Annotated in this window: 41 protein-coding genes (1 of these 41 cut by a window edge); 30 read left to right on the forward strand and 11 right to left on the reverse strand. The window is 68.7% G+C overall.

Annotated elements, in window-relative coordinates:
* From OZ671_RS04780 to lpxB, 14 genes are all read left to right on the forward strand, one after another.
* Window positions 1–75, forward strand: partial view of a 30S ribosomal protein S2 gene (locus tag OZ671_RS04780; RefSeq protein WP_268859663.1) — the 3' end only. It extends 918 nt beyond the left edge of the window; the window shows 75 of its 993 coding nt (coding positions 919–993); the start codon falls outside the window, past its left edge; it ends in the stop codon at window positions 73–75.
* Window positions 76–232: 157 nt separating this feature from the next.
* On the forward strand, window positions 233–1156 hold the full coding sequence (tsf, locus tag OZ671_RS04785; RefSeq protein WP_268859664.1) for a translation elongation factor Ts: 924 nt from the start codon (window positions 233–235) through the stop codon (window positions 1154–1156).
* 230 nt (window positions 1157–1386) lie between these two features.
* On the forward strand, window positions 1387–2103 hold the full coding sequence (pyrH, locus tag OZ671_RS04790; RefSeq protein WP_268859665.1) for a UMP kinase: 717 nt from the start codon (window positions 1387–1389) through the stop codon (window positions 2101–2103).
* A 52-nt stretch (window positions 2104–2155) separates the two neighbouring features.
* Complete coding sequence (gene frr, locus OZ671_RS04795) at window positions 2156–2722, forward strand: ribosome recycling factor (RefSeq protein WP_038312853.1); 567 nt, start codon at window positions 2156–2158, stop codon at window positions 2720–2722.
* Between the two features lie 23 nt (window positions 2723–2745).
* Window positions 2746–3516 (forward strand): isoprenyl transferase, encoded by a 771-nt coding sequence (locus tag OZ671_RS04800; RefSeq protein ID WP_268859666.1) that lies wholly within the window; start codon window positions 2746–2748, stop codon window positions 3514–3516.
* A gap of 4 nt (window positions 3517–3520) precedes the next feature.
* A complete protein-coding gene (locus OZ671_RS04805; RefSeq protein ID WP_268859667.1) occupies window positions 3521–4369 on the forward strand; it encodes a phosphatidate cytidylyltransferase in 849 nt (282 codons plus the stop codon).
* Between the two features lie 8 nt (window positions 4370–4377).
* Window positions 4378–5526 carry a 1-deoxy-D-xylulose-5-phosphate reductoisomerase gene (gene dxr, locus OZ671_RS04810; protein ID WP_268859668.1) on the forward strand — a complete coding sequence of 383 codons (1149 nt, stop codon included), beginning with the start codon at window positions 4378–4380 and terminating at the stop codon, window positions 5524–5526.
* A 78-nt stretch (window positions 5527–5604) separates the two neighbouring features.
* The gene (gene rseP, locus OZ671_RS04815) at window positions 5605–6771 is read left to right on the forward strand and encodes an RIP metalloprotease RseP (RefSeq protein ID WP_268859669.1); all 1167 of its coding nucleotides are present in this window, start codon (window positions 5605–5607) and stop codon (window positions 6769–6771) included.
* Window positions 6772–6986: 215 nt separating this feature from the next.
* Window positions 6987–9545: an outer membrane protein assembly factor BamA gene (gene bamA, locus OZ671_RS04820; protein WP_268859670.1), complete on the forward strand. Its 2559-nt coding sequence runs from the start codon at window positions 6987–6989 to the stop codon at window positions 9543–9545.
* 54 nt (window positions 9546–9599) lie between these two features.
* Window positions 9600–10640 (forward strand): UDP-3-O-(3-hydroxymyristoyl)glucosamine N-acyltransferase, encoded by a 1041-nt coding sequence (gene lpxD / locus OZ671_RS04825; protein WP_268859671.1) that lies wholly within the window; start codon window positions 9600–9602, stop codon window positions 10638–10640.
* 18 nt (window positions 10641–10658) lie between these two features.
* On the forward strand, window positions 10659–11114 hold the full coding sequence (gene fabZ, locus OZ671_RS04830) for a 3-hydroxyacyl-ACP dehydratase FabZ (protein ID WP_038312862.1): 456 nt from the start codon (window positions 10659–10661) through the stop codon (window positions 11112–11114).
* A gap of 8 nt (window positions 11115–11122) precedes the next feature.
* A complete protein-coding gene (gene lpxA, locus OZ671_RS04835) occupies window positions 11123–11962 on the forward strand; it encodes an acyl-ACP--UDP-N-acetylglucosamine O-acyltransferase (protein WP_268859672.1) in 840 nt (279 codons plus the stop codon).
* A 41-nt stretch (window positions 11963–12003) separates the two neighbouring features.
* Window positions 12004–12912: an LpxI family protein gene (locus OZ671_RS04840; RefSeq protein WP_268859673.1), complete on the forward strand. Its 909-nt coding sequence runs from the start codon at window positions 12004–12006 to the stop codon at window positions 12910–12912.
* Window positions 12905–14125: a lipid-A-disaccharide synthase gene (gene lpxB, locus OZ671_RS04845; RefSeq protein WP_268859674.1), complete on the forward strand. Its 1221-nt coding sequence runs from the start codon at window positions 12905–12907 to the stop codon at window positions 14123–14125. The genes OZ671_RS04840 and lpxB overlap by 8 nt, the downstream gene beginning before the upstream one ends.
* A 147-nt stretch (window positions 14126–14272) precedes the next feature.
* Here lpxB and gltA read toward each other — a convergent pair whose 3' ends face one another.
* Together gltA and gltX are read right to left on the reverse strand one after the other, a co-directional pair.
* A complete protein-coding gene (gene gltA / locus OZ671_RS04850; protein ID WP_268859675.1) occupies window positions 14273–15571 on the reverse strand; it encodes a citrate synthase in 1299 nt (432 codons plus the stop codon).
* 180 nt (window positions 15572–15751) lie between these two features.
* Window positions 15752–17176 carry a glutamate--tRNA ligase gene (gltX, locus tag OZ671_RS04855; RefSeq protein ID WP_268859676.1) on the reverse strand — a complete coding sequence of 475 codons (1425 nt, stop codon included), beginning with the start codon at window positions 17174–17176 and terminating at the stop codon, window positions 15752–15754.
* Between the two features lie 155 nt (window positions 17177–17331).
* On the opposite strand from gltX, the gene OZ671_RS04860 reads away from it, so the two are divergent.
* The gene (locus tag OZ671_RS04860) at window positions 17332–19599 is read left to right on the forward strand and encodes a ComEC/Rec2 family competence protein (protein WP_268859677.1); all 2268 of its coding nucleotides are present in this window, start codon (window positions 17332–17334) and stop codon (window positions 19597–19599) included.
* Here OZ671_RS04860 and lexA read toward each other — a convergent pair.
* The 5 genes from lexA to OZ671_RS04885 all read right to left on the reverse strand — a co-directional run bounded on the left by lexA (window position 19593) and on the right by OZ671_RS04885 (window position 24023).
* Window positions 19593–20279 carry a transcriptional repressor LexA gene (lexA, locus tag OZ671_RS04865; RefSeq protein ID WP_268859678.1) on the reverse strand — a complete coding sequence of 229 codons (687 nt, stop codon included), beginning with the start codon at window positions 20277–20279 and terminating at the stop codon, window positions 19593–19595. The two genes, OZ671_RS04860 and lexA, sit on opposite strands and share 7 nt — an antisense overlap.
* Before the next feature lie 148 nt (window positions 20280–20427).
* Window positions 20428–21630, reverse strand: a complete 1203-nt coding sequence (locus OZ671_RS04870; protein ID WP_268859679.1) for a molybdopterin molybdotransferase MoeA — start codon at window positions 21628–21630, stop codon at window positions 20428–20430.
* 1 nt (window position 21631) lies between these two features.
* Window positions 21632–22117 (reverse strand): cyclic pyranopterin monophosphate synthase MoaC, encoded by a 486-nt coding sequence (gene moaC / locus OZ671_RS04875; RefSeq protein ID WP_268859680.1) that lies wholly within the window; start codon window positions 22115–22117, stop codon window positions 21632–21634.
* A gap of 54 nt (window positions 22118–22171) precedes the next feature.
* Complete coding sequence (locus OZ671_RS04880; protein ID WP_268859681.1) at window positions 22172–22855, reverse strand: DsbA family oxidoreductase; 684 nt, start codon at window positions 22853–22855, stop codon at window positions 22172–22174.
* An 85-nt stretch (window positions 22856–22940) separates the two neighbouring features.
* Window positions 22941–24023: a hypothetical protein gene (locus tag OZ671_RS04885; RefSeq protein ID WP_268859682.1), complete on the reverse strand. Its 1083-nt coding sequence runs from the start codon at window positions 24021–24023 to the stop codon at window positions 22941–22943.
* A 426-nt stretch (window positions 24024–24449) separates the two neighbouring features.
* On the opposite strand from OZ671_RS04885, the gene OZ671_RS04890 reads away from it, so the two are divergent.
* Together OZ671_RS04890 and OZ671_RS04895 are read left to right on the forward strand one after the other, a co-directional pair.
* Complete coding sequence (locus tag OZ671_RS04890) at window positions 24450–24737, forward strand: hypothetical protein (RefSeq protein WP_268859683.1); 288 nt, start codon at window positions 24450–24452, stop codon at window positions 24735–24737.
* 213 nt (window positions 24738–24950) lie between these two features.
* Window positions 24951–25643 carry an aspartate/glutamate racemase family protein gene (locus OZ671_RS04895; RefSeq protein WP_268859684.1) on the forward strand — a complete coding sequence of 231 codons (693 nt, stop codon included), beginning with the start codon at window positions 24951–24953 and terminating at the stop codon, window positions 25641–25643.
* 33 nt (window positions 25644–25676) lie between these two features.
* On the opposite strand, the gene OZ671_RS04900 is transcribed toward OZ671_RS04895, so the two are convergent.
* Window positions 25677–27281, reverse strand: a complete 1605-nt coding sequence (locus OZ671_RS04900) for an AMP-binding protein (RefSeq protein ID WP_268859685.1) — start codon at window positions 27279–27281, stop codon at window positions 25677–25679.
* 78 nt (window positions 27282–27359) lie between these two features.
* On the reverse strand, window positions 27360–29186 hold the full coding sequence (locus OZ671_RS04905) for an extracellular solute-binding protein (RefSeq protein WP_268859686.1): 1827 nt from the start codon (window positions 29184–29186) through the stop codon (window positions 27360–27362).
* 295 nt (window positions 29187–29481) lie between these two features.
* On the opposite strand from OZ671_RS04905, the gene OZ671_RS04910 reads away from it, so the two are divergent.
* The 4 genes from OZ671_RS04910 to OZ671_RS04925 all read left to right on the forward strand — a co-directional run bounded on the left by OZ671_RS04910 (window position 29482) and on the right by OZ671_RS04925 (window position 33174).
* Complete coding sequence (locus OZ671_RS04910; protein ID WP_268859687.1) at window positions 29482–30312, forward strand: invasion associated locus B family protein; 831 nt, start codon at window positions 29482–29484, stop codon at window positions 30310–30312.
* Window positions 30313–30532: 220 nt separating this feature from the next.
* A complete protein-coding gene (locus OZ671_RS04915) occupies window positions 30533–31576 on the forward strand; it encodes an HpcH/HpaI aldolase/citrate lyase family protein (protein ID WP_268859688.1) in 1044 nt (347 codons plus the stop codon).
* A 155-nt stretch (window positions 31577–31731) separates the two neighbouring features.
* Window positions 31732–32064: a heat shock protein HspQ gene (hspQ, locus tag OZ671_RS04920; RefSeq protein ID WP_038312982.1), complete on the forward strand. Its 333-nt coding sequence runs from the start codon at window positions 31732–31734 to the stop codon at window positions 32062–32064.
* Window positions 32065–32175: 111 nt separating this feature from the next.
* On the forward strand, window positions 32176–33174 hold the full coding sequence (locus tag OZ671_RS04925; RefSeq protein WP_268859689.1) for an AEC family transporter: 999 nt from the start codon (window positions 32176–32178) through the stop codon (window positions 33172–33174).
* 12 nt (window positions 33175–33186) lie between these two features.
* Here OZ671_RS04925 and OZ671_RS04930 read toward each other — a convergent pair whose 3' ends face one another.
* Window positions 33187–34431: a UbiH/UbiF family hydroxylase gene (locus OZ671_RS04930; RefSeq protein WP_268859690.1), complete on the reverse strand. Its 1245-nt coding sequence runs from the start codon at window positions 34429–34431 to the stop codon at window positions 33187–33189.
* 111 nt (window positions 34432–34542) lie between these two features.
* On the opposite strand from OZ671_RS04930, the gene OZ671_RS04935 reads away from it, so the two are divergent.
* Entirely contained in the window at window positions 34543–35268 is a 726-nt protein-coding gene (locus tag OZ671_RS04935) for a CDP-alcohol phosphatidyltransferase family protein (protein ID WP_268859691.1), read from the forward strand.
* 10 nt (window positions 35269–35278) lie between these two features.
* On the opposite strand, the gene OZ671_RS04940 is transcribed toward OZ671_RS04935, so the two are convergent.
* Window positions 35279–36988 carry a SulP family inorganic anion transporter gene (locus OZ671_RS04940; protein ID WP_268859692.1) on the reverse strand — a complete coding sequence of 570 codons (1710 nt, stop codon included), beginning with the start codon at window positions 36986–36988 and terminating at the stop codon, window positions 35279–35281.
* A gap of 395 nt (window positions 36989–37383) precedes the next feature.
* On the opposite strand from OZ671_RS04940, the gene xdhA reads away from it, so the two are divergent.
* The 8 genes from xdhA to OZ671_RS04980 all read left to right on the forward strand — a co-directional run bounded on the left by xdhA (window position 37384) and on the right by OZ671_RS04980 (window position 46756).
* Window positions 37384–38871 (forward strand): xanthine dehydrogenase small subunit, encoded by a 1488-nt coding sequence (xdhA, locus tag OZ671_RS04945; RefSeq protein WP_268859693.1) that lies wholly within the window; start codon window positions 37384–37386, stop codon window positions 38869–38871.
* Complete coding sequence (xdhB, locus tag OZ671_RS04950; RefSeq protein WP_268859694.1) at window positions 38861–41185, forward strand: xanthine dehydrogenase molybdopterin binding subunit; 2325 nt, start codon at window positions 38861–38863, stop codon at window positions 41183–41185. Before xdhA ends, xdhB begins: the two co-directional genes overlap by 11 nt.
* A gap of 17 nt (window positions 41186–41202) precedes the next feature.
* Window positions 41203–42180 (forward strand): xanthine dehydrogenase accessory protein XdhC, encoded by a 978-nt coding sequence (gene xdhC / locus OZ671_RS04955; RefSeq protein ID WP_268859695.1) that lies wholly within the window; start codon window positions 41203–41205, stop codon window positions 42178–42180.
* 15 nt (window positions 42181–42195) lie between these two features.
* Entirely contained in the window at window positions 42196–43386 is a 1191-nt protein-coding gene (locus tag OZ671_RS04960) for a urate hydroxylase PuuD (RefSeq protein ID WP_268859696.1), read from the forward strand.
* On the forward strand, window positions 43383–44657 hold the full coding sequence (locus OZ671_RS04965) for an allantoate amidohydrolase (protein ID WP_268859697.1): 1275 nt from the start codon (window positions 43383–43385) through the stop codon (window positions 44655–44657). Before OZ671_RS04960 ends, OZ671_RS04965 begins: the two co-directional genes overlap by 4 nt.
* A 104-nt stretch (window positions 44658–44761) precedes the next feature.
* Window positions 44762–45721: a lipoyl synthase gene (gene lipA, locus OZ671_RS04970; RefSeq protein WP_268859698.1), complete on the forward strand. Its 960-nt coding sequence runs from the start codon at window positions 44762–44764 to the stop codon at window positions 45719–45721.
* Between the two features lie 14 nt (window positions 45722–45735).
* Window positions 45736–46278 (forward strand): AAA family ATPase, encoded by a 543-nt coding sequence (locus OZ671_RS04975; protein ID WP_268859699.1) that lies wholly within the window; start codon window positions 45736–45738, stop codon window positions 46276–46278.
* 4 nt (window positions 46279–46282) lie between these two features.
* Window positions 46283–46756: a type II toxin-antitoxin system RatA family toxin gene (locus OZ671_RS04980; RefSeq protein WP_268859700.1), complete on the forward strand. Its 474-nt coding sequence runs from the start codon at window positions 46283–46285 to the stop codon at window positions 46754–46756.
* The last annotated feature ends 100 nt before the right edge of the window (window positions 46757–46856 follow it).

Consider the following 46856-nt stretch of genomic DNA (forward strand, 5'->3'; position numbering starts at 1 on the left):
AGCGTCGGTCTGCCCGGCCGCGTCGACGGCTGGGTCGCCCAGTCCAAGGCGCTGGTCGAGGCCGAGGCCGCGTAAGGCATTCGCCGCACGTCATCCGCTCGACATGTCCGCGTGCTGAACGCATGCGGGCATCGGAGCGGGAGACCCGGTTGACGTGATTCCGGCCGGTCCGAACCCTCGGGCCGGCCGTTTCCCATCCTGATCATCCATTCGATTTCGAGGAACGACCCCCATGGCTGCTATCACCGCCCAAATGGTCAAGGAACTGCGCGAGATGACCGGCGCGGGCATGATGGACTGTAAGGCCGCGCTGACCGAAACCAATGGCGACATCGAGGCGGCGGTCGATCTGCTGCGCAAGAAGGGCCTGTCCAAGGCCGCCAAGAAGGCCGGCCGCGTCGCGGCCGAAGGCCTTGTCGGCGTCTGGGCCGACGGCGCCAAGGCCGCCGTGGTCGAAGTCAATTCCGAGACCGACTTCGTCGCCCGCAACGACCAGTTCCAGGGCCTCGTGAAGATGATCGCCCATGTCGCCTTCAAGACCGGCGACGACGTGGCGGCGATCCTCGCGGCCAAGGACCAGGGCGGCACGACGGTCGCCGACGCGCTGACCAATGCCGTTTCGACCATCGGCGAGCACATGTCGCTGCGCCGCGCCGCCGTGCTGTCGGTCGGCGCCGGCGTCGTCGCCAGCTATCTGCACAACCAGGTCGATCCGGGCCTCGGCAAGATCGGCGTGCTGGTCGCGCTCGAATCGACCGGGTCGAAGGAGGAGCTCGCCCAGCTCGGCCGCATGCTCGCCATGCACGTCGCCGCCGCCAACCCGCTGGCGCTGGACGCCGCCGGCCTCGACCCGGCCGTGGTCGCGCGCGAGCAGGCGATCCTGGCCGAGAAGAATGCCGGCAAGCCCGAGCATGTCCTGGCCAAGATCGTCGAGTCCGGCCTGAAGACCTACTACAAGGAAGTCTGCTTCCTGGAGCAGGCCTATATCCATGACACCGGCAAGTCGGTCGCCCAGGCCGTCAAGGAAGCCGAAGGCAAGGTCGGCGCGCCCATCAAGGTCGCCGGTTTCGTGCGCTTCGCGCTCGGCGAGGGCATCGAGAAGGCCGAGAGCGATTTCGCGGCGGAAGTGGCCGCCCAGGCCGGCATCAAGGCCTGACCGGCACACGCTGCCGAGCGATCGAGAGGGGCGGGCGACCGCCCCTTTTTCGTGCGCGCCGGGCCGCGGGCCGGTTCTGTGGCCAATTGGCGCAGCTTCCGGCATGCTTCGCCGGCCGTTTTCTTGGGACGATGGGGGCGGCCGGCCCCGCGGGCGGTTGCGCGGGCGCCTCGTTCGGCTAAACCCGTCGCCGACAGCTTCTGTGGAATGTTTCGAGTCGGGAGGGGGCGATGGCCGGATCGGGCTACAAGCGCGCGCTGGTGAAGATTTCCGGCGAGGCGCTGGCGGGATCGGCCGACTTCGGCTTCGATCCCAAGGTCGTCAGAGCAATCGCGCAGGATCTCGTCGCCGCCGCCAGGGCCGGCATCGAGATCGCGGTGGTGGTCGGCGGCGGCAATATCTTCCGGGGCAAGCAGATCGCCGGCATCGGCCTCAGCCGGGTCGATGCCGACGCCATCGGACGGCTTGCGACCGTCATGAACGCGATCACGCTGGCCGGCCAGATCCAGGCTCTCGGCCATCCCGCGGTGGCGCTTTCGGCGGAGCCCGTGCCGGAGGCGCTCGACACCTATACCGCGCGCCATGCACTTGGCCATCTCGCGGCGGGCCGCATCGTCGTCCTCGGTGGTGGCATCGGCGTGCCGCTCCTGACCACCGACACGACCGCCACCATGCGGGCGGTGGAGCTCAACTGCGACGTCGTTCTGAAGGGCACCAATGTCGACGGCATCTATTCCGCCGACCCCAAGACCCATCCCGATGCCGAGCGTTTCGACGCGCTGACCGCCGACGAGGCGATCGCCAGGGATCTCAAGGTCATGGATACGGCCGCCTTCGCTCTTGCCCGCGAGAACCGTCTTCCGATAATCGTGTTCTCACTCGATGCGCCCAATGCGGTCACTTCGGTTCTGACCGGCACCGGACGCTTTACCCTGGTCACCAGCTGACCTGCCGCATTCCGCGGGCTCATTCCCGCGCAACGATCAAGAGGCGTATCCCATGGCCGCGTCCCCGACCTTCGACATTGCCGACATCACCCGCCGCATGCAGGGGGCGATCGGCAGCTACAAGCACGAGCTCGGCACCCTGCGCACCGGGCGCGCGTCGCCGAACCTGCTCGACCCGATCGTGGTCGAGGCCTATGGCCAGAACATGCACATCAACCAGGTCGCGACCGTCTCCGTGCCGGAGCCGCGCCTCCTGTCGGTGCAGGTCTGGGACCGCGGCATGGTGGCGGCGGTCGAGAAGGCGATCCGCGATTCCAGCCTCGGCCTCAATCCGCAGACCGAGGGCCAGGTGATCCGCCTGCGCATCCCGGAACTGACTCAGGATCGCCGCAAGGACATGGTCAAGGTGGCGCACAAATATGCCGAGAACGCCCGTATCGCGGTGCGCCACGTGCGCCGCGACGGCCTCGACATCCTCAAGGCCAAGGAAAAAGACCATTCGATGAGCGAGGACGATCACGCCCGCGGCGCCGACCAGGTGCAGAAGGAGACGGACAAGCACATCGCCGAGATCGATCAGCTCCTGGCCGCCAAGGAAAAAGAGATCATGACCGTCTGACGGGGATTGGCGCGGCGATGAGCATGACCGACCGACAGGAGGCAGAGCCTGGCCAGCCTGACGCCCCCGCGGCGCCGGGCGGGCTGCCGCGTCACGTCGCCATCATCATGGACGGCAACGGCCGCTGGGCGACCGCCCGCGGCCTGCCGCGCGTCGAAGGCCACCGCCGCGGCGTCGAGGCGCTGCGGCGCACCCTGAAGGCGGCGCGCGAGATCGGCATCGAGATCGTCACCATCTATTCCTTCTCGTCGGAGAACTGGTCGCGGCCGCTGGCCGAGGTCTCGGCGTTGATGGGCCTCCTGAAGCGCTTCATCCGCAACGACCTCGCGGAGCTGCACGAGGCCGGCGTGCGCGTGCGCATTGCCGGCGACCGCCACGATCTCGCGCCCGACATTGCCCGCCTGCTGGTCGAGGCCGAGGCGCTGACCGCCGGCAACCGGCGCCAGACGCTGGTCGTCGCCTTCAACTACGGCAGCCGGCAGGAGATCGCCAACGCCGCGCGGGCGCTCGCCGAGGAGGTGGCGGCCGGGCGCCGCGATCCGGCCTCGATCACGCCCGAGGCGATTGCCGGACGGCTGTCGACTTCGGGCATTCCCGACCCCGACCTCATCATCCGCACCTCGGGCGAGGAGCGCCTGTCCAATTTCATGCTGTGGCAGGCCGCCTATTCGGAACTGGTGTTCCAGCCGATCCTCTGGCCGGACTACGGCCGGGAAGCGCTGCTCGAGGCCCTCGCCGAATATGGCCGGCGCGAACGCCGGTTCGGCGGCCTCGCCACCGCCACGGGCGGCTGAACTCATGACGCCCGACCAGCGGCCGGCTGGTGCCTTTTCCGATCCGGACCTGCTGCGACGCGTCGCGTCGGCCCTGGTGCTCATTCCGGTCGCCATCGCGGTCGCCTGGCTCGGCGGCTGGCCGTTCGCCCTGTTCTGGCTGGTCGCGGCCATCGCCGTGCTGTTCGAGTGGAACCGGCTGGTCCATGCCGATGCGCCGCCGGTCCTGTTCGCCGGCGAGATCGCCGCGCTGGTCGCGGCGGTCGTGCTGATCCGCTATTTCCTCAACCCGGGCTTCGGCCTGATCGCGCTCGGCATCGGCACCGGCTTCGCGCTCGCCTTCTCGCCCGCCGGCGTGTCGCGCTGGGCGATCGGCGGACTGCTCTACGCGGCGGCCGTGGTCGCCGGCCCGGTCATCCTGCGCGATGACGCGGCCTATGGCTTCGTCGCCATTCTCTGGCTCTTCGCGGTCGTCTGGGGCACCGATGTCGGCGCCTATTTTGCCGGTCGCGCCATTGGCGGTCCGAAGCTCTGGCCGCGCCTGTCGCCGAAGAAGACCTGGGCGGGCTTCGCCGGCGGCACGCTGATCGGTGCTCTGCTCGGCTGCGCCATTGTCGGGATCGCCGGTCTGCCCGTCGGTCCCGGCCTCGTCGTCGTGACGCTGGCGATCGCCGCGCTCAGCCAGGCCGGCGACCTCTTCGAATCCGCGATCAAGCGGCGCTTCGAGGCGAAGGATGCCGGCGGCCTGATCCCCGGCCATGGCGGCGTGATGGACCGCCTCGACGGCTTTCTGGTCGCCGCGCTCGCCGCAGCCCTGATCGGGCTCGCGCGCGGCGGATTTGCCAATCCCGCAGCCGGCATCCTGATCTGGTAGGAGAGGGCATGCGCGCACTCACCATTCTCGGAGCCACCGGCTCCGTCGGCAGCTCGACGCTCGACCTCGTCGCCCGTCACCGTGACCGGTTCCGTGTCGAGGCCGTGACCGCCAACGGCCAGGCGGCCGAGCTTGCGCGGATCGCGCGGGCGGAGGGCGCGCGTTTCGCCGCCGTCGCCGATCCCGCCGCCTATGGCGCGCTGAAGGAGGCCCTGGCGGGCTCGGGCATCGAAGCGGCCGCCGGCCCCGAGGCCGTCGCCGCGGCGGCGGCACGGGCCTGCGACATGGTGGTGGCGGCGGTTTCGGGGGCAGCCGGCGTCGCCCCGGTGCTCGCCGCGATCGGGCAGGGCACCACGGTCGCGCTCGCCAACAAGGAGAGCCTGGTCGCCGCCGGCGATCTGGTCATGGCCGCGGCGCGCCGCAATGGCGCACGCCTCCTGCCCGTCGATTCCGAGCACAACGCCGTCTTCCAGGCGCTGGCCGGCTCGCGCATGGAGGATGTCGAGACGGTCTGGCTGACCGCCTCGGGCGGCCCGTTCCGCACCTGGACCGCCGAGGCGATCGCCCGCGCCGAACCGGCAGACGCTCTCAAGCATCCCAATTTCGCCATGGGTGCCAAGATTACGGTCGATTCCGCCGGCCTTATGAACAAAGGCCTGGAACTCATTGAGGCGCATCATCTTTTCGCAATAGAGCCGAGCCGCCTGAAGGTGCTCGTCCATCCCCAGCAGATCATCCACGGCATGGTCGGCTACCGCGACGGCTCGGTCATCGCCCAGCTCGGCACGCCCGACATGCGCACGCCGATCGCATCCTGCCTCGGCTTTCCCGAGCGCATCGACGGGCCGGCGCAACGCCTCGATCTCGCAAGGCTCGCCTCGCTCAGCTTCGAGGAGCCCGATCTCGTGCGGTTTCCCGCGCTCAGGCTGGCGATCGAGGCGATGGCGGCCGGCGGGCGCGCGCCCTGCGTGCTCAATGCCGCCAACGAGGTGGCGGTCGAGGCCTTTCTCGCCGGGCGCCTGCGCTTCGGCGACATTGCGCGGGTCGTCGAAAATGTCCTGGCGAGCCACGGGAGCGGCCCCGCTGCGGCCACATTGGATGACTTAAGATTCATTGACCATGTCGCGAGAGATCGCGCCAGGACCTCTTGCATCTGACGCCGGCTCCGGCATCCTCACCCCTGGGAGGGTGTGGGCTCAGCCAGGATGGCCGGCGCATATCCGTGGGACATCGTGATGAACTTCATCTCCGCGTGGGGTGGGTGGGGCTTGGGAATTCTCCCGACCCTCATTGCATTCCTGTTCGTCTTGACGATCGTGGTGTTTTTCCACGAGCTCGGCCATTTCTGGGTCGCGCGCCGCTGCGGGGTGCGCGTCGAGGCCTTTTCCATTGGCTTCGGCCGCGAGCTCGCCGGCTTCAATGACCGTCACGGCACGCGCTGGAAACTCTGCGCCATTCCGCTCGGCGGCTACGTGAAGTTCTTCGGCGATGCGGATGCCGCGAGCCGCCCGGATTTCGAGACCGCCGGCGCGATGACGGAGGCGGAGCGCTCGCAAAGCTTCTTCCACAAGACCCTGGCCCAGCGCGCAGCCATCGTCGCCGCCGGGCCGATCGCGAATTTGATCCTCGCGATCGTCATCTTCACCGCGGTCTTCACGCTCTTCGGCAAGCCGATCACGGCGCCGCGCGTCGAAACCATCGTCGCCGAGAGCGCCGCCGCCGCGGCCGGCTTCAAGCCGGGCGACCTCATCGTCTCGATCGACGGTCGGGCCATCGACAATTTTGCCGACATGCAGCGGATCGTTGCCGGCAGCGCCGGCCGGCCGCTTTCGGTTGTCGTCGAGCGCGACGGCGGCCAGGCCACCCTGACCGCGACGCCGGCGACCTACGAGTTCAAGGACCGGTTCGGCGGCACGCACCGGATCGGCCGGCTCGGCATTTCCAAGTCGACCCAGCCGGGCGACATCGAAATGCGCCGCTACAATCCGCTCGCAGCGGCCTGGATGGGCGTCGAGGAGACGTGGTTCGTGATCTCCAGCACACTGAGCTATATCGGCGGCATCTTCATGGGCACGCAGAGCGCGGACCAGCTCGGCGGGCCGATCCGCATCGCCCAGGTCGCGGGCGAGGCGGCCTCGGTCGGCTTCAGCACGCTGCTCGGCTTCGCGGCGCTGATCTCGGTGTCGATAGGCCTGCTTAATCTCTTTCCGATACCGCTGCTCGATGGCGGTCACCTGGTGTTCTACGCCATCGAGGCGATCCGTGGCCGGCCCATGAGCGAAAGCGCTCAGGAGACCGCGTTCCGGATCGGCTTCGTGATGGTCATGACTTTGATGATTTTTGCGACTTGGAACGACCTGCGCGGGCCCCTCGGGGCACTGTTCGGCAGGTTCGTCGGATGATGAGGTGCGTGGCGTTGCGGCAACGGGCAGTAAAAAACGGTAGGGCGCTTCGCGGTGCAGTTTGCACTGTCGTTGAAACCGGCTACAAGCAACCCGCCCTTGGGGATTCCGTGGGCGGTCCGCGTTCGCGCGGAAACCAACAAATTGAACAGACAGGCGCGTGATTCATGACTCTTTTCGCTCGGACGGTCCGAACGGTCGTGATCGCAGGGACGGTGGCTACGACGGGTGTGGCGACCGCCATGCTCGCCAGCACCGCCCTGTCGACGGGAGTCAGCGCGCAGTCGGCCAGCTCGATTGTCGTGCAGGGCAATCGGCGCATCGAGGCCGACACGGTCCGCTCCTATTTCTCCACCAGCCCGGGTGAGCCGCTCTCGGCAGCGCGCGTCGACGAGGGCATCAAGGCCATGTACGCGACAGGCCTGTTCCGCGACGTGCGCGTGAGCCGCCAGGGCGGCCGGCTGGTCGTCACGGTGGTCGAGAACGACGTGATCAACCGCGTCGTGTTCGAGGGCAACCGGCGCCTGAAGACCGAGCAGCTGCTCAACGAGATCGAGTCCCGTCCGCGCGGCACCTTCTCGCGCTCGACGGTCCAGTCCGACGTGCAGCGTCTCTACGACGTCTATCGCCGCTCCGGCCGCTACGACGTCGAGATCGTGCCGAAGACCATCCAGCAGCCGAACGGCCGCATGGACCTGGTGTTCGAGATCAACGAAGGCCGCAAGGCCTCGGTCCGCTCGATCAATTTCGTCGGCAACAATCATTTCGGCCGCCAGCGCCTGCTGGACGTGATGTCGACGGGCGAGACGGGCCTCCTGTCCTGGATCCGTTCGAACGACGTCTATGACGCCGACCGCCTGAATGCCGACCAGGAAGCGCTGCGTCGCCTCTACCTGCGCTCCGGCTTCGTCGACATGCGCATCCTCTCCGCGCGTGCCGATTTCGACCGCGCGGCGAACGCCTTCACCATCACCATCGAGATCGAGGAAGGTCCGCAGTACCGGATCGGCTCGGTCGACGTGCAGTCGAACATCCGCGACGTCGACGGCGCCATGCTGCGCCGCGCCGTGCGCACCCAGCCCGGCGGCGTCTACAATGTCGAGCTGGTCGACAAATCGCTCGAGGACGTCACCCTCGAGGTCGCCCGCCGCGGCTATGCCTTCGCCCAGGTTCGTCCGCGCGGCGAGCGCGATCCGTCGACGCTCACCGTCAACCTCGTCTACGTGGTGGAAGAGGGGCCGCGCGTCTATGTCGAGCGGATCAACATCCGCGGCAATACCCGCACCCAGGACCGCGTGGTCCGGCGCGAGTTCGACATGGCCGAAGGCGACGCCTACAACCGCGTCCTGGTCGACCGTGCCGAGCGCCGCCTGAAGAATCTCGGCTTCTTCAAGAACGTCAAGATCACCACCGAGCCCGGCTCGGCCGCCGACCGCGTCATCGTCAATGTCGATGTCGAGGACCAGCCGACCGGCCAGTTCTCGATCTCCGGCGGCTTCTCGACCTCGGACGGCTTCATCGCGGAAGCCTCCGTCGAGGAGCGCAACTTCCTCGGCCGCGGCCAGTTCGTCCGCCTCGGCGGCACGCTCGGCCAGCGCACCCAGGGCGTGAACTTCTCGTTCACCGAGCCCTACCTGCTCGACTACCGCCTGTCGGGCGGCTTCGACCTGTTCTGGCGCAACTCGTCGGTGTCGAACTACCAGGCCTTCTCGTCGACGTCCTATGGCGGCACGCTGCGTCTTGGCGTTCCGATCACCGAGCAGTTCGCCGTCCAGCTCCGCTATACCGGCATGATGCAGCGCATCTCGCTGCGCGAGGACCTGCGGAACTGCAACAACAGCTACGGCGACAGCCTGAACCAGTACACGCGTGCTGACGGACGCGTCGTCTATCTGAATTCGGGTTCCAAGGAAGCTGCCGACATCTTGGCAGCCGGCGGCAAGAACGATGGCGCGCTCTACAATGTCGGCGGCGTTCCGACGCTGAACTCGCCGGGCAATCCGCTGTTCAACTGCCTTGACGACGGCGAGGCCTCGGTTGCGCTCCGCGCGATCAACGACAAGACGCGCTTCATCTCGATGCTCGGCTATTCGCTGATCTATTCGAACCTCGACCGCGCGGTGAACCCGAGCCAGGGCCTGTTCGCCGAACTGCGGCAGGACGTGGCGGGCCTCGGCGGCAATGCCCGCTTCGTCCGCACGACCGGTGAGATCCGCTACTATCACGACCTCACCAACGACTGGATCCTGATGCTGCGCGGCCAGGCCGGCAACATCTTCGGCCTCGGCAGCAACAAGAGCACCGGCGGCAAGCTCGACGCCGTCGACCAGTTCTTCATGGGACCGGAGCTGGTGCGCGGCTTCCAGACCGCCGGCATCGGCCCGCGCGACTTCGCGTCCGCCCGCGCCTACGGTGTCGACAACCGTTATGCCGACGCCATCGGCGGCACGAACTACTGGGGCGTGTCGGCGGAAGTGACCTTCCCGCTGAACTTCCTGCCGCGCGACTTCGGCATGCGCGGCGCGCTCTATGCGGATGCCGGTTCGGTCTGGGGCTACAACAGCACCACCCAGCTCGGCAACCTGCCGGTCAACCTGAACGACCCGCTCAGCGGCCGCAGTTCCTCGGACCACATCGTCCGCTCGTCCGTCGGTGTCGGCCTCCTGTGGAACTCGCCCTTCGGCCCGATCCGGTTCGACTATTCGTTCGTCCTCTCGAAGGCGTCGTGGGACCGCACGCAGTACTTCCGCTTCTCGGGCGGCACGCGCTTCTGATCCACCGCACCCCGCTTGACGGCGGGGCATAGGGAGATCACAAGCAGGCTGATCATGACGGACCCGATCTTTTTCACCCCGGCCGAGGCGATGACTGTCGCCTCGGTCGCCGCTTTTCTGAAAGGCGAACTCGTCGCGGCCGGTCCGGACCGGCCGTTGACGGGGGTAGCCGCGCTCGCCGATGCCGGGCCGGGGGACCTGTCCTTCCTCGACAATCCCAAATATGCCGGCCAGCTCGCGGCGACACGCGCCGCCGCCTGCCTCGTCACCGCGCGGCATCGCGGCGACGTGCCGGAGGGCACGGCGGCGATCGTCGTCGCCCATCCGCACGCCGCGTTCGTCTCGGTGACGCGCAAGCTCTATCCGGCGGCACTGCGGCCGCAATCCATGTTCGGGGCTTCGGGCATTTCGCACGGCGCGATCGTCCACCCGACCGCGCGGATCGAGCCGGGCGCCATCGTCGATCCCGGCGCGGTCATCGGTCCGGGCGCCGAGATCGGGGCCGGCACGCTCATCGCGGCCGGTGCGGTGATCGGCCCCGGCGTGCGCATCGGCCGCGACGGCGCGGTCGGCCCCTCGGCCTCCATTGCCCATGCGCTGGTCGGCAACCGGGTCATCCTGCATGCCGGCGTGCGCATCGGGCAGGACGGATTCGGCTTCCAGCCAGGTCCCGCGGGACACCTGAAAGTGCCGCAGATCGGCCGGGTCATCGTCCAGGACGATGTCGAGATCGGCGCCAATGCGACGATCGATCGGGGCCATATTCGCGACACCGTCATCGGCGAGGGCACAAAAATAGACAATCTCGTGCAGATCGCGCACAACGTGGCGATCGGCCGGCATTGCATCATCGTCAGCCAGGTCGGCATTTCCGGCTCGGTGACGATCGGTGATTTCGTCATGCTCGGCGGCCAGGTGGGCGTGAACAACCACGCGGTCATCGGCTCCGGCGCGCAGATCGCGGCGTCCTCGGTGGTGAAGGGCGACGTGCCCGTCGGTGCGCGCTGGGGCGGCCGCCCGGCCAAGCCGGTCAAGGAATGGTTCCGCGAGATCGCGACCCTCGAGCGGCTCGCCAAGGCGCGGCAATCGGATTGAGGAGTTAAGGTTCAGGCGATGGACGAGACGACCAGCATCGATGCCGCCGGCATCCAGCAACTGCTCAGCGTGCTGCCGCACCGCTATCCGTTCCTGCTGATCGACAAGGTCGTCAAGATCCGCGGCGACGAGTTCGGCGTCGGCATCAAGAACGTCACCGTCAACGAGCCGCAGTTCACCGGCCATTTTCCGGGCAATCCGATCATGCCCGGCGTGCTGATGGTCGAAGGCATGGCGCAGACCGGCGGGGTCCTCGCGCTGCTCGCCCAGGGCGGCAAGGCGAGCAAGGCGGTGTTCTTCATGACCATCGACAAGGTGAAGTTCCGCAAGCCGGTCATCCCCGGCGACGTCGTCGAGTACCACATGACGAAGACGGCGAAGAAGCGGAACATCTGGTTCTACCGCGGCGAGGCCTTCGTCGAGGGCAAGCTGGTGGCGGAAGCCGAACTCTCCGCGATGCTGGCCGATCTTTGAGCATGGCCATGACCGACAAGCCCGTTTCCATCGATCCCATGGCGCGGGTCGCGCCGACCGCCAAGATCGGGACGGGCGTGACCATCGGCCCGTTCTGCGTGGTCGGCCCCGAGGCCGAACTCGGCGACGGCGTGACGCTGCACAGCCACGTGACCGTTTCCGGCGCGACCCATGTCGGCGCGCGCACCGAGATCTTCCCGTTCGCCGCCGTCGGCGGACCGCCGCAGGACCTGTCCTACAAGGGCGAGCCGACCCGGCTGGAGATCGGCGAGGACTGCCTCATCCGCGAGAACGTGACGGTCAATCGCGGCAGCGCCCGCACGGGCCTTACCGTGATCGGCAACAGCTGCTTCCTGATGTCCTTCTCGCATGTGGCGCATGATTGCCGGATCGGCAACAATGTCATCATGGCCAATGTCGCGACGCTGGCCGGCCATGTCCATGTCGGGGACTTCGTGTTTTTCGCCGGGCTCTGCACGGTGCACCAGTTCACCCGGATCGGCGAATACGCCATGGTCGGCGGCATGACCGGGGTGAAGGACGACGTCGTGCCTTTCGGCATGGCCTTCGCGCCGAACGGCGTGGTCGGCGAGCTCGTCAGCATCAATGCCGTCGGCATGAAGCGGCGCGGCTTCTCGCGCGCCGACATGCATGCCGTCAGGGCGTGCTACAAGGCGCTGTTCGACGGCGAGGGGACTTATGCCGAGAGGCGCGAAAAGGCCGCCGGGACCTATCGCGACCATCCCGCAGCGGGCCGGGTGATCCGCTTCGTCGAGGCGGGCGGCAAGCGGCCGTTGATGCGGCCGCCGGTGCGGGGCGTCAGCAGCGACATCGCCGATGACGCGTGACGCGGCAGGCGTCGCCATCGGCCGAAAGTGACGTGAAGGCGATGAGCGAGACCGTGACCAGTCCCGCCGGTCCCGAGACCGGGGCAGGGCAGGCCGAGCCGACGCCGCTCGGCATCATTGCCGGGGCGGGGGCCTTTCCCCTCGCGCTCGCCAAGGCGGCGACCGCGCAGGGACGGGCGGTCCATGGCCTGCTGCTGAAGGGCATTGCCGGGCAGGACCTGACCGTCTACCCGCACAGCTGGGTCGGCATCGGCCAGTTCGGCGCCATCCTGAAGGCGGCCCGGCGCGCCGGCTGCCGGGATCTCGTCTTCATCGGCTCGCTGGTGCGGCCGAACCTCTGGACGACCATGCCGGACCTGGTCGCGCTCAAGCACATTCCGGAAATGGCGCGACTCTACCGCGGCGGCGACGACCACCTGCTGCGCGGCGTGGCGCGGCTGTTCGAGCGGCAGGGATTTCGCCTGCTCGCCGCGCAGGACGTCGCTCCGGAACTGCTCATGCCGGTCGGGCCGCTGTCGCGCCGGGTGCCCGATCACGAAGACCTCGTCGACATCGCCCAGGCGCTCGCCGCGATGCGCGCCCTCGGCCCCTACGATGTCGGCCAGGGCATGGTGATCGGCGCCAAGCGCATCGTCGCCGTGGAGGGGGCGGAAGGCACCGACGGCATGCTGGAACGCTGTGCGGCGATGCGCGTCTCGGGCCGGCTCAAATGGGGCAAGGCGATCGGCACGCTGGTCAAGGCGCCGAAACCCAATCAGGACAGGCGGATCGATTTGCCGGCTATCGGGCCTGCCACGGTCGAGAAGGCCGCCGCGGCGGGACTGCGCGGTATCGCCGTGATCGCCGGCTCGACCCTGATGGTCGAGCCGCAGGAGATCATTCGCCTCGCCGACCGGCACGGCCTGTTCGTCGTCGGCGTCGATGCGACGAGGGAGGTGGACCATGACTGAGGTCATGACCGACCGCAACCGGCCGCTCGACGTCTTCGTCATAGCCGGCGAGGAGTCCGGCGACCAGCTCGGCGCCCATCTGATGGATGCGCTCGGACAGCTTGCGCCCGGCACGACGTTCCGCGGCGTCGGCGGACCGCGCATGACCAGCCGGGGCCTTGCCTCGCGCTTTCCGATGACCGACATCGCCCTGTTCGGCATCACCTCGATCATCACCCATATTCCGAAGATCCTGCGCCGCGTGCGCGAAACGGTCGATGCTCTCGCCGCCGCGCCGCCCGACGTGCTGGTGCTGATCGACTGCCCCGGCTTCAACCGGCGCGTCGGCCGCGCCATCCGCAAGATCCGGCCGGATATTCCCGTCGTCTTCTACGTCTCGCCCTCGGTCTGGGCCTGGCGGCCCGGCCGGGCGGCCGAGATGCGGCCTTATGTCGATCATCTCCTGGCGCTGCTGCCGTTCGAACCGGAGATCCACGCCAGGCTCGGCGGTCCGCCGACGACCTATGTCGGCCATCCGATTTCCGAGCGGCTCCATGAGATCAGGCCGAACGCCGCCGAGCAGGCCCGGCGCGAGGCCGATCCGCCGCGCGTGCTCGTCCTGCCCGGCAGCCGCAAGCTGGAAATCAAGAGGCTGTCGCCGCTCTTTGCCGGCACGCTCGCCAGGGTGCGGAACATGGTCGGGCCGATGGATCTGGTGCTGCCGGCGGTGCCGCATCTGCGCGGCCTGATCGAAAGCGAGATCGCCGGCTGGCCGGTCAAGCCGCGCATCGTCGACACCGAAGAGGAGAAGTTCGAGGCCTTCCGCACCGCGCGGGCCGCGCTCGCCTGTTCCGGCACGGTGACGCTCGAGCTCGCGATCGCGCGGATCCCGCTGGTCGTCGCCTATCGCACCGGCTGGCTGGAAGCGCAGATCGGCCGGCGTATCATCATCACCAAGACCGCCGTCCTCGCCAATCACATCCTGAACGAGCGCGTGGTGCCGGAATTCCTGCAGGAATACGGCACGGTGGAAACGGTGGCGCCGCCGCTCGCCGCGATCATCCAGGATACGCCCGAGCGGCGCGCCCAGCTCGAGGCCTTCGCCAGGCTCGATGCGATCATGGCCTTCGACGGCGAGGATCCGAGCATGCGCGCCGCGCGCGTGGTCCTCGACACCGCCGCCAGGAGGCGGGCCGACCGCCCGATGACCCTGGCGATCGCGGCGAGCGAGTAGCGGAACAGCGGGTAGCGAATGGCGAAACAGCGAGTGGGGAAATGGCCGAGGCGCGCCGTTTCATCCCCATTCGCCACGCGCCAATCCCAAAGAAAAACGGGGCGCCGAAAGGCGCCCCGTCTCTTTTGAACGCGTGTCGCGCAGCGCTTACTTGCGGCGCGAGATCGGGACGAAGTCGCGGCGGGTGGCGCCGGTATAGAGCTGGCGCGGCCGGCCGATCTTCTGGTCCGGATCCTCGATCATTTCCTTCCACTGGGCGATCCAGCCGGCGGTGCGCGCCAGGGCGAACAGCACGGTGAACATCGAGGTCGGGAAGCCCATCGCCTTCAGCGTGATGCCCGAATAGAAGTCGATGTTCGGATAGAGCTTCTTCTCGATGAAATAGTCGTCGTGCAGCGCGATCCGCTCCAGCTCCATCGCGACGTCCAGCAGCGGGTCGTCCTTGATGCCGAGTTCGCCGAGCACCTCATGCGTGGTCTTCTGCATGATCTTGGCGCGCGGATCGTAGTTCTTGTAGACGCGATGGCCGAAGCCCATGAGGCGGAACGGATCGTTCTTGTCCTTCGCCTTGGCGATGAATTTCGGGATGTTGTCGACATGCCCGATCTCGCCGAGCATCTTCAGCGCCGCCTCGTTGGCGCCGCCATGGGCCGGGCCCCAGAGGCAGGCAATGCCGGCGGCAATGCAGGCGAAGGGGTTGGCACCGGACGAGCCGGCAAGGCGCACGGTCGAGGTCGAGGCGTTCTGCTCGTGATCGGCGTGCAGGATGAAGATGCGGTCCATGGCGCGCGCCAGAACCGGGTTCGGCTTGTATTCCTCGGCCGGCACGGCAAAGCACATGTGCAGGAAGTTCGAGGAGTAGTCGAGGTTGTTCTGCGGATAAACGAAGGGCTGGCCGATCGAATATTTATAGGCCATGGCCGACAGGGTCGGCAGCTTGGCGATCAGCCGGATCGAGGAGACCATCCGCTGATGCGGATCGGCGATGTCGAGGGAGTCGTGATAGAAGGCCGACAGCGCGCCGACCGCGGCGACCATCACCGCCATCGGGTGCGCGTCGCGGCGGAAGCCCTGGAAGAAGCGCGACATCTGGTCGTGCACCATGGTGTGGCGCGTGACGCGGTAGTCGAAATCGGCCTTCTGGGCAGCCGTCGGAAGCTCGCCGTACAGCAGCAGGTAGCAGGATTCCAGGAAGTCGCCCTGCTCGGCGAGCTGCTCGATCGGATAGCCGCGATAGAGCAGAACGCCCTCGTCACCGTCGATATAGGTGATCTTGCTCTCGCAACTTGCCGTCGAGGTGAAGCCCGGATCGTAGGTGAACATGCCGGTCTGGGCATAGAGCTTGGCGATATCGACCGTCGACGGCCCGACGGTTCCGTCGGAAACCGGGAACTGCACCGTCTTGTCGCCGAAGCTGAATGTAGCCGACTTACCGCTGGCGGACATGGGCAACCTCTTGTATTTCCACAAAAATCATTGTGTGCACGCGCGATGTGACCTGTCCGGCCAGGCGACGGGCTCAGGTCGTTCGGATAGCCCCTTTTTGAGGGGGCGGCAAGCGGTCGCCCCGGGCGCGGCCACCGGCCACGCCCCGCCGACAGCACAACGCGCGGCTTTGCCCAAGGTTTAGGCAGGCGTGCGCATTTGATCGGCGATACGGGCGAGGCTTTCGGTCCGTCCCAGCGCTTCGAGCACGTCGAAAATGCCCGGAGAGGTGGTGCGGCCGGTCAAGGCGGCCCGGAGCGGCTGGGCGAGGGCGCCGAGCTTCACATTTCTGGCATCGGCCTCGGCACGCACCGCCGCGTCGGCAGCGGCGGCGCTCCATTCGCCGAGCGCGGCGAGCCGCTGATGGAGCGCGGCGAGATGTCCGCGCGCCTCGTCGGTCAGCAGCGCGGCGGCCTTGGCGTCCACCGCGAGCGGCCGCTTCGCGGTGATGAAGGCGGCGCCGTCGATCAGCTCCAGCACGGTCTTGGCGCGCTCCTTCAGGCCGGGCATCGCCCGCAGCACCTGCGCGCGCGCCTCGGGCGTCAGGCTGGCCGCGATCGCGGCGCCTTCGGGAATATGCGGCAGCACCTCGTCGATCGCCCGCATCAGCCGCGTGTCGTCGGCATTGCGGATATAGTGGCCGTTGGTCGCCTCGAGCTTGGCGAAGTCGAAACGGGCGGCCGACCGGCCGATGGCGTCGAGATCGAAAGCCTCGATCATCTCCTCGGTCGAGAAGATCTCCTGGTCGCCATGGCTCCAGCCAAGGCGCACGAGATAGTTGCGCAGGGCCTCGGGCAGGTAGCCCATGGCGCGGTAGGCATCGACGCCGAGCGCGCCATGGCGCTTGGAGAGCTTGGCGCCGTCCGGCCCGTGGATGAGCGGAATATGCGCCATGGCCGGCACCGGCCAGCCGAGCGCCTCGTAGATCTGCGTCTGGCGCGCGGCATTGGTCAGATGGTCGACGCCGCGGATGACGTGGGTTACGCCCATGTCGTGGTCATCGACGACCACGGCGTGCATATAGGTGGGGGTGCCGTCGGAGCGCAGCAGGACGAGATCGTCGAGATCCTTGTTCGGGATCACCACGCGGCCCTGGACCAGGTCATTGACCACGGTCTCGCCGTCCTGGCGGGCGCGCAGGCGGATCACCGGCTTGACCCCGGCCGGCGCTTCGGAGGGATCGCGGTCACGCCAGCGACCGTCATAGCGCGGTGGCCGGCCCTCCTTCATGGCGAGCTCGCGCATCTCCTCGAGCTCCTGCGGCGTCGCATAGCAATAATAGGCCTTGCCGGCGGCCAGCATCTCGCGGGCGACCGCGGCGTGCCGCTCCGCGCGCGCGAACTGGTAGGTGGTCTGGCCGTCCCATTCGAGCCCGAGCCAGGAAAGGCCGTCGAGGATCGCGGCGATCGCCTCGTCGGTCGACCTCTGCCGGTCGGTGTCCTCGATCCGAAGCAGCATCTGGCCGCCGGTCTTCTTGGCATAGAGCCAATTGAACAGCGCGGTGCGGGCGCCGCCAATGTGCAGGAAGCCGGTCGGGGAGGGTGCGAAGCGGGTGACGACCGTCATGATTCATCCGAAGACGACAGAGTGGGCGGGATCGCGATAGGCTTGGTATCGCAAAGGGCGTGGCTGTAGCACGCTCGCCGTGGTTTGGCGAACCGCGATTGCACACGGCTTTATGGCAGTGCCAAGGCGGCCTGCCGGCGGCCGAGGGGGCTGGGGTGAGGGGGCGGGCGCAGGCGATCGCGGCAACGCTCGGACAGGCGGCCGGACCGGCGCGCGGCGGCGGTCTCGGCACGCTTGTCGCTGCGGCCGGAACCACGCTCGGGCAATGGCTGGCGCTCGAACAGGAGCGCGGCCGTGCCTTCCTGTTCCTGCCCGTCGCCTACGGTGCCGGCATTCTCGTCTATTTCTCCGCCGCCGACGAGCCGAACCTCTGGGCGGCGGGTCTCGCGGCGCTGGCTCTCGGCTGCCTGGCCTTCGCGCTGCGCGAGCGGCGCATCGCCTTTTTCACCGCGGCCGGCGTCGCGGCGGTCGCGGCCGGTTTTGCGGCGGCGACGCTGCGCACGGCGCTCGCCGCCCATCCGGTCCTCGCCGCGCCGACCGGCTCGGTGACGCTGACCGGCTGGGTCGAGACCTTCGAGCGGCGCGAGAACGGTGACCGGCTGACCTTGCGCCTCGCGCGCAGCGAGCCGGCCCTGCCGCAGCCGCTCGAGCGGGTGCGGGTCACCAGCCGGCAGGCGACGGGTGCGAAGACCGGCGAAGCCGTCAGCCTGACGGCGCGGCTCAGGCCGCCGGCCGATCCGCCCGGGCCGGGGCTCTATGACTTCGGCCGCGACGCCTTCTTTTCCGGCATCGGAGCGAGCGGCTTCGTGATCGGCCAGGTCCGCCGCGCCGAACTCGGCGAAGCGCCGTCGGGCGTCCGGCTGCGGGCCTGGCTCGACCAGATCCGCACGGGCATCAGCCAGCGCATCCGCAGCGCCATTCCCGGCCATGCCGGTGCGGTCGCCGATGCCCTGGTGACGGGCAAGCGCGACGGCATTCCCGAAGGGCTGAACGAGGCGATGCGGGCGGCCGGCACCTATCACATCCTGTCCATTTCGGGGTTCCACATGGCGCTGGTCGCCGCGCTGGTCTTCCTGGTCGTGCGCGGCTCGCTGTCGCTGGTGCCGGCGCTTGCCCTGCATCATCCGGTCAAGGCCTGGGCCGCCGCGGTCGCCCTCGTCGTCTCCACCGGCTACCTGGTCATTTCCGGCGCCGAGGTCGCGACCCAGCGGTCCTGGATCATGATCGCCGTCGTGCTGGTCGGCGTCATCCTCGGGCGCGGCGCGCTGACGCTGAGGACCCTCGCGCTCGCCGCGCTTGCCGTGCTGACGCTGGCGCCGGAAAGCCTGCTCGGCCCAAGCTTCCAGATGTCGTTCGCGGCAACCCTCGCGCTGGTCTCGGGCTATGTCATGCTGCGGCCCTGGGCCGAGCACCATGCCGGCGACCGCGGCGGTCTCGCTCGCGGTCTGCTGGCGGCGACCAACGGCGTGGCCGGCCTCGCCATGAGCTCGTTCGTCGCCTCGCTCGCGACGACGCCCTATGCGGCCTATCACTTCAACCAGATCCAGCTCTACGGCGTTCCGGGCAATCTGCTCGGCGCGCCGATCGTCGAATTCGTCACCATGCCGCTCGAAATGCTGGCGCTGCTGCTCTGGCCGTTCGGCCTCGACAGGCCGGTCTGGGTGCTTGCCGGCATAAGCATCGATCTGTTCGTCCGCGTCGCCGAATGGGTTGCCTCCTGGCCGGGCGGCAAGGTGCCGGTTGCGGCCTTCGGTCCGGTCGCGCTCGGCCTGCTGTCGGTCGGCCTCATCCTCGTGGCGGCCCTGTCGACGCCGCTGCGATGGGCAGGGCTGCTGTTCGTCGCGCTCGGTCTCGGCCTGGCGCCGCTCAAGCAGCGGCCGCTGCTCGCCATCGATGCCGAGGGGGCGACGGTCGCGGCCCGCGGCACGGATGGGCGCCTGCGCGCGCTGTCGCCGCGCGCCAACCGCTTCGCGCTGCAGCGCTGGCTCGGCGCGGATGCCGATCCGCGTCTTGCATCGGATCAGTCGCTGATAGCGGGCGTCATCTGCGACGCGGTGGGCTGCGCCATGGCGCTGGCGGGCGGCGGGCGGGCCGCCTTCGCGCGCGATCCCGAAGCGCTGGCCGACGATTGCCGCGAGGCGCGCATCGTCGTGACGCGCTTCCCGGCGCCGGCCGGCTGCCGCGCAACCGTCGTCGATCTGAGAGGCCTGGCCTGGACCGGAGCGGTGACGATATTCGCCGATGCGGACGGCTATCGCATCGCGACGAGCCGCGATCCCACGAGCATGCGGCCCTGGTTCCGGCCCCGGCCGTCGGGCGATGCCCTGTCGCTCCTGCGCCGCCCCGGCGCGGTCGCCGAGGCGCCCGCCCCCCAAGCTGCCGAGGAGCGTGAGCCCGTCGAGGACGGCGAACCGGGTCAGTAGCGGCGGAACAGGCCGACGAGCTTGCCCTGGATGCGGACCCGGTCGGGACCGAAGACCCGCGTCTCATAGGCCGGATTGGCGGCTTCGAGGGCGATCGACGTGCCGCGCTTCCTGAGGCGCTTCAAGGTGGCTTCCTCGTCGTCGATCAGCGCCACCACGATGTCGCCGGTGTCGGCCGCGTCGGTCTTGCGCACGAGGGCGAGGTCGCCTTCCAGGATGCCGGCCTCGATCATCGAGTCGCCGCGCACCTCCAGCGCATAATGTTCGCCGCGGCTGAGCATTTCCGGCGGCACGGAGAGCGTGTTGATCCGGTTCTCGATCGCCTCGCGCGGCACGCCGGCGGCGATCCGGCCCATGACCGGCACGGAGACCGGCATCACCGTGTCCTCCTCGACCGGCCGGCTGCGGCCGAGCGAGCCCTCGATCACGGCCGGCGCGAAGCGCTGGCGCGCAGGGCCGGCGGCCTGTTCCGGCTGCTTGATCACTTCCAGCGCACGCGCCCGGTTTGGCAGGCGTCGGATGAAGCCGCGTTCCTCCAGCGCCGTGATCAAGCGGTGGATGCCGGACTTGGACTTCAGATCCAGCGCTTCCTTCATTTCGTCGAAGGACGGTGGCACCCCGCTTTCCTTCAGCCGTTCCTGAATGAAGCGGAGAAGTTCGTGTTGCTTGCGCGTCAGCATCGGGTGTGTGCCCCTGATTACGAGCCGTCCGACTCACTCGAACAGATCATGAACAGTCCCTATCTGTTCTTTATGTGTTCCGCAAGCGTTGATATTTCGTGAAGTATTGACGCGGCGTACCGTTGCGGTCGCCGCGGCGGCGGTGCGGCTACCGCGGCAGCCGGATGATGCGGCACGGGCTGCCGGCCGCGGCCCGCTCGGCGAAGGGCGCGCGCAGCACCAGCGCGTCGGCTTCCGCGAGCACACGGATCATCGACGAATCCTGGATCGGGAACGGCGTCGCGACGAGCGTGCCGTCGCGCGTCTCCAGCGTCGCGCGCAAGTAGTCGGCACGCTGGTCGTTGGGCCCGACATCGGTGCCGAGAACGGCCGGCTCCGTCGGCGTCTCGATGTCGCTGCGGCCGGAAAGCTTCCGGACCAGCGGCATCAGGAAGATGGTGGCGCAGACGAAGGAGGCGACAGGATTGCCGGGCAGGCCGAGCAGCCGCATGCCGCCGAGATCGGCCATCATCAGGGGCTTGCCGGGCCGCATGGCGATCTTCCAGAAGCCGAGCTCGGCGCCTTCCCTGGCGATCACCTCGCGCATCAGGTCGTATTCGCCGACGGAGGCGCCGCCGGAGGTGACGAGAATGTCGGCGCCGGCGTCTCGCGCGCGCCCGACTGCGGCGAGCGTCTCGTCCAGCCGGTCGGGCGCGATGCCGAGATCGATCGCGATGGCCCCCTCGCGCTTCGCCATAGCGGCCACAGCCAGCGCATTGGACGAGACGATCTGGCCGGAACCAGGCACGGCGCCGGGCTCGACGAGCTCATCACCGGTCGACAGGATCGCGACGCGCGGCGCGCGCCGCACCGGCAGGCGCGCGTGATTCATGGCCGCGGCGAGGGCAAGCTTGCGCGGATCGAGCCGTGTGCCGGCGGCAAGGCCGGCGAGGCCGGCGGTGAAATCGAGGCCGGCGACGCGGATATGGCGGCCGGCCGGAGCGGCGGCGGCGAAGGTTACCTGATCGCCGGCGCGCTCGGCATCCTCCTGGATGACGATCGTGTCGGCGCCGGCCGGCAGAGCCGCGCCGGTGAAGATGCGCAACGCGGCGCCCGGCGGCAGCGGGGCGGAGAAGGGCCGGCCTGCCGCCGATTCGCCGATCACCGGCAGCGTCCCCGGCAGGTCGGCCGCGCGCACGGCATAGCCGTCCATCGCCGAGACGTCGGCCGGCGGCTGCGAGCGCGTCGCGACGATATCGCGGGTCAGCACGCGGCCGTCGGCGTCGGCGAGCGCCAGCCATTCCTCGCCCAGGGGCTCGGCGCCGGCGAGCACGCGGGACAGGGCTTCGGCGACGGGCAGCAGTCCGGCCATGTCAGTCCGCCCGATAGGCGCCGGAGGCGCCGCCCGTTTTTTCGATGAGCCGGATGCCCTCGATCCGCATGGCGCGGTCGACCGCCTTCACCATGTCGTAGACGGTGAGGCAGGCGACCGAGACCGCAGTCAGGGCCTCCATCTCGACGCCGGTCTGGCCGGACACCTTGACGGTCGCCGTGGCCCTGACGCCTGGCAGGGCATCATCGGGCACGATGTCGACCGCCACCTTGGTGAGCAGCAGTGGATGGCAGAGCGGGATCAATTCGTGGCTGCGCTTGGCCGCCATGATGCCGGCGAGACGGGCCGTGCCGAGCACGTCGCCCTTTTTCGCTTCGCCCGCCTTGACGATGGCGAGCGTGTCGGCGCGCATCACCACGCAGCCCTCGGCGACCGCGATCCGCTCGGTGGCAGGCTTGTGCGAGACATCGACCATGTTGGCCTGCCCCGCCGCATCGAGATGAGTGAGATGTCGTCCTTGCGCCATGATGCGGGCTTACCGGGTCGCGCCGGCCTCTGCAACGGGGCTCGAAGCCCGCATCTATGCGTGGCCGGCGGCGCCGGCCGCCGCATCGGCCGAAGCCTCGGCCTCCGCCGCCTGGCGGATCGCCCGGGCGATCGTTTCAGGCGCCTCGGCGCCGGCTATGCCGAACCGTTCGCCGACGATGAAAAAGGGCACGCCGGTGACGCCGATGCGCTGGGCCGAGGCGATTTCGCGCTGGGTGCGCTCGATGTCCGAATCGGAGGCGAAGAGTTCGGTCAGCAGCGCCGCATCGAGGCCGTGCGCCGCGCCGATCTCGATCAGCGTCGAAATGTCGGCGAGATTGCGCCCTTCGACGAAATAGGCGTTGAACAGGGCCTCGACGACCGCGTCCTGGTGTCCGCCGGAGCGCGCCCAGAGGACCAGCCGGTGGGCGTTCAGCGTATTGGGCGAAACGGTGATCCGGTCGAAAGCGAAATCGATGCCGTCCTCGGCACCGACGGCGGCAATGCGCGCGAAATTCGCCTTGACGCGGTCCAGGCTGCCGAATTTCTGGGTGAGATACTGGTCGCGCGGGATGCCGGCGGCCGGCAGGTCGGGAGCGAGCTGATAGGGGCGCCAGCGCACCTCGACCGCAATGTCGGGCACCAGGGCCACGGCCTTTTCCAAGCGTCGCTTGCCGATGAAGCACCAGGGGCAGACGACGTCGGAAACGACATCGATGGTCACGGCTGCGTCCGGCATCTCGGCCTCCCGGGTGGCGCCGGCAGGAGCCGGCCAACCTCCAATCTGGGGGGCGGGGCACCGGGAGGCAAGCGCCGGGGAGCGATCAGCGGGCGGTGACCTGCGGCGCTGCGGCCGGTGTGGCCGCGGCGGTCGTGGTGCGCTCGAACTCGATGCGCTTGGACATGCCGATCTGGATGTTGAAGCTGGAGACCGGAATATTGCCGGTCTCCTGGGTCCGGCGCCAGGATGCCGCAAGCACCGCCGTCAGGCCGCCGTCGAAGGTGTAGCCATATTCGGCGCCGAGCCAGGTCGTGATGGCGCGCGCGCCGAGGCCGACATATTCGTCTTCCTTGCGCCGGGCGAAGGTGGTGAGCGTGTTCGCCGCGTTGAACTTGGCCACCAGCCGCGCCTCGCTGAGCGTCGAGACGTTGATCACCGAGAAGGGGAGGGTCGTGTCCTCGAAGGTGCGCGCCGAGGAGAGTTCGAGCGCCAGGCTCTGGAACGGCAGGCCGATGCGGTCGAGCGGAACGGTGGCCTTGGCGGTGTAGAGCAGCCGCTGCAGATTGTCGAAATCGCGCGCCGGGAAGGTGACGCGGCCGAGCGACAGCGATCCTTCCAGCTTGATGCCGGCAATGGTGGCGGAGGCGAACAGGTTCGGCTGGATCCGGTCGTTGTTGCGGCGCAGGCCGAGATAGTCGGTCTCGAACCTAAAGATCGAGCGCGAGGCGGTCACGGAGACGCCGATCTCGCCGAAGCCGAGGCGGTACATCACGCCAGGCAGCACCGATATGGTGACGAAGCTTTCAGGATAGGGCAGGAAGCCCCCCTGCACGAAGATGTTGCGCTCGTTGAGGGTCGTCACCTTGGTGTCGACGGCGGTGAACAGCCGCAACTGCCCGATATCGTAGTCGATCCGCTCGCGCCAGACGAGCACGTCGGAGCGGCGCGACCAGGTCTGGTCGTGCGTCGCGCTCAACGAACTGCGCAGGAGCAGATTGTCGCCAAGGCTCATGGCGTGGCGAAAGGTGAGGCCGAGCGCCGTCGCCGGGTCGACCTCGCGGCTTTCGTAGACCGTATTGTTGGTGGCGAGAGAGATGGCGTAGCCGTCTCTTTCGCTGCCGCGCAAATAATCCCAGGTGGCGCTCTGCGTGATGAAGGCGCTGCTCGGTCCGCCCTGATAATTCATCGGATTCGAGTCGAATCCGCCGCGCAATCCAAAGGATGCGGCGCTGTATTCCTTTACGGAAGGATCAGAAGCATTCGCAGGTAATAGCGCCGAGGCTAACCCCAGCGCGATGGCCCCGCCCACTGCCAAGAATTGCCGCATCGCCACGCCCCACGACGACCAGAGTTCAACCCTGCCGATCGTGCGAAGGATCAGTCATTCATTGCTAATTCTTGGTAAATGATCAGTTGTGGGCGGCACCGGCGCGGGCTGCCGGCATGATCGTCCGGCGAGGTCTTCCAGGTATTTTTGATTACGTAAAGTAATGCGCATGCATTAACAATACGCGGTATGGTTAAAAAGATCCAAAGATTGTCGAATTTTATGTCTCAAACTAAAACAGATTTCGTCGACCGGAAATTCCCGGCGATAACCTGGAGGAAAGTCATGAAACGCACTCTTGTTCTCGTTACCCTCGCTACTCTTGCCGCTTCTCCGGCTTTTGCTGGCGGTCGTGGTGGACATAGCGGGTCCAGTGGTGGTCTGCTCAATGTCGGCGGTATCAAGATCTCCGCGCTGAACGGTATTGCCAGCGGCAATACTGTGAACGTGCCGATCCTGAATGGCAGCCGGAACAACGTCCTGAACAACGTCCTGAACATCAAGGCGCTGAACGGCGTGACCGGCATCGTCGGCGGCCTCCTGGGCGGCGGACACGGCTGCGGCTGCAACTGACTGTTCAACAGGCTCTGAATGAGGGAGGGGCGGTTTCGGCCGGCCCTCCTTTTTATGGGCGGACATAGGCCCGCGCGGCCGGAGATGGCGGCACGCGGCACAACCGATGATCGACCCCGCCGTCCTGGGCGACAGGTCCGGGCGGGCCGATTGACGCGCGGCCGACGGGATGATCGGGTCACCCTGGCGCGGCCTCGGGCGAAAGCGGGATTCATGAAAGTCATCGGCCTGATCGGCGGCATGAGCTGGGAGAGCTCGGCCGAATATTACCGCATCATCAATCAGGAGGTCCGGCGGCGGCTCGGCGGCGTGCATTCGGCGCGCAGCCTGATGTGGTCGATGGATTTCGGCACCATCGAGCAGCTCCAGCATGCCGGCGACTGGCCGGCTCTGACCGCGGAAATGGCGGCCGCGGCGCGGCGGCTGGAAGCGGGCGGCGCGGATTTCATCGTGATCTGCACCAACACCATGCATCGCATGGCCGATGCCGTGTCCGCGGCGGTCGCCATCCCGCTCCTCCACATTGCCGATCCGACGGCGCAAAGGATCGTGTCGGCCGGCTTGCGGCGCGTCGGGCTCATCGGCACCGCCTTCACCATGGAGCAGGACTTCTACCGGGGACGGCTCGCGGCGCGGTTCGGCCTCGACGTCATCGTTCCGGACGAGCCGGACCGCAGGACCGTTCACGGCATCATCTATCACGAGCTGGTGGCCGGCATCATCAGGGACGAATCGCGCCGGGCCTACCGCGCGGTTATTCGCCGTCTGGTCGAGCGCGGTGCCGAAGCCGTCATCATGGGCTGCACCGAGATCATGCTGCTGATTTCGCAGGCCGACAGCGCCGTGCCGGTCTTCGATACGACCGAAATTCACGCGCTGAGCGCGGTCGATCTCGCGCTGGCATGAGCGCCGATCCGCCGCCGGACGAGACCTGACGGCTCAGCCAACCGCCGCGGTGCGCATCAGGCCGAGAAGCTGTTCGAGCTTCGCCTGGGTTTCGGCCAGGGGCTGCGGCCGCAATTCCGGCTCGGGGCGCCTGATGTCCTCGAAGGGCAGGGGGCCCGGCTGCTGGCGCTGGCCTCCGGGCACGCCCAGCGGGGTCATGCCGGTCTCGGCGAGGCGCCCGGCAAGACCGATCATGGCGCGGCCGTCACCGACAATCCCGGCGAGGCGCTGGCCGAGCACGGGATCGGCGCGCAGCACCGGCGCGATCTCGCCGCCGGCTTCGGCATAGGCGGCGCGCAGCTCGGCTTCGGCAAAGCGGCGGCCGCCGATCGAGACGACGCCGGCAGGGTCGCCGGCGGGCACGAGAAGACGCGCCGTCTCGTCCGCCGCGACCGCCATGCCGGTTTCGACAAAACCATCGTCGGCGGCCGACAGGGCCGCTTGGCCGCGCTCGGCGCCTGGCGGGAAGGCGGATGCCGGCACCATGGCGCCGCGCAACTGGAGGGTTCCGGCGGGGCCGCGGCGCGTCTCGATCAGCACTGGCGCCTGGCCGGCGCCGGTGGCGAACGTGTCCGGACCGGCCGCGATGCCGGCGGCAGCGCCGGCTGTCAGCGCGCGGGCGATGCCGGTTTCGCCAAGCCCGAAGAAGACGTCGGCGGCGACCCCGTCGGGCCGGATGGCGAGCGCGGGAGCGATCTCGCCGGGGCGGCGGGTCAGCAGCGTCAGGTGGCGCAGTGCCGGTGCGGCGGCTGCCGGGGTGAAGAGGCAGGCCGCGGCGGCTGCCGGCAGAATGGCGTGGGTGGTGCCGCTCGCCGCGAGGCTGTCGGCAAAGGCCCGCGGCGCGAAAGGCGGGTGGGCGATCAGGGCGCCGGCCGACATCAGCCAGGGCACGATTTGCAGCGCGATGCCGGCGAAAGCGTCGATGGAGAGCGTTGCGGCGAAGACGGAGGCCTCGTCAGGCACGCCGGCCATATAGGCGGCAAGGCCGCCCGCGATCAGCTGGTTGTGGCTGCGCGCCACGGCCAGGTGGCCGTCGGCGGTGGCATCGGCCGTCACCAGCGCCACATGGTCGGCGGCGTTGCCGGTTCTCGGCGTTTCGATGCGGTCGCTCGCGACGCCGGCGAGCAGCGCATCGTCGAGGGCGACGACGCCGTCGAGGACCGGGGCACCGATCGAGAGGACGAAGCGTACCGAAAAGGCCTCCGCAGCGGCGAAGCGCATGATGTCGGCGCAGTCGACGGGACCGGCGCGGCCGGCGGTCAGGATGGCGCGGGCGCCGAGCCGCTGCAGGTGCCGGACGATTTCGCGCCGGCCCCAGCCGAGCGGCAGCGGCGCGGCGACCAGGCCGGCCCGGATCACGGCGAGCAGCGCCACGATCCCGTCGGCGCCGAGCGGGAACTGGGTCGCGATCACGCTGTCGATCGGAAAGGAATGCGCGCGCAGGCGGCCGGCGAGGGCGTCGACCGCGGCGTCGAGACCGGCCCAGTCGAAGCGGCGCGGCTCGCCGCCGACAATATGCGGGCGATTCGGCGCGTCGACGAGAGCAAGGGCCTGCGGCCGGTTCTCTGCGGCCCGGCGCAGCAGCCCGTCGAGCGTCATCCGGCCCGTCGCGCCAGCCGGTGCCGCCGTGGCCTGTCCGGCTCGTTGCTCGCCCAAGATCACCGCCGCCTCACCCGTTCACGGTCGCTCGCGCCACCATGTCTCAGGGAGATAGCCGAAAACGGATGATTCGGTGGGAATTCCGATCGTGTTCCAGCGGGCGAGCCATTGCGCCGGCTCATGGAACAGCGGCACCCAGTAGAAGCCTGACGTCAGCGCGCGGTCGAGCGCCCGTGCCGCCGTCGTCAACTCGGCGCGGGAGCGGGCTTCGACGATCGCGGCGATCAGCCGGTCGACCGCCGGATCGGCTATGCCGACCACGTTGCGGCTGCCCGGGGCCCGCCCCGATTCGCTGCCCCAGTAGAAGGCCTGCTCGTTGCCGGGGGAGAGCGTGATGTTCCACCAGCGATAGTCGATCATGTCGAAGTCGTAGTCGCGCACACGCCGGTCATATTGAACCGCGTCGACCGTGCGGACGCGCGCGGTCACGCCGATCCGTTTCAGGAAGCGCTGGTAGGTGAGGGCGAGCCGCTCCTGTTCCTTGGTCAGGATCAACAGCTCGAAACCGAAGGCCTCGCCGCTCGCGCGGTTGCGCATGACGCCGTCCTTCAGGTCCCAGCCGGCGGCCCGGAACAGGCCGATCGCCTCGCGCAGCCGGTTGCGGTCGGCGCCGCTGCCGTCGGATCTCGGCGCATCGTAGCGGCCTTCCATGATGTCGGGCCGCACATCGGCTCCCGTGGCGGCGAGCAGGGCGCGTTCCTCCGCGCTCGCCGGCCGGCGGCGCGCGGACAGGTCCGAATCCTCGAAGATGGACAGCGTGCGGGCGAAGCCACCGGCATAGAGCGAGCGGTTGGTCCATTCGAAGTCGAACATCAGTCCGAGCGCCTCGCGGATGCGCGCGTCGGAAAAGATCGGCCGCCGGACGTTCATGGCGAAACCACGAATGCCCTTGGGCGTTGACGGATGAATGGTGTCGCGCACCACGCGGCCGTCGCGCAGGGCCGGAAAGTCGTAAGCCGAGGCCCAAAGGCCGGGATCCGTCTCGACCCTGACATCCACCAAGCCCTTCTTGAACGCCTCGAACAAAGTATTGGAATCGCGATAGAAATCGAAGCGGACCTCATCGAAGTTATAGAGACCGCGATTGATCGCGAGGTCGCGGCCCCACCAGTCCGGATCGCGCTTCAGCGTCAGGCTCTCGCCGGGCCTGACCTCGGCGACGCGATAAGGACCGGAGCCGACGAGCGGCGTCAGCGTGGTCTCCTCGAAGGTTTCGGGATTGGTGGCATGACGGGGCAGGATCGGCATCAGGCCGAGGATCAGCGGCAATTCGCGGTCCCGGGCGCCGGCGAGGTCGAAGCGCACCGTCAGCTCGTCCAGGCGGTCGGTCCGCGCCACTTTGCGATAGTAGCTGCGATGGTTGGGCCGGCCGCGCTCGCGCAGGAGCTCGAGCGAGAAGATCACGTCGTCGGCGGTGATCCGGCTGCCGTCCGAAAAGCGTGCGCGGGAATCGATGTGGAAGATGATCCACGACCGGTCGTCGGGCAGCTCCACCCCCCGCGCGATCTGCGGATAGAGCGTGAAGGGCTCGTCGTAACCGCGGGTGAGCAGCGTTTCGTAGAGATAGGAGCGGGCTCCGGGCACGCTCAGGCCGCGCACCACGAAGGGGTTCAGCGTGTCGAACGTGCCGGAGGCGCCGAGCACCAGCCGGCCGCCTTTCGGCGCGTCGGGATTGACGTAGCGCCGGTGGGCCTCCTCGGGCGCGTGAGCGGGCGCGCCGTGCATGGCGATGCCGGCTGTGATCGGCGCTCGGGGCCAATCGCTCGCCCTGGCGGCCGGCGGCGCTGCACAACAAAGACCGAGGAGGGCGAGGCCGAGCGCGATCGCGCGGGAGAACATCGACATGGCGCAGCATGCTTAACACGACCGGCCGCTGATTCCCCGCCCGCGTCCAGGATGCCGCGCCGTGCCGTCGCCGCAGGCCGGACAGCAATTCAACCCAGGAGGAGTGCGAGAAATGGGGGACAAGTTCCCGCTTTCCAAGCGCCGAGGGAGCCGTTATCTACCGCCACCATGGGGCGCGCCCAAGTGTCGCCACGTTCGGTGGCGAAAGAGCGCGTCCCTAATCCGTTTTCTGCCGTTCCGATCCACCGCGTTTCGCGCGTGCGCCGCCGGGACAACGACTGAAAGGACTCTTTCCATGTCCCGTCTCTCCGTTCCGGCTCGACTCGGACTCGGTGCAGCGCTGCTGCTGATGCCGGCGGTCGCCATGGCGCAGCAGCCACGCCCGCAGCAGCGCCCGGCGCAGCCGGCCCAGCCCGCGCAGCCGGCCCAGCCCGGCCAGCAGGGCGGGCAGGCGGCGGGCGGGCAGGAGCCGCAGCTCCAGGCGATCCAGACGCCGTGGGTGAAGCTGTGCGACAACGTGCCGGTCGATGAGCGCACTCCGCCGACCACCAAGAAGCTCTGCATGGTCGTGCAGGAGACCCGCGCCGAGAACGGCCAGATGCTGGCCTCGGTGCAGATTCGCGAGCTCGAGGGCGAGAAGCCGCGCCTGATCATCGCCGTGCCGGTGGGCATGTCGCTGCAGCCGGGCATCCGCGTCGTGCTGGAAGGCCAGGGCGCACCGCAGCCGCAGGCCATGCGCTACGAGGTCTGCCTGCCCAATGCCTGCTTCGCGCAGATGGAGCTGCAGACCGATTTCCTGAATCGCATGAAGCGGTCGAACAACCTGAACATTCAGGTCGTCAACATGAACAACCGGGCGATTTCGCTCGCCATGTCGCTGAACGGTTTCCAGGCCTCCTATGACGGCCCGCCGGTCGACCCGAAGGCCTACGAGGAAAGCCAGCGCAAGCTCGCCGAGGAACTGCAGCGCCGCGGCGAGGAGGCCCAGCGCCGGCTCCAGCAGCAACAGCAGCAGCAGGGCGGCACGCCGGGCGCTCCGGCGACCCCGGGTGCGCCCGCCATGCCCGGCGCGCCGATCACGCCGGGCCTGCCTGCGCCGACGCCGCCGGCGGCGCCGAACCGCTGAGGCTTCCGGCGCAACCGCCGTCCCGGCGGCCCAAGACTTCTGCGGACGGCGCGGGATCATCCCCGCGCCGTTTCGTTTTTGCACTGCGTCAATCGTTCGGCGGATGGCCCATGCCGGCCGGTTCCGGTAGAGATCCGACGGGCCGGCGCCGTCTGGCGGACGGAACGAGCAGAGGCTGTCCGCGCCGCAGGGCGGATGGCCGGACGATCCGGAGGGGCCGATGAAACTGCCGCGCAATGTCTTCAAGCCGCTCGCCATCGGCGCGCCCGAGCCCTATCGCGAACTGCCGGTCCGCCTGGAGCGGATGATCCATTTCGTGCCGCCGCACCTGGAAAAGGTGCGCGCCAAGGTGCCCGATCTCGCCCGCTCGGTGGATATCGTCCTGGGCAATCTGGAGGATGCGATTCCGCTCGACGCCAAGGAGGCGGCGCGGCGCGGCTTCATCGAGATGGTGCAGGCCACCGATTTCGGCGCGACCGGCGTCTGGACGCGGGTCAATGCATTGAATTCGCCCTGGATTCTCGACGACCTCACCGAGATCGTCGCCGCGGTCGGCTCCAAGCTCGACGTCATCATGCTGCCGAAGGTCGAGGGCGCCTGGGACATTCACTATCTCGATCAGCTGCTCGCCCAGCTCGAGGCCAGGCACGGCGTAAAGAAGCCGATCCTCATCCACGCCATCCTGGAGACGGCCGAGGGCGTCAAGAATGTCGACGACATCGCCGCCGCCTCGCCGCGCATGCACGGCATGAGCCTCGGGCCGGCTGATCTTGCCGCCTCGCGCGCGATGAAGACCACGCGCGTCGGCGGCGGCCATCCCGACTATCGGGTGGTCGCCGACGCCGGCGGCGACGGCGCGCCGCGTGCGGTCTATCAGCAGGACCTCTGGCATTACACCATCGCCAAGATGGTCGATGCCTGCGCCGCCAACGGCCTGAAGGCCTTCTACGGGCCGTTCGGCGACTTTTCCGATCCTGTGGCCTGCGAGGCGCAGTTCCGCAACGCCTTCCTGATGGGTTGCGCAGGTGCCTGGACCCTGCATCCGAGCCAGATCGACATCGCCAAGCAGGTGTTCTCGCCCGATCCGGCCGAGGTGGCCTTCGCCGCCAAGATCCTCGCCGCCATGCCCGATGGCAGCGGTGCGGTCATGATCGACGGCAAGATGCAGGACGATGCGACCTGGAAACAGGCCAAGGTGATGGTGGATCTGGCCCGTATCGTCGCGGCCAAGGACCCCGAATACGGCGCGCGTTACGCATTGTAAGCTTGCGCCACGGGGTCGTTCAGGAAGCCATTTCTGGCCGTTTTGGCCACGATTGTGACGTTTTGCTGAAGCTTTGGTTGACAGGCTGGCGTGTTGGCTTATCTGTCTCGCGCCTTCGTGCCCCCTGAACATTCCCGCGAGACGCCGAGCAACTGATGGACAAGCCCCGGGTCGCAAAATTCAAGATCGGCCAGGTCGTCCGCCACCGGTTCTATCCGTTCCGCGGCGTGGTCTTCGACGTCGATCCGACCTTCTCCAATACGGATGAATGGTACGATTCGATCCCGAAGGAGATCCGGCCGTCCAAGGACCAGCCCTTCTATCACCTGTTCGCCGAGAACGCCGAAACGGAATATGTCGCCTACGTCTCGGAGCAGAATCTCGAGGCGGATACGAGCGGCGATCCGATCCGGCATCCGCAGGTGGACGAGGTGTTCGAGCGGGACGAGACCGGCGAATATCACGCCCGCCGCTCGGAACTGCACTGATCTGCGCGTCCCGCATGAGTTGGGCGCCCTGCATCCGGCGGCGTTGACCCTGTCGCCCGCCGCCGCTACCGCTCAGCCGGTTTTGGATGGTCGCGCGGCCGATTTGGCGGAATGATCCAGGTTCTCAATCTCGCAATGCCCTTTTTCGGGCTGATCGCGCTCGGTTTCGGCATTGCCCGATTCAAGCTGGCGCGCGGCACCGCCATTCCCGAGGCGGGCCTCGCCTGGATGAACTTCTTCCTGATCTATGTGGCCCTGCCGGCGCTGTTCTACCGGATCCTGGCCAAGACGCCCCTGGAAAAGCTCAACAACCCACCCTTCGTCGCCGGCACGACGCTGGCGACGGCGCTCATCTTCACGCTCGGCTTTGCCTATGTGATGTGGCGCTCCAACGGCAATATGCGCTTCGGCGCCGTGGCCGGCGTCGCAGCGGCCTATGGCAATATCGGCTATATGGGGCCCGGGCTCGCCTTTTCGACCATCGGTCCCGATGCGGCCGTGCCGGTCGCCCTGATCTTCTGCTTCGACAACATTCTCCTGTTCTCGCTGGTGCCGCTGCTCATGGCGCTGGCCGGCGGGGGGCCGCGCTCGTTCTGGGCGATCGCCCGGCAGACGCTGACCAGCATCTTCACCCATCCGTTCATCCTGGCGACGCTTGCCGGCGTCATCTCGGCCGTCCTGAAGTTCGAACCCCCGGAAATGCTCGACCGGCTGTTCGCCTTCCTGCAGTCGTCGGCAGCCCCGGTGGCCCTGTTCACGCTCGGGGTGACGGTCGCCCTGCGCATGGAAAGCCTCGCCGCGCTCGGCCGGATGGCCGCGGCCGTCTCGCCGATTCTCGCCCTGAAGCTGGTCCTGCACCCGCTTCTGGTGATCCTGATCCTGTCAGTGTTCGGCCGGTTCGAACCGGCCTGGGTGCTGACGGCGGTGCTGATGGCCTGCCTGCCGCCGGCGCTCAATGTCTTCATCATCGCCAGGCACTACGAGACCTGGGTGGAGGAGGCTTCCAATGCCGTGCTGCTCGGCACGATCGTGTCGGTGGTGACGCTGACGAGCGTGCTCTACCTCGTCAAGAACGAGCTCCTGCCGATCAACCTCTTTCCCGGCTGGTAACCGGGCCGGCGGTCAGGCGGCTTCGGAGGGCAGAACGCCGCGCATCAGCCGGGGCTGCGGCCGGGCCGGCTGCAGGCCCTCGCGCATGAAGGCGCGCCGGAGCGGCCCGACCTGGTCCATCAGCCAGAGGCCGAGGCCGCGCAGGCCATGGACCGGCATGAAGCCGGACAGAAGCGAACGGTTGAGCGCATGAATGGCGGCCGACCGGCTGACGATGTCGGCCCGCCGGGCGCGATCATAGGCCGCCATCGCCGCGTCGCCACCGATATCAGTGCCCGCGGCGCGGGCATCGGCGAGGCAGTCGGCGAGGGCGGCGCCGTCCCGCAGGCCGAGATTGAGGCCTTGCGCGCCGATCGGCGGCACGACATGGGCGGCTTCGCCGACGAGGGCCGCGCGCGCGGTGCCGAAGCGCTTCGGCGTGACGATGGCAAGGTCGAACCGGCCGCGCCCGGGGTCGGCGACGACCTTGCCGAGAATGGCCTGCGAGCGCCGTTCGATCTCCCGGCCGAAGGCGGCATCATCGAGTTCGAGCAGCCGGCGCGCGTCCGATGGCGTCACCACGCAAACGAGCGACGAACGCTGGCCCGGCAGGGGCACCAGTGTGAACGGGCCGCTCGGCGTGTGGAATTCGGTCGAGACGTCCTCATGCGGCCGGGAATGGCTGAAATTGGCCGTCACCGCCGTCTGCGGATAGCGGGTCTCGATGGTGTCGATGCCAGCTGCGGCGCGCACGAGCGAGGCGCGCCCGTCGGCGCCGGCGACAAGGTCCGCGGTCAGCGTACCGCCTCCCGCGAGCCTCACGGTCGCGATGTCCGGCGCGAGCGCGACGGTTTCGGCGGCCGCGTCGATGACGGTGATGCCGGCGCGGCCGACGGCAGCGCGCAGGCCGTCATTCAGATCGGCATTGGCGATGTTGTAGCCGAAGGCATCGAGGCCGATCTCCTCGCAGCGCCCCTCGAACAGCGGCGCGCGGATGAGCCGGCCGGTATCGTCGACGAGACGCATGACCCGCAGGGGCGCGGCTTTGGCGGCGATACCGTCCCAGACGCCGAGCGTCTTCAGCGCCGAGACCGAGCCGTCGAGCAGGGCGCTGGTGCGCTGGTCGAGCCCGGGCCGGCGGGGACCGGCAAGGACGATCACGTCGAAGCCGGCAGCCTTCAGGGCGAGGGCGGCAAAGAGACCCGCAGGGCCGCCGCCGACGATGATGACGTCGGTCGAGACGGCGGGGACGGTGGGCGAAGGGGCGCTTGCGGACATGACGGGAGAGACATAGCGGCCCGTTCCGCGTTGTGCCAGCCCGCGCGCCACGTTGACGCATCGGTCGCCGCGGGTTCTAACCGGAGCGGAACCGCAAGGCGAAAGGACCGCATGGTCGAGCAACGCGTGCCGCCGTCGGATGAGGGCGCAGGCCGGCGATGGGCGGCGCTCGCCGTGCATGTCTTCACAGCGTCCGGCGCGGTGCTCGGCCTTCTCGCGCTGCAGGCGGCGGTCGACAGGCGCTGGACCTTGATGTTCGTCTGGCTCGCCGCGGCCCTGGTGGTCGATGGCGTCGACGGCACGATCGCCCGCGCCGCGCGGGTCAAGGCCGTTCTGCCGCGCTTTTCCGGCGAGGTGCTCGACCTCGTCGTCGACTTCCTGACCTATGTGTTCGTGCCGGCCTATGCGCTGGTCGCCTCCGGCCTGCTGCCGCCGGGCCTCGGCCTGCCGCTCGCGGCCCTGATCCTCGTCACGGCCGCCTTCTATTTCGCCGACAGCGAGATGAAGACCGTCGAAGGCGGCTTTCGCGGCTTTCCGGCCGTGTGGAACGGAGCGGCCTTCCTGCTCTTCGTGATCCGCCCCGAGCCCTGGGCCTGCGCCGTCGCCGTGATCGTGCTCGCCGCCGCCACCTTCGCGCCCGTCGTCACCATCCATCCGTTCAGGGTCGCGCGCTTCCGGCGGCTGACGCTGGCCGTTCTCCTGGCCTGGTCCCTGGCCGGCCTTGCGAGCCTGGCGGCCGATCTCGAACCGGACTGGCCGGTCAAGGCGCTGCTCGCCGCGACCAGCCTCTATTTCCTCTGCGTCGGCCTCGTCTTCGGTCGTGCCCGACCGGCCTGACCGGATGGGATCAGGCCTGCCAGTCGGCGAGGCGGGCATCGGCCAGGGTCATGGCCGTCGCGACCGTCTCCGACATCTCGATCCGCGGTTCGCTGAGGCCGAAATGCGCAAGGCTTGCGGCGACGGACGGATTGGCCCCGGAGATGATCATGGTGGTGCCCGCCCGCTCGAGCTTGTGGGCGAAGGCATCGAGCGTGTTGGCGCCGGTCGTGTCCAGGAAAGGCACGCCGGCCATGTCGAGGACGAACACCTTCGGCATGCGGCCGAGCCGGTCGAAGACCGCGCCGACCGTGCCGGCAGCGCCGAAGAAGAAGGCGCCGTTGAGCCGGTAGACGAGCACGTCCCGGTCGTGGCTGTAGGCCGGATCGAAGGCCGGCTGGGCATGCGTGCTGTCGGCGACGTCCCGATCGATGACGGGCAGATCGGTCTCGATCTCGATGGCTTCGGCCATGCGATGCATGAACAGGAGAGCGCCGAGCACGATGCCGACGCCGATGCCGGCCGTGAGGTCGACGAAGACGGTCAGGAGGAAGGCGGCGAGCAGGACCAGCGCATCGCCGCGCGAGGACCGCAGCAGCGAGAGGAATTCGCGCTTCTCCGCCATGTTCCAGGCGACGACGGCGAGGATCGCGGCAAGGGTCGCGAGCGGCACGAAGGCCATCAGGCCGCCGGCAAAGCTCAGGAAGGCGAACAGGAACACGGCGTGCAGCACGCCCGAGACCGGGCCGCGCGCGCCGGCCCTCACATTGGTGGCGGTGCGGGCGATGGTACCGGTGACGGGCAGGCCGCCGAACAGGGCGGAGGCCATGTTGGCGACGCCTTGGGCGACCAGTTCGCAGTTGGAGCGGTGTCGGCGGCCGGTCATGCCGTCGGCGACGACCGCGGAGAGCAGCGATTCGATGCCGCCCAGCATGGCGATGGCGACGGCCGGCACGATCAGTTCCCGGATCCGGTCGAGCGACAGGCCCGGCAGGCCGTGGAAGGCGAGGCCGGAGGGCAGGTTGCCGAAGCGCGATCCGATGGTTTCGACCGGCATCTGGCCGAGGGCGACGGCGAGCGAGCCGAGCAGCACCGCGATCAGGAAGCCCGGCCAGGCCGGCCTCAGCCGCCTGACGACAACGATCAGGCCGATCGAAAGCAGCGCCAGGGCCAGGGCGGCGGCGTTGACTGTGGGAAGCGCCGCCCAGAGCACCGGCAGCTTGTGCAGCACTTCCGGCGGCTCGCGCCCGGCGAGCGTCAGACCCATGAGGTCGCGGACCTGCGCCGTGAAGATGATCACGGCAATGCCCGCGGTGAAGCCGACCGTCACCGGATAGGGGATGTATTTGATGTAGTTGCCGAGCCGGAGCAGGCCGACCAGGACCAGCATCAGCCCGGCCATGAAGGTCGCGATGACGAGGCCGTCATAGCCGTGCACGGCGATCGTGGTGGCGACCAGCGGGATGAAGGCGCCGGCCGGCCCGCCGATCTGGAAGCGGGAACCGCCGAAGGCGGAGATGATCAGCCCGCCGACAATGGCGGTGATCAGTCCCTTGTCCGGCGTCGCGCCGGAGGCGATGGCGATTGCCATCGACAGAGGCAGGGCGACGATCGCAACCGTCAGGCCGGCGACCACGTCGGTACGCAGGTCGCGCAGGCCGTAGCCCTCCTTCAGCACCGTGACCAGTTTCGGCGTGAACAGCTCGGTGAACGAGGGCTGGGCGAAGCGGACGGGGGTCATCGTCGGGTGGCATTCGGTCGAAAGAAGGGCTTGCACGAATCGCCGCGTGCAGTCGCGAGCCTAGCCGCGCGGCCGGCCGTGCCGCCTCCGTGTCATACCGGAGGCCGGACAGCCATGCGGCGCGCGTCGGTGCTGCGGCGGCCTGGCGCGGCCGAAGATTTTCGCTTTGCGCGGCGGGGGAAGTCCGGCACAGTTTGCCGGCAGGGGAATGACATGCCCGGATATCCGACGAGCCGTATCCTCGAGACCGCAGCCCGCGGGCCGCGAACGGGGGCCGGCTACCGGTTCGGCCGGGACGCCGCCGATGGCGCGCGGCCGCCGGTTCGGGCGGTCGACCGGAACCATCGTGGATCGCGACCGGTTCCGTCCTGCAGCGCCACGACCTCATGGGGATCATGACTGCAACCTCGCGACCGCTGCGTTTCCTGCACCGTGGCCGGACGGTCGAGATCGATCGCTTTGCGCCGGCGACGACCTTGCTCGACTGGCTCCGTCTCGACCAGCGCCTGACCGGCACCAAGGAGGGCTGCGGCGAAGGCGATTGCGGCGCCTGCACGGTGGCGCTCGGCCGCCTGAGGGACGGCCGCCGCGTCTACGAGCCGGTCAATGCCTGCATCCTGCTGCTCGGCCAGATCGACAGCTGCGAGCTGGTGACCGTGGAGGACCTCGCCGACGGGGCCACGCTGCATCCGGTCCAGGCGGCGATGGTGCGCCATCATGGATCGCAATGCGGCTTCTGCACGCCGGGCTTCGTGATGAGCCTGTTCACGCTCTACCAGGACGGCGCCGCAACAATTGGCGGCCGCGAGGCGGCGCTGCAGCGGCTTGCCGGCAATCTCTGCCGCTGCACGGGCTACCGGCCGATCGTCGAGGCGGCGCTCGAGGTCTGCGCCGGCCCCGCCGCCGACCGCTTTGCCGCGCAGGCGGATGCGACGGCCGCCGCGCTTGCCGCCCTCGCCGACGACAGCGACGTTCTCGTCGGCGACGACACTGCCTTCTTTGCCGCGCCGCGCTCGCTCGACAGGCTCGCCGCTATCATGGCGAACCATCCCGATGCGGTGATGGTCGGCGGCGCCACCGATGTCGGCCTGTGGATCACCAAGCAGCTCAAGGAACTGCCGAAACTGGTCCATACCGGCCGGGTCAGGGAATTGCGCAAGGTCAGCGTGACGGCCAGGGATATCGTGATCGGTGCCGCCGCGACCTATGCGGAAGCCTTCGATGCGCTGGTGACGGTCGACCCGGACATCGCCGTCTGGTCGAGCCGGCTCGGCTCGGCACAGGTGCGCGCCAGCGGAACGATCGGCGGCAATATCGCCAACGGCTCGCCGATCGGCGACAGTCCGCCGCTGCTGATCGCGCTCGGCGCAAGGCTGCATCTGCGCCGGGGGAAGACCGAGCGCAGCCTGCCGCTCGAGGAGTTCTTCCTGGCCTATGGCCGGCAGGACCGTGCAGTCGACGAGGTGGTCACCGCCGTCACGGTGCCTCGGCTCCAGCCGGGCGAACATTTCCGCGTCTTCAAGATCGCCAAGCGCAACGACCAGGACATTTCGGCGGTCATGGGGGCCGTCAAGGTCAAGCTCGACGACCGCAGGATCGCCGCCGCGCGGATCGCCTTCGGCGGCCTCGCCGGCGTGCCGAAGCGGGCGGCGGCGGTCGAACAGGCGCTCGTCGGGCTCGATATCGACGATGAAGCGGCGATGGCCGCGGCCATCGATCGCCTCCGCGAGGATGTGCAGCCGCTGGACGATCACCGCGGCTCGGCGCGCTACCGCAGCCTCGTCGCGGCCAATCTCATCCGCAAGGCGCTCGTCGAGATTGCTGCCGGCCGGCGCGATGCGACGCGCGTCAGGCATCTGACGGAGGCGGGCCATGCCGTCTGAGCCGACCATCGGCGCGGTGCCCACCCGGCATGTCCACCGCTCGCTGCAGCATGACGCCGCCGAGCGCCATGTGCAGGGCTCGGCGCCCTATATCGACGACATCAGGGAGCCGGAGGGCACGCTGCACGTCGCGCCGGGCGGCTCGCCGGCGGCGCGCGGGCCGATCCGCAGGCTCGATCTCGCGGCGGTCGCGGCCGCGCCCGGCGTGGTCGCGGTGCTGACGGCGCGAGACGTTCCCGGGCGCAACGATGTCAGTCCCGTGGCGGGCGACGATCCGCTCTTTGCCTCAGACGCGGTGGCCTTCCATGGCCAGGTCGTCTTCGCCGTGGTGGCGACGTCGCGTGATGCGGCCCGGCGGGCTGCGCGCCGCGCCGTCATCGAGATCGAGGAAACCGCTCCGATCGTCTCCGTCGACGACGCGCTGGAGGCCGGCGCCGACATCATGGAGGCCTATGCGTTCCGGCGAGGCGATGCCGAGGCGGCTCTCGCCGAAGGCCCGTGCCGGCTCGACGGAACCTTGCGGATCGGCGGCCAGGAGCATTTCTACCTCGAGGGCCAGGCGGCTCTCGCCGTGCCGGAGGAGGGCGGCGGCATGGTGGTGCAGTCCTCGACGCAGCATCCGAGCGAAGTGCAGCACGTCGTCGCGCGTGTCCTCGGTCTGGCCGATGCCCAGGTCGCGGTCGAGGTGCGGCGCATGGGCGGCGGCTTCGGCGGCAAGGAGAGCCAGGCGAGCGGCTGGGCCGCCATGGCGGCGCTCGCGGCCTGGAGGACCGGCCGGCCCTGCAAGCTGCGGCTCGACCGCGACGACGATTTCGTCATGACCGGCAAGCGCCACGACTTCAGGGCGGACTATCGCTGCAGCCATGATCTGGACGGGCAGGTACAGGCGGTGGCGGTCGATTTCGCCAGCCGTTGCGGCTACAGCCACGATCTCTCGTCGTCGATCAACGATCGGACGATGTTCCACGCCGACAACGCCTATTTCTATCCGGTCGTGGCCATCCATTCGCGCCGGATGATGACCAATACCGTGTCGAACACGGCGTTTCGCGGCTTCGGCGGGCCGCAGGGCATGCTGTTCGCCGAGCGGCTGATGGACCGGATCGCCTGGAGCCTGAAGCTCGATCCGCTCGACGTGCGCTATCGCAACCTCTACGGCGTCGGCGAGCGCAACGTCACGCCCTATGGCATGGCGGTGGAGGACAATATTGCCGGCGAGATCATGCGCGCGCTCGAGGCGGGCGCCCGCTACCGCGAGCGCCGCACTGAGCTGGCCGCCTTCAACGCGTCGAGCCGCGTGCTGAAGAAGGGGCTGGCGCTGACGCCGGTCAAGTTCGGCATCTCCTTCACCACCACATTCCTCAATCAGGCCGGCGCGCTCATCCATGTCTATCAGGACGGCTCGGTGCACCTGAACCACGGCGGCACCGAGATGGGGCAGGGGCTGTTCGTCAAGGTGGCGCAGGTGGTGGCCGAGGAGTTCGGCATCGCGCTCGACCGGGTGAGAATCACCGCCACCCATACCGGCAAGGTGCCGAATACCTCGCCGACTGCCGCCTCCTCCGGCACCGACATGAACGGCATGGCCGCGCGCAACGCCGCCGCCGAGATCAAGGCGCGCCTCGCCGAATTCGTCGCCCGCGACTGGCAGGTGCCGGTCGGCAGCATCGTTTTCCGCGACGACCGCGTCAGCTCGGGCGAGCACGAGGCAGGCTTCGCCGAAGTGGTGAAGAAGGCCTATCTGGCGCGCACGCATCTGTCGGCGGCGGGTTTCTATGCGACGCCCAAGATCACCTGGGATCGGCCGAAGGGCACCGGCCGCCCGTTCTTCTATTTCGCCTACGGCGCGGCCTGCTGCGAGGTGACGATCGACAGCTGGACCGGCGAGTTCAGCCTCGACCGGGTCGACATCCTGCACGATGTCGGCCGGTCGCTGAACCCGGCCATCGATATCGGCCAGATCGAGGGCGGCTTCGTGCAGGGTCTGGGCTGGCTGACGACCGAGGAACTCGTCTTCGATGCCAAGGGCCGGCTGCGGACCCATGCGCCGTCGACCTACAAGATTCCGACGGCGCGCGACGTGCCGGCCGACTTCCGCGTCGCCTTTTTCGACCGGGCCAATCGCGAGGAGACGATCTACCGCTCGAAGGCGGTCGGCGAACCGCCGCTGATGCTCGCCAACGCGGTGTTCTCGGCGATCGGCGATGCCGTGCATGCGCTCAATCCCGGACATGCGGTGGCGCTCGACGCCCCAGCCACGCCCGAGGCCATCCTGTTCGCCTGCGAGGCCCAGCGCGCCGCAGGCGGGCGCTGAGCCGGGGGAGGCGCCCGATGGAGGTCTGGCCGCGGATCGAAGCGATGGTCGAGGCGCACGGCGCCTGCGCCCTCGTCAGCGTCGTCAGCGCCGTGGGCTCGACCCCGCGGGAAGCGGGAACATGCATGATCGTCCGGCCGGACGGGGCCTTTCACGGCACGATCGGCGGCGGCGCCCTGGAATGGCAGGCGCTGGCGCGGGCCCAGGCCATGCTGGCAAGGGCCGAACGGGCGACCATGCTGGTCGACCAGGTGCTCGGGCCGGATCTCGGCCAGTGCTGCGGCGGCCGGGTGGCATTGGCCATCGAAACCTTCGACCGGCGCGACCGCACGGAGATCGCCGCGCTTGCCGCGGCCGAGCGCGCAGGGCCCTTCGGGACGGCCATCGACCGGCCTGCCGGCGGCCGGACGGTCCGGCGCATCCTGAAGCCGGGCGCCGCCCCGGCGGCGGGCATGGCGGGCGAGCGGTTCGGTGAACGGCCGCCGAGCATCCTGCTGTTCGGTGCGGGCCATGTCGGACGCGCCCTGGTGCTGGCGCTCGCGCCGCTGCCGTTCCGCGTCGTCTGGTGCGACAGCCGCCCCGGCGCCTTTCCGGCGGCGATTCCCGCCAATGTCACGACGACCGCGGCGTCGGCCGATGCGGTGCTGGCGGCGGCGCCGGCCGGCGCCGAGGTGCTCGTCATGACCCATAGCCACGCGCTGGATCTCGACATCGTCGAGGCGGCGCTCATGTGTGCGCCGGTCGCCGGGGTCGGACTGATCGGATCGGCCACCAAGCGGGCCCGTTTCGCCCGGCAGCTCGCCGGCCGCGGCGTGCCGGCCTCCCGGATCGCGGCGCTGCGCTGCCCGCTCGGGCTGCCGGGCATCGGCGGCAAGGAGCCGCCGGTGATCGCCGCCGCCATCGCGGCCGAATGCCTGCTGATCGCCGAGGCGCGGACGAAAGCCGCCGTCGCGCCGGTCCGCGGCCGCCGTCCCACCCGCTCCCGCAGCTCCTGACAGCCCGGATCCACCATGGACCTCGCCCTTGCCGCCGACTGGCTCAATCTGCTGTCGCGCTGGTTTCATATGACGGTCGGCATCACCTGGATCGGCACCAGCTTCTATTTCATGTCGCTGGACTACCAGCTGAAGGCCAAGGCGCCGGGGGCGGCCGGGCCGGACGGCAGCGCCTGGGAGGTGCATGGCGGCGGCTTCTACCAGGTCGGCAAATATCTGGTGGCGCCGGCCGACCTGCCGCCCGACCTCATCTGGCACCGCTGGGCCGCCTATCTCACCTGGACGTCCGGCTTCGTGCTGCTGGTCGTGCAATATTACTGGAATGCCCGTGGCTTCCTGATCGATCCGACGGTGGCGGCGCTCCAGCCCTGGCAGGCGATCGGCCTGTCGCTCGGCGCGATCGTCGGCGGCTGGCTCGTCTATGATGCGCTCTGCCGCTCGCCGCTGGCGGAGCGGCCGGCGCTGCTGTCGGTCGTCGTCTTCTTGCTGATCGTGGCGGCCGCCTGGGGCTTCACCCACGTCTTTTCCGGTCGCGGCGCCTTCATCCATGTCGGCGTCTTCATCGGCACGATCATGGCGGCCAACGTCTTCCTGGTGATCATTCCCAACCAGAAGATCGTGGTGGCGGACCTGATCGCCGGCCGCAAGCCGGATCCGAAATACGGCAAGATCGGCAAGACCCGCTCGACCCACAACAACTACCTGACGCTGCCGGTGCTCCTGATGATGGTGTCGAACCATTATCCGATGCTGTACGGCCATCCCGCGTCCTGGCTGATCGTCGCCCTCGTCGTCGTCTGCGGCGCGCTGGTGCAGCACACGATCAACCGGCACGAGGCGGGGGATCCCTGGCAGCGTTACGGCTGGGCGGTGCCGGTCGCGGCGATCGCGCTGGTCGCCATGGTCTTCGTGACGGCCGAACGGCCAAGGCTCGACCTCGGCAGCGCCGGCACGGTGACCGAGCTGCAGGCCCTGGACATCGCGGCGCGGCATTGTGCCGCGTGCCATGCGCGCCAGCCGCGACATCCGGGCTTCACCGAAGCGCCAAAAGGCGTCACCCTGGAGACGGCCGCAGACCTCAGGCGTTTTTCAGGAGCCATCGTGCAGCAGTCCGTCCAGTCCAAAGCCATGCCGCTCGGCAACGAGACCGGCATGACCGATGCCGAGCGGGCCGCGCTCGGCGCCTTCCTGGCGGGTGCGCGATGACCCCGGCCGAGATCGAGCGGCTCGGCGAACGTGCCGAGGCCATGCTGGAGGAACTGGCGGCCATTTCCGAGGATGCCGACCGGCTGACCCGGCGCTTCCTCACCCCAGAGCACCGGCGGGCCGCGCATCTCGTCGGCCAGTGGATGGCCGAGGCCGGCATGGCGGTCAGCGAGGACCAGCTCGCCACCGTCCGCGGCCACTATGCGCGCGCCGGCGGCACCGACGGCGCGAACCGGGTGCCGCGCCTCCTGATCGGGTCGCATATCGATACGGTGATCAATGCCGGCAAATATGACGGCATGTTCGGCGTGGTGGCCGGCATCCTCGCGGTCGAACACTTCCGCGACGCCGACAAGCGGTTCGATTTCGCGATCGACGTGCTGGCCTTCGGTGACGAGGAGGGCAGCCGCTTTCCGACGGTCCTGTCGTCCTCGGCGGCGCTCGCCGGCAATTTCGAGCAGCGCTGGCTCGCCGGCACGGATGCGGACGGCGTCGCGCTGGCGACGGCGATGCGCGACTACGGCCTCGATCCCGACGCGGCTGGCGGCGCGGCGCTGACACCGGAAGAAGCCCTGGCCTATGTCGAGGTTCACATCGAGCAGGGGCCGGTGCTCGAGCATCAGGGCGCGCCGCTCGGCATCGTCACGTCGATCGCCGGCCAGTTCCGTACGCGCGTGGCGGTGCGCGGCATGGCCGGCCATGCCGGCACCGTGCCGATGACGCTGCGCCGCGACGCGCTGGTCGCGGCGAGCGAGATGGTGGTGGCGGCCGAGGCGATCGCGAAGGCGCATCCCGAAGCGGCGATGGTGGCGACCGTCGGCACGCTGAAGGTCATGCCGGGCGCGGCCAATGTCGTGCCTGATGGCGTCGATTTCGTGCTCGACCTCCGGGCCGCCTCGGATGCGCCGCGCCACGCGGCGCTCGCGACCTTCATGGCGCGCTGCGAGGAGATCGCCGCGGCGCGCGGCTGCACGGTCGGCTTCGACACCTATCACGACTGCCCGACGGCGGCCTGCGCGCCCTGGCTGCAGGAGGGACTGGCGGCCAGCCTGGAGCGGCTCGGCCTGCCGGCGCCGCGGCTGGTCTCGGGCGCCGGCCATGACGGGCAGTCGATGAGCAAGCTGACCGATTTCGCCATGCTGTTCGTGCGCTGCCGCGACGGCATCAGCCACAATCCCCTCGAATTCGCTGCCACCACGGATATGGGGCTTGCGGTTGCGGCACTGATCGGCTTCATCGCCGCCTTCGATCCCAAGCAGCGTCCGGCCTGACCCAGCGGCAGGCCGGCGCTCGCAGGGCAGGGGCGATGGCTGGGCCTTGCGAAATGGCGGCCAAGCCGCCTAATGACAGTACGATAGCCGCGTCGGAACGAGCCATGGCCACGCTGATCGATACCCTGAAGCAGGACATTCGTCCGCGACATCCGGAGAAGGCGCATCGGCCGGACCAGCCGATCCAGCGCAAACCGGACTGGATTCGCGTCAAGGCGCCCGGCTCGCCCAAATGGGCCGAGACGCACCGGATCGTGAAGGAAAACGGCCTCGTCACCGTCTGCGAGGAGGCCGGCTGCCCGAATATCGGCGAATGCTGGGAAAAGAAGCACGCCACCTTCATGATCATGGGCGACACCTGCACGCGCGCCTGTTCGTTCTGCAACGTCAAGACCGGCATGCCCGGGGCGCTCGACCCTCTGGAGCCGGAACACACGGCCATCGCCGTCGAGAAGCTCGGCCTTGAACATGTCGTGATCACCTCGGTCGACCGCGACGATCTCGCCGATGGCGGCGCCGACCATTTCGCCAAGGTGATCCACGCGATCCGCGCACGCTCGCCGAAGACCACGATCGAGATCCTGACGCCGGATTTCCTGCGCAAGGACGGCGCGCTGGAAGTGGTGGTCGCGGCACGGCCCGACGTGTTCAACCACAACCTCGAAACCGTCCCGTCGAAATATCTCAAGGTCCGGCCGGGCGCGCGCTATTTCCACTCGATCCGCCTGCTGCAGCGGGTCAAGGAGCTCGATCCCTCGATCTTCACGAAATCCGGCATCATGGTCGGCCTCGGCGAGGAGCGGAACGAGGTGCTGCAGCTGATGGACGACCTGCGTTCGGCGGAGGTCGATTTCCTGACCATCGGCCAGTACCTGCAGCCGACGCGCAAGCACCACGAGGTGGTGCGCTTCCTGACGCCGGACGAGTTCAAGGGCTTCGAAACCATCGCCAATGCCAAGGGCTTCCTGCTGGTGTCGTCGAGCCCGCTGACCCGCTCCTCGCATCACGCCGGCGAGGATTTCGCCCGGCTGAAGGCGGCTCGCTTCGCCAAGCTCGGCCGCTGAGCGGCGGCCCGGCCATGCAGCGCATATTGGTGATGGGCTGTTCGGGCTCGGGCAAGACAACATTTGCGCGGGCGCTGGCCGAGCGGCTGGCGCTGCCCTACGTCTCGATCGACGCGCTGTTCTGGCAGCCGGGCTGGCGCGAGCCGGACATGCCGGCCTTCTCCGCCGCCATGGCCGAGGTCGCCGCGCAGGACGCCTGGGTCATCGACGGCAACTATATCAGGCACGGAGCGGGGGAGCTGCGCCGCGCGCGCGCCGACACGGTGTTCTGGTTCGACCTGCCGCGCATCGCCTGCCTCGCGGGGATCATGCGCCGGATCGTGTCGAGCTATGGCCAGGTGCGGCCGGAAATGGCGCCGGGGTGCCCGGAACGGGTCGACTGGGCCTTTCTGCGCTACGTCTGGACCTATCGCCGCGAGCAGCGCCCGAAGCTCGTCGCCTATGTCCAGGGGCTGAGGACGGATCAGCACCTCGTCGCCTTCACGTCCCGGCGGCAGGCCAATGCCTGCCTGGCCGGCGACCTGGCGGAGCCGGTGCCGGCCGGCGCGGGAGCCTGACGCCATGCCGATCTTCAAGACCGAGCGGCGGGTGGCCCACAAACCCGCGGAAATGTTCGACCTCGTCGCCGATGTCGAGAAATATCCGGAATTCGTGCCGCTGTGCCAGCAGCTGCGCGTCAGGCGGCGCGTCAATGCCGGCGACGGCGGCGTCGAGATCCTGGTGGCGGATATGACCGTCGCCTACAAGATGCTGCGCGAGAGCTTCACCAGCCGCGTGACGCTGGATCGGCCACGCCTGCATATCCTCGCCGAATATCTCGACGGGCCGTTCTCGCGGCTGGAGAACCATTGGCGCTTTTCGTCCGACGGCGAAGCGACCGTGGTCAGCTTCTCGATCGACTACGAATTCCGCAGCCGCGCCCTGGCCCTGGTGATGGGAGCCGTGTTCGACGCGGCGTTCCGGCGTTTCGCCGAGGCCTTCGAAGCGCGCGCCGACGCCGTTTACGGTGCGGCAGGCCCGGCAACAGCTCCTTAAGCCCGGCTCGTTAAGACTTGGCTCCGGTTCTTGCTGGACGGCCACCCATGAGTCTTGCCGACGCGCGCGCCTCGCTTCCAAGTTCGACCGGGTCTTGGAT

The sequence above is a fragment of the Phreatobacter sp. AB_2022a genome (assembly GCF_026847585.1).
Lineage (GTDB): Bacteria > Pseudomonadota > Alphaproteobacteria > Rhizobiales > Phreatobacteraceae > Phreatobacter.

Excerpts from the sequence above, each read along its gene's own strand:
- tsf (WP_268859664.1), top strand. The coding sequence starts at position 233 with ATGGCTGCTATCACCGCCCAAATGGTCAAGGAACTGCGCGAGATGACC.
- pyrH (WP_268859665.1), top strand. The coding sequence starts at position 1,387 with ATGGCCGGATCGGGCTACAAGCGCGCGCTGGTGAAGATTTCCGGCGAG.
- frr (WP_038312853.1), top strand. The coding sequence starts at position 2,156 with ATGGCCGCGTCCCCGACCTTCGACATTGCCGACATCACCCGCCGCATG.
- OZ671_RS04800 (WP_268859666.1), top strand. The coding sequence starts at position 2,746 with ATGACCGACCGACAGGAGGCAGAGCCTGGCCAGCCTGACGCCCCCGCG.
- OZ671_RS04805 (WP_268859667.1), top strand. The coding sequence starts at position 3,521 with ATGACGCCCGACCAGCGGCCGGCTGGTGCCTTTTCCGATCCGGACCTG.
- dxr (WP_268859668.1), top strand. The coding sequence starts at position 4,378 with ATGCGCGCACTCACCATTCTCGGAGCCACCGGCTCCGTCGGCAGCTCG.
- rseP (WP_268859669.1), top strand. The coding sequence starts at position 5,605 with ATGAACTTCATCTCCGCGTGGGGTGGGTGGGGCTTGGGAATTCTCCCG.
- lpxD (WP_268859671.1), top strand. The coding sequence starts at position 9,600 with ATGACGGACCCGATCTTTTTCACCCCGGCCGAGGCGATGACTGTCGCC.
- fabZ (WP_038312862.1), top strand. The coding sequence starts at position 10,659 with ATGGACGAGACGACCAGCATCGATGCCGCCGGCATCCAGCAACTGCTC.
- lpxA (WP_268859672.1), top strand. The coding sequence starts at position 11,123 with ATGACCGACAAGCCCGTTTCCATCGATCCCATGGCGCGGGTCGCGCCG.
- OZ671_RS04840 (WP_268859673.1), top strand. The coding sequence starts at position 12,004 with ATGAGCGAGACCGTGACCAGTCCCGCCGGTCCCGAGACCGGGGCAGGG.
- lpxB (WP_268859674.1), top strand. The coding sequence starts at position 12,905 with ATGACTGAGGTCATGACCGACCGCAACCGGCCGCTCGACGTCTTCGTC.
- gltA (WP_268859675.1), bottom strand. The coding sequence starts at position 15,571 with ATGTCCGCCAGCGGTAAGTCGGCTACATTCAGCTTCGGCGACAAGACG.
- gltX (WP_268859676.1), bottom strand. The coding sequence starts at position 17,176 with ATGACGGTCGTCACCCGCTTCGCACCCTCCCCGACCGGCTTCCTGCAC.
- lexA (WP_268859678.1), bottom strand. The coding sequence starts at position 20,279 with ATGCTGACGCGCAAGCAACACGAACTTCTCCGCTTCATTCAGGAACGG.
- OZ671_RS04870 (WP_268859679.1), bottom strand. The coding sequence starts at position 21,630 with ATGGCCGGACTGCTGCCCGTCGCCGAAGCCCTGTCCCGCGTGCTCGCC.
- moaC (WP_268859680.1), bottom strand. The coding sequence starts at position 22,117 with ATGGCGCAAGGACGACATCTCACTCATCTCGATGCGGCGGGGCAGGCC.
- OZ671_RS04880 (WP_268859681.1), bottom strand. The coding sequence starts at position 22,855 with ATGCCGGACGCAGCCGTGACCATCGATGTCGTTTCCGACGTCGTCTGC.
- OZ671_RS04885 (WP_268859682.1), bottom strand. The coding sequence starts at position 24,023 with ATGAATTATCAGGGCGGACCGAGCAGCGCCTTCATCACGCAGAGCGCC.
- OZ671_RS04890 (WP_268859683.1), top strand. The coding sequence starts at position 24,450 with ATGAAACGCACTCTTGTTCTCGTTACCCTCGCTACTCTTGCCGCTTCT.
- OZ671_RS04895 (WP_268859684.1), top strand. The coding sequence starts at position 24,951 with ATGAAAGTCATCGGCCTGATCGGCGGCATGAGCTGGGAGAGCTCGGCC.
- OZ671_RS04900 (WP_268859685.1), bottom strand. The coding sequence starts at position 27,281 with ATGACGCTCGACGGGCTGCTGCGCCGGGCCGCAGAGAACCGGCCGCAG.
- OZ671_RS04905 (WP_268859686.1), bottom strand. The coding sequence starts at position 29,186 with ATGTCGATGTTCTCCCGCGCGATCGCGCTCGGCCTCGCCCTCCTCGGT.
- OZ671_RS04910 (WP_268859687.1), top strand. The coding sequence starts at position 29,482 with ATGTCCCGTCTCTCCGTTCCGGCTCGACTCGGACTCGGTGCAGCGCTG.
- OZ671_RS04915 (WP_268859688.1), top strand. The coding sequence starts at position 30,533 with ATGAAACTGCCGCGCAATGTCTTCAAGCCGCTCGCCATCGGCGCGCCC.
- hspQ (WP_038312982.1), top strand. The coding sequence starts at position 31,732 with ATGGACAAGCCCCGGGTCGCAAAATTCAAGATCGGCCAGGTCGTCCGC.
- OZ671_RS04925 (WP_268859689.1), top strand. The coding sequence starts at position 32,176 with ATGATCCAGGTTCTCAATCTCGCAATGCCCTTTTTCGGGCTGATCGCG.
- OZ671_RS04930 (WP_268859690.1), bottom strand. The coding sequence starts at position 34,431 with ATGTCCGCAAGCGCCCCTTCGCCCACCGTCCCCGCCGTCTCGACCGAC.
- OZ671_RS04935 (WP_268859691.1), top strand. The coding sequence starts at position 34,543 with ATGGTCGAGCAACGCGTGCCGCCGTCGGATGAGGGCGCAGGCCGGCGA.
- OZ671_RS04940 (WP_268859692.1), bottom strand. The coding sequence starts at position 36,988 with ATGACCCCCGTCCGCTTCGCCCAGCCCTCGTTCACCGAGCTGTTCACG.
- xdhA (WP_268859693.1), top strand. The coding sequence starts at position 37,384 with ATGACTGCAACCTCGCGACCGCTGCGTTTCCTGCACCGTGGCCGGACG.
- xdhB (WP_268859694.1), top strand. The coding sequence starts at position 38,861 with ATGCCGTCTGAGCCGACCATCGGCGCGGTGCCCACCCGGCATGTCCAC.
- xdhC (WP_268859695.1), top strand. The coding sequence starts at position 41,203 with ATGGAGGTCTGGCCGCGGATCGAAGCGATGGTCGAGGCGCACGGCGCC.
- OZ671_RS04960 (WP_268859696.1), top strand. The coding sequence starts at position 42,196 with ATGGACCTCGCCCTTGCCGCCGACTGGCTCAATCTGCTGTCGCGCTGG.
- OZ671_RS04965 (WP_268859697.1), top strand. The coding sequence starts at position 43,383 with ATGACCCCGGCCGAGATCGAGCGGCTCGGCGAACGTGCCGAGGCCATG.
- lipA (WP_268859698.1), top strand. The coding sequence starts at position 44,762 with ATGGCCACGCTGATCGATACCCTGAAGCAGGACATTCGTCCGCGACAT.
- OZ671_RS04975 (WP_268859699.1), top strand. The coding sequence starts at position 45,736 with ATGCAGCGCATATTGGTGATGGGCTGTTCGGGCTCGGGCAAGACAACA.
- OZ671_RS04980 (WP_268859700.1), top strand. The coding sequence starts at position 46,283 with ATGCCGATCTTCAAGACCGAGCGGCGGGTGGCCCACAAACCCGCGGAA.